This window comes from Microbulbifer sp. ALW1 (assembly GCF_009903625.1).
Lineage (GTDB): Bacteria > Pseudomonadota > Gammaproteobacteria > Pseudomonadales > Cellvibrionaceae > Microbulbifer.
Genome location: NZ_CP047569.1, coordinates 4,493,186 through 4,550,856, shown reverse-complemented (window position 1 = coordinate 4,550,856; position 57,671 = coordinate 4,493,186). Strand labels below are relative to the sequence as shown.

Below are 57,671 nucleotides of genomic sequence, written 5' to 3'. Positions count from 1 at the left end.
CACACCATCACATCGGTTTCCACGGAGCCGATGACCCGCTCGGCGGTATTGCCGCGCAGTAGTGAGCCGGTTTCCCCGTACTGGTTCAGGGTGCCCATCACCACCACATCGGCGTCGATCTCCTTGGCGATCTCGGCTACCACTTCGTTGGTGTAGCCCTGCTTTACGTGGATACGGTCGGTGGGTACGCCGGTTTTTTGCGCCAACTTGGCCAGGGCGCCGCGATCGGGATACAGCATGGAATCCAGGAAGGCATTCACCAGATGCAACTCGGCACCGTAGACTTCGGCGATATAGCCCGCACGCTCGGTAATCTGCCGGTTGAGCTGGCGCTGCTGGGTGGTCTGGGCTTGGTAGTTGACGGTGGCCAGTACCACTTTGCGGCGGTCCTTGGCACCGGGGCGAATCAGTACCACCGGGCACTTGGCGTGCTTCAGTACCTGCCACTTGGACTCGGCGAAGGTAAAGCGGCGGCTGCTGGTACGCGCGTGCACCGGCAGGTAGATCATTTCCGCGTTGTAGCGCTTGGATTCCTGAATGATCGCGCCCTGCCAGTCACTGGACCAGCAGACGTTGATTTCAAACTCCACGCCGGCCTCTTCGATGGGCTTGCGGATCTGGTCGCGGAACCAGAACTCGTCGCGGAACAGGTGATCGTTCACTGCGCGGGTGTCGACGGCTTCGCCATCCACGGCGACGAATACCGCGAGTTTGGGTTGTGGATTGCGCTCGCGGGCGGTGGCCAGGGCGCGCTCCAGCGCTACGTGGCGGTCATCGTTGGGGTCTACTACCACGAATACGATGGGTTTTTCCTGCATGTTCACTCCTTCAAATTTGGAAATCTGGTCCCTAAGTTCTCTCATTAAGAGTCTCTCATTGAGAGTTCTCTCCGCATGCCGCGCATCAGCGGACGTGAGCGGATACCACCCTTTGTTCTGAATGCCTGAAATCGGCTTGTGGGTGGCCCCATGACTGGGAGGTCAAGCCTATCACCGGCCGCTGCTTTTTTCATCTACGCCCCACCCCAGGAGGATGAAACCGTAGGGCTGGCGGGTACATTAGGCTGCAGTGATGACCGTTCGATAACGACCGAGAGAAGATAATGAGAAAAATGACCGGTTTGGCAGCCCTGATCTCCGCAGCGGCACTGACCATCAGCGCCTGTTCCGATAGCGAGTCTGTTTCTGCAGCTGGCGCCCGGGAGAATACTCAGGCGGCCGCATCATCGCCGGAAACGGCGGCCCCTGTATTGACTCATGTCAAGTCGAGCGCGGCGGACCAATTCTGGAACAACGCCACCATTTATTTCATGCTTCCGGATCGCTTCCACAACGGCAACCCGGATAATGACCTGGCTTACGGTCGCAAAAACGACGCGGCCTATATGCGCGGTTTCCTTGGCGGTGACCTGCGCGGTGTGATCCAGAAACTGGAAGAAGGCTACTTCACCGACTTGGGTGTGGATGCCATCTGGATGTCGCCGATCATCGAAAACGTGCACGGTTTCGATGAGGGAGACAAGCGCACCTATGCCTTCCACGGCTACTGGCCCAAGGACTGGACCAATGTGGACGAAAACTTCGGTACCGAAGATGAGCTGGCCGAGCTGATCCAGGTCGCCCGCAGCAAGGGTGTGCGTATCCTGCTGGATGTGATCATCAATCATACGGGGCCGGTAACCAGTGAAGACCCCCTGTGGCCGTCGGACTGGGTGCGCACCAACCCCCAATGTGACTGGAGCAGCTTTGCCCAGAACGTGCAGTGCGCCTTGACCGACAACCTGCCAGATATTCTGACTGAGAGCGAAAAACCCGTAGAGCTGCCGCCACAGCTCACTGAGAAGTGGCAGCGCGAAGGTCGCCTCACGCAGGAAGTAGCCGAGCTCGACGCTTTCTTCGAGCGCACCGGTTATCCGCGCGCGCCCAAATACTACATCGTCAAATGGCTTACCGACTGGGTGCGCGAATACGGTGTGGATGGCTTCCGCGTAGATACCGTAAAACACGTGGAGCCGGAAATCTGGGCTGTACTCAAGAAGGAAGCGAGTATCGCACTGGAAGAGTGGAAGGCGAACAACCCACAAGAGAAACTGGATGATCGCGGATTCTTTATGGTGGGTGAGGTTTTCCACTACGGTGTGAAGGATTTCGCCAGCAGTGACGGCCGTTTATACGATTTCGGCGACCGTAAGGTGGACTTCTTCGACTACGGTTTCGACAGTCTGATCAACATGGGCTTCGCTGCACACGCGTCTCAGGATATGGAAAGTATTTTTAGCGAATACTCCAGCATTTTGCACGGCGGCGAGCTGGAAGGCGTTTCCGTACTGAATTACCTGGGCTCCCACGACGACCACCACTCGTTTGACCGCGAGCGCAAACAGGTGAAAAGTGCCGCGCTGAAACTGATGCTGGCCCCGGGTGCTGCGCAGATTTATTACGGCGACGAAATTGCCCGCCCGATGATTGATGAGCAGGCTTACGGCGATGCTTCCATGCGTGTGCCGATGGACTGGAGCAGCATTGAGCAGGCAAAGACCAGTGAGATTCTGAGCCACTGGCAGAAACTCGGACAGTTCCGTCAGTCCCACGTAGCTGTAGGTGCCGGTGTACACAAGCAGCTGAGCGAAGCACCGTATATTTTCTCCCGCACGCTGGACGAAGATCGCGTGCTGGTCGCACTGGATATGTCAGTCGGCGAAAAGTCCGTGAATACTGGTGAGGTATTTGCCGAGGGCACCTTGGTGAAAGATTACTACTCCGGCGCCGAGGCCCGGGTGGAAAACGGCTCCCTCACGTTTGATACCGAGTTCGACACCCTGCTATTGGGTGCGATTGAATCTACAGAATTGAGCGCGCGCTAAAGTATCTAATTTGCGAATCATCTGGTCATTCCCGCGAATGCGGGAATCCAGGCATCCCGGGGTCAGGTAAGACCCCAATCTTCTCTTTCTCGTCGAAAGGCTTGTCGATACCAGGACTTCTGGTATCGGCTTTTTTTTGCCTGTCATTATGCTTATGCGAAGTCTGTGATATCTGTCAGGGATCATGGCCGGCCCAGCCATTGATCTACCTGTTGTTACTCCTGACAATTGTGACAACAGAATCCATGACGAAATTAGCTTGTATGTCTGCCGACCATAAAAGCCAGCAAGAACAGGCCCGGGCTCAAAGAGTGGCCAGTGTCTATAAGCACACCTGGACGCTGGCAATCAGCCACCCCGTTGCCGGTGCCCTGCTAATTGCGGGCTTTTGGGGGGTGGCATCAAGCGTTCAATTGGTGCTCTGGTTGTGCAGTCTTGTAGCTGTCTCTTTTGTGCGGATACCGCTGTACTTCGCTTATCTACGGAATGCGGATGATTTGTCAGACTGTGGGCGCTGGCAGCGCTACTTTGCAATGATGTCTGCGCTTCAGGGAAGCCTGTACGGTCTCGCATGGTTCGCCTTTGTGCCGGCAGGCGATCCCACTTACTCACCGGTTGTGAGCATGTGGGTGATGGGGCTGAGTGCCTGTGCAGTGGTCGGTTATGCAGCGGACCCCAAGACGCTGTTCGCTTTTTTCCTTCCTACCGTTGTCCCCGGCATCGGCTTCCTAATCAGTGCTGGCACATACCAGTCCTACGTGCTCGCCATGGCGCTTTCGGTATACGCGGTAGTGATTTTACTGGCGTTTCTGCCTGTGCACCGGTCAATTGCGCGCTCGATCGAGCTGAACATCAGATTGCGTGCGCTTTCTTTACAAGATGGACTTACCGGACTGTCGAACCGTCGCCATTTTGATGAATCATTGCAGGCTGAGCTGAATCGGGCCGCGCGCAACGGCCTGCCGCTTTCCCTGCTATTGCTGGATATTGACTACTTCAAGGCGTACAACGATCACCATGGCCATGTGGCAGGCGATCATTGCCTGCGGCTGGTCAGTGATGCAATAAGTCAGTGTGTGCATAGAAGTGGCGAGTTGCTGGCACGCTATGGCGGTGAAGAGTTTGCTCTGTTGCTACCAAACACGGATAGCAGACAGCTGACCGTAATGGCAAATAACCTGCACCAGGCCATCGCCCAGTGTGCCATCCCTCATCAGGGACGTCCGGATAACCTCCGACAGATAACTGCGAGTATTGGAGGTACAACTATGGAGGCGAAAGTTGCACCCAGTCCGGATCAAGTAATTCAGGATGCCGACACGGCTCTGTATGCGGCGAAGAATCACGGGCGCAATCAGAGCCACTTTTTTTGTCGTGAGCGGCGCGGGCTCCTACGAGTCGAGCCGGCCTAACCTGCATTACGAATCTTCTGGCGAGATGTCTTGCCGAGCGTTGATCAATTCACGTAATTTTCCTTATTCTGGACTGAATTTTCTTCGGACCGGTGCGTTTCATCTATTTGTACCGGCCGGGCTTTGTTCTGCTGATTTTCGGTCCGACCAATTCCCTTCGATGATGTGCGATCAGTCAAATTTCTGGCACTTGGAGCTACTACGCCCCGGGGAGGGAGGAGGCAATCCCCTCGTAACAGCGTAATTTGATCCTGTGCAAATGCGGCATCAGCACCAAAGCCGCTGGGAGCCCTTCAGCGAATAAATATAAGCGCTCTTCAGCGAATAATTAAAAGTCGCCCACAAAACGTAGGGCGGCCATCCGGATAAAAATAACTCCCGGAGCATAGCGATGATTTCTGCCCCCGTGAAAGCCGGAGTGTTACACTCCGTTGCTGCCGTTTGCCTGCGTGTCTGTGTCGCGTTGGTATGTCTGTTTGCCCTGCCTTTCGTTGCCAGTGCGCAATCCTGGTCCGAAGCCTGGTTCCGCGGTACCCCAAACGATTGGGGTTCTACGGCGATGACCTACGACGCCAGCACCGGCGTCTGGGTCACCGAACAGACCTTTGATAACGCCAATCCGCGCTTCAAAATCAGCCACTACCAGAACTGGGATGAAGCCTATCCGGCCAATGATTACCTGCTGGAAAATGGTCATTACCGAATCACTTTTGATGATGCGAGCAAGGCCATCACGGTCACGGAAATTGTCGAGCCACCGCCCGAAGGCACCTCAACCAGTATCTGCTTCGACAACCCCCCAAATTATGCGGCCCCGTATATTTACTTCTGGAACCCAACCCCTGCCGGCAGTGTGAACAACCTTCCCGGCTGGCCAGGTGTGGCGATGACAGAGTCCGCGGGAAACTACTGCTATGACTTCACCGCACATTTGAATAACGGTGTTATGCCGGATTCGCTCAATGTCATCTTCAATGACAATGGTGGCGCGCAGACGGCGGATCTTCTGTACAGCGGTAATCCCTGCTACATCGACAATCAGTGGCAGCCGGCGGCGGTGTGTGGGTTGGATGAAGAAACGGATGAAGATCTTCCTCCGAGCACACGGCCACTGTTGGCACAGTCGCTGAACTTCCCGATCAGCGGCAATGTATCCGGCGGAAACTACCGTTTCGAGGTGGCCTACCCGAACCTGCAGGGCCAGTTTATGTCCCCGGTGATGGTGATTCCGGATGGCATCAATGACCTGCTGTATGTGGTGGATAAAACCGGGAGCATTTTTGTTTTTCCCAATCGCGAGGATGTGGCGCCGGGGGAAATCCGCGAGCTGTTGAATATCAACGGCGAGGTACGCAATTACCACGAACAGGGGCTGTTGAGCATGGCCTTTGATCCGGGCTACGCCAGCAACGGCCACATTTATATCTATTACATTCACGGCACTGACGACAACGAGCGCGCGCCCGATGGCAGTTATGGCGACGGGGTTCTCGAGCGCTGGACCGTGGATAACCCGAACGATCCAGTTCAGGTATTGGTCTCTTCGCGCACGGAAATCCTGCGGGTACCCCAACGTGGGCCGGATCATAAGGGTGGCATGATGCAGTTCCACCCGGAAGACAACTACCTGTACCTCGGTATTGGCGACGGCGCTTACGGCCACAGCGCCACCATGAGTTATCCGGAAGACCCGCGCACCAACAATGGCGCACAGGAAACCGACAACCTGCTGGGCAGCTTTATCCGTATCAAACCAGTGGAGCAGGCGGTCAACGGTAAGTATTACGAAATCCCGGCGGACAACCCGTTTGTCGGCGTGCCCGGTTTCCGTGAAGAAATCTGGTCCTACGGCCACCGCAATCCCTGGCGCTGGAGTTTCGATACCGAAGCGCCTTACACCCTGTGGGAAACCGAAGTGGGCCAAGCCGGCTTTGAGGAAGTAAACCTGATCGAAAAGGGTAACAACTACGGCTGGCCGGTGTGCGAAGGCACTAACAACCGCGGTGACCTTGGCGGTGATCCCGGTAAAAATTGCAGTACCGATTTCGAACCGCCGCGGGATGGCTACGCGCACCCCACCGGTTTTTCCATCATCGGCGGCGTGGTGTATCGAGGCGATAACCTGCCGGGGCTGAGTGGCCACTTTGTTTTTGGGGACTATGTTACCAAGCGTATCTGGTCCATTGTGGATGGCGAAGCTAAGGAGTTGATCAGTGAAGCCTTCCCGGAAAATATCGCTTCGTTCGGCACTGACCTGAGCGGCGATACTCTGCTCGTCGCTACCTACGGTGTGGAGTACGGCGGTCAGTCCACCATTTACAAAGTGGTGGACGACGATGCGGAAGCGGCGGTGATCCCGGCCAAGCTCTCCGAGACCGGATTGTTCGCCGATCTGCAAACGCTTGAGCCGGTGAGTGGTGTTATCGAATATGCGCTCAACACCGAAGGCTGGTTCGACGGTTCGGCGCTGCGACATTTTATCGCGGTGCCCAACAACGAACAGATCGAATTTGATGAGACCAATAAATGGGATCTGCCAATCGGCACCGTGCTGGTAAAACACCAGAGCATCGCCACCGCAGGCAATCCGCAACAACCGTTTACCACGTCCGTACTGTTCCGCCAGGATACTGGCAAGTGGCAGGCGGCCAACTATTACTGGAACAGCGCCGGTACCGACGCTGACCTGGTGACCGAAACCCTCACAGTGGTGGACGGCGGCATTGAAAGCCGTCAGCGGGCTGTGCAGTCAGCCGCCGACTGCGGATCCTGCCACATAGGAAGTGGCAGTCGCGAGCCCCTGGCGGTGCACACCCGTCAACTGAACCGGCAATTCCAGTACGGCGAAAGCGATACCTCGATTGCCAATCAGCTGGACGTGTTCAATACCATCGCGCTGCTATCCGAGGACATCGGCAGTTCCGATAACCACGACAAATTTGTTGATGCAGCCGACACCAGCGAAGATCTCGACGAGCGCGCGCGGACCTACCTCGAAACCAACTGTTCCCACTGTCACGCAAGCAGCTTTATGGATCTGCGCTACGACACCCCACTCGGGGATATGCGTCTGATCAATGTGGAAACCACCGGTGGTGCCGCCCGTTTGCGTCCCTTCGATCACGCCAGCAGCCTGGTGTATATCTACCAGACCACTGACAACAACCGCATGCCGAAGGGCACCCGGTATACCAACCCGGTGGCGGAAGCGCTGTTCCGTGAGTGGATCGACGGCACCGGTTTACAGCAGGTAGGTATTCAGCTGGATGCCGGCAGTGACCGTCTGAACGGCGGCGATGCAATGACCGTGCAGGTCTACTCCCTGTACGACAACGGCTTTACCGCGCCAGTACCCAATGCCCCCAGCGTGAGCTCCAGCAACGGCAATGTGCTTGCGGTGGAGTCGGTAGGTAGTGATGACTTTGTGCTGCGCGCCGGCAATACCGGTACCGCTATTGTCACTGTGCAGCAGGGGGGCTTCAGTGCCCAGCTGACCATTTCGGTGACCTCCATCGATACCGCCATCACCGGACTGGAAATCGCTCCCAAGGGACAATTACTGGAAAGCAGTCGCCAGCTTGTTGCGGTGGGGCTTCGCGCCGATGGTACCCGGGAGAATATTTTCGGGCAGGTCAGCTGGTCCATCGCCAGCGGACCCGCCAGTGTTGATCAGACTGGCCTGGTCACCCGCACGGGCACCGGTGCCGTTACTGTGGAAGCAATTATCGGTGAATTCACCGCGTCGCTCACTCTGGAAGAAGGCTTTGATGGCATCCGTTTGCGTTATGACAACCCGGATAACTGGGAGCAGGTTTATGTACACCTGTGGGTAACCGTCGACGGCCAGGATCAGCCGTTGACCCAGTGGCCGGGGCTGTTGATGAGTGGGCCCGATGCCGACGGCTGGTGGACACACTCGGTGGAACAGGAAGATCTCCACAACGGCCAGATCAATTTGGTGTTCAATAATGACAATGGTGAGCAGACCGGAGACCAGCGGAATATCGACGAGTCTGCCAGTTTTGTCGGCGGCGCCTGGGAGCCGTGGACACCGGACGGCCCCGTTGGCGGCGACACTTCGCGGGTTTCCGTGATCGGCGGTACCACTGCCGACGGCGGGCGCGACTACTCCATCGGCAGTGTGATTACCGTCAATGCCGATGACGCGCCGCTGGGCACTGTGTTTGGTGGCTGGAGCGGCGATGCTTCGCCCTATATCGTGAGTGATCCATCGCTGCCGCAGGTGCAGTTGCTGATCCCGCAACACGACCTTTCCCTGGTGGCGCTCTTCCCCAGTGCAACCAATGAATACGAGGCCGGGCAGAACTTTTATGCGGCCCAGTGTGCGAGCTGCCATGGCGATCAGGGCCAGGGCGCGGTTGCCCTGGCACTGGCGGGCAAGGGCGCCAACTGGCAGCTCGGGGACCTTACCCAGTACATCGAAGACTTCATGCCCATGGACGCCGCCGCCAACTGTACCGGCGATGAGGCCGGTGCCTGCGCCTATGAAGTGGCGAGGCTGATCGTGGAAGAGGCCTGGAGCAGCGGCAACTGTAGTGGCAGTGACTGCGATGGTAGCAACCTGGATCAGCGCAACCTGCGCCTGCTCACCCGCGAGGAATACCTCAACAGTGTGCGCGATATTTTCGGAATCGATTTCGATAGCTCACTGATGAACCCGGTTCCTGCCGACGGGCGCTACCGCAACTTCGACACCGCGTCTTACCTTTCTGCGGGTAACGATCGGACCCTGGGTTATGAGATGGTGGCCGAGCAGGTGGCGGAACTCGCCATCGGGCAAACCGGTTTCATGAACCTGGTGAGTGGTTGTGGCGATGTGCAGTGTGTGGTGGATACCCTCGGCTTCCGCCTGTTCCGTCGTCCGCTGCAGAGTGCAGAGATTTCCCGCTACACCGGGCTCTACAGCAGCGACGACGACGGCCGTCTGGCTTTGCAGGCAATGCTGATGTCGCCGCACTTTATGTATCGCTCCGAACTGGGTGTGCTGGACAGCGAGAGCGGACTCTACCGGCTCGACAACTACGAAGTGGCGACACTACTGTCGTATACCTTCTGGGCCACTACACCGGACGACACTCTGCTGTTGGCCGCGACCGAGCAAAACTTCGATGTGGCTGCGCAGGTGGATCGCCTGTTGGCGGACTCCCGTGCGGAACTTGGTCTGCGCCGGTTTATCGGTGGCTGGCTGATCAACAATCAGTATCCCTTCCCGGCTATCACCGATACCAACCTGGTGGCGGCTTTCAAGGAAGAAACCGTGGGCTTTGTGCTGGAGAACATTCGCACCAATGCCGCCTTTGGTGAACTGCTTTCGGCCAATTACACCTGGGCCAACGGTGATCTCGCTGCGCATTACGGTCTGGATACCAGCGGCAGTGACTGGGCCATGCGTACTTTCCCGTCCGGTGATCCGCGCAGCGGCAGCGGCCTGCTGGGCCATGGCAGCTTCCTCGCCTCCCGTACCAGCACCGTGAACCCGGCGCCGATCAAACGCGGTGTCTATGTGCGTGAAGTGCTGATGTGCCAGGAGTTCCCACCGCCGGCGGCCGCGGACTTCAACGTGGTGTTTGAGGATACCGACAGCAACCGCGAAGCTACTGCACGTCACACCTCCGATCCCGCCTGTGCCGCCTGTCACCAGTTTATCGATGGTGTCGGTTTTGGCTTCGAGCGCTTTGGCAGTGATGCCCTGTATCGCACCATCGAAACCATCGGTACCGGTGAACAGCGGGAGATCGATGACAGCGGCAGTATCAAGAGCCTGTACACGCCGGCGACGGTAATGGATCCCACCAGCCCCAGTTACGATTTTTATTCGGTGCCGGAACTGGCCGGCCTGATCGCTGGCAGTGACCAGGGTGAGGCCTGTTTTGCGCGGCAGTTCTACCGCTACGTAGTCGGCCGCGAAGAGGGCGCCAGTGACGATGTGATCATTCACTCCACCAGTGAAGACCTGCGCAATGGCGGCGGTATGCGCGACATGCTGCGGACGCTCGTTTTGTCCGATGCTTTCACCCTGCGCCGTTAGGAGATAACAATAATGAAATTCTTCAATAAATTCGGTTTCACCTCGGTCAATGAATCCTCCCGCCAGTCGCGCAGAAAATTTCTGCGCAATCTGGCGCAAACGGGAATGCTGTTGCCGCTTGCAGGCAGCATGCTCGGCCAGCGCGTATTCGCCCAGACCGGTGGCGCGCAGCGGGTGCTGTTTCTTTACTACCCCAACGGTGTTGTGCCTTATAACTGGCTGCCCAACCAGGGGCCGGGCAGCATCAGTGGCAGCCAGGAATTGAGCTTTGGTTTAGGGCCGCTGTCGTCCTGGCACAATCGCTTGATTGTGCTGCAGAACCTGACCCTGGATATTGGTGATGGTGCTGGCGCTCACTACAACGATATGCGCGGGATTCTTACCGGTAACAATGGCATCAGTTATGGCAGTGCCAGTATCGATCATTTGATTGCCGAGCAGCTGGGCAATGAAGGTGTACTGAGCCTCGGTGTGCGCACCGGTAACCGCTCCGACATCATGATTTCCAAACCGCGCAACGTGGATTCCGCGGAGCGACCAATTCCAAACAATGATCCGGCAGATGCCGCACAAAAACTGGCGGTAGGCATTTCGGGTGGAGGGGCTGGCGGCAGTGCTGACCCGGATAAGCAGGCCTACTACGAGGCCATTCTGAATGATTTCGATAGCCTGGCAGACGTCACTCTGGAAAACGCGCAGCGGGATAAACTCACGCTGCACGAAAATGCGCTGAAACGGCTGCGGGATCTCGCTGGTAATCAGGTGGGTGAGTGCAGTTTCAATACCAACGTAATGACGGATCCCTATTACGCCTCCTCCAGTCCGCTATCGCCCACCGAGTGGCAAATGTTCCCGCATCTGGCGAGGGCGCAGGTGGACAATATTGTCGGTGCCTTTTCCTGCGGACTGCACCGCGTCGCCACCTTGCAGCTTTCCAAGGGCGATGAAAACGGCAATCTGGTGAACTACTCCTACGACGAATGCTGGCAGATGGCGCAGGATGCCATCAGCCAGGGTATTCAGCACAACAGTACAAGTGGCACGGTCGGTTCCATTACCCGCTGGTACAACGAATTCGCCAGTCACAGCGCCTCCCACCGCCCCGGCGACGTACCCCATACCGCGCAGGTGCGCTGGTATCACTCACTACTCGCGTACACCCTGCAGCAGTTGGAAAACAAAGGCCTGCTGGACGACACCCTGGTAGTGATGTTTTCCGAAGTGGGCGACGGTTCCAAACACGGTGGTGCTGCCGGTGCCGTTACCCTGGCGGGTGGCGCCGGCGGTGCGCTGCAAATGGGCCGCATCATCAATTGCGGTGACGGCATCAACAACAGTCAGCGTATTTATGGCACTCACCAACTGTTCGGGGATGTGGCTCGCTATCTGGGGGTAAACAGTTTGCCGGAAAATCACTGGTCGGGCGGAGCTGTCTAAGCGGAGTAGGGCAACAATGGTAGTAAAGCAGTATTCGTTCGTGGCACTTGTACCGCTGTGGGCACTGGTTCCGCTGTTGGCGCTGGCAGTATTCGTTGCAGGCTGTGGCGGCGGTGGTGGCGCTGCTGGTGGAAACACCGGTGCACCACCGTCGTCCCAGCCCGAACCTCAACCCGAACCCCAGCCCGAGCCGCTACCGGAGATTGCCGTCGATCCATACTGGCGCAATGCGAGTATCTATTTCCTGTTGCCGGATCGTTTCAACAACGGGGACACCGCCAATGATCTGGCCTACACACGCCAGGCCGACGGCGCACCACTGCGCGGATACCTCGGCGGTGATCTGCGCGGCGTGATCAACAAACTGAACGAGGGCTATTTTTCCGCGCTCGGCATCGACGCCATCTGGATGTCACCATTGGTGGAAAATATCCACGGGTACCTGGAGGCTTCCGGGCGCACCTATGCCTATCATGGCTACTGGCCGAAAGACTGGACCGCGCTGGATGCCAATTTCGGCAGCGAGGCGGACCTGAAGGAGTTGATCGACACCGCCCACGGCCAGGGCATTCGCGTGTTGCTGGATGTTATTGCCAATCACACCGGACCTGAGACCGCCCAGGACCCGCTGTGGCCGACGGAGTGGGTGCGCACCGCGCCGGTGTGCGACTGGTCGGGATTTGCCGGTAATGTCACCTGTACCCTGACCGACCATCTGCCAGACATTCGCACGGAGAGTGATGATGCCGTCGAGTTGCCGCCGTTCCTGCAGGAAAAGTGGCGGCAGGAAGGAAGACTGGATCAGGAAATTGCCCAGCTGGATACTTTTTTTGCGCGCACCGCTCACCCGCGTGCGCCTCGCTACTATCTCCTGAAATGGCTTACCGATTGGGTGCGGGAATATGGCGTGGATGGATTTCGTGTAGACACCGCCAAGCATGTGGAGCCGGAATTCTGGGCAGAGTTGAAACTGGAGGCGGGCGAAGCGCTGTCGCAGTGGAAACAACAGAACCCGGACAAAAAAATCGACGATAAGCCATTTTTTATGCTCGGCGAAGTGTACGGGTTCGGAGTGGACAACTTCTGGAACAGCGACGGACGTCAGTTCGACTTCGGTGATCGCAAGGTGGACTTTTACCAGTACGGTTTCGACAGTCTGATCAATATGGGGTTTGTGCACCAGGCGGAGCAGACCCCTGCGGATTTATTTCAGCAGTACGCAGACGATCTTGTGGCGGGAAATCTCAAGGGCGCAGGGGTACTGAATTACATCAGTTCTCACGATGATCTGGAAAGCTTCGACCGAGACCGCAGTCGTACCTTCGAGTCCGCCACCAAGCTGGTGTTGGCCCCCGGTGCTGTGCAGATCTATTTCGGGGACGAGACCGGCCGTCTACTGACCGACGCAGCGGCGATCTACGATGCACAATTGCGCTCACCCATGAACTGGCAGGATTTCGCCAATCCGGAAACTCAGCAGCTGCTGGTCCACTGGCAGAAGCTACTACAGTTCCGCCGCGCCCACCCTTCACTGGGTGCCGGCGCACATCGGGTCCAGCAGCAGACGCCGCTGGTGTTTTCCCGCACACTGGCAGATGACGTGGTACTGGTCGCGCTGGAGCAATTGCCGGGAGAGAAAACAATTCCCGCGGCCGGTGTATTTAACGAGGGGATTACCGTGCGCGATGCTTATTCCGGAACTCTGGCCACCGTGGTGAATGGCGCGGTAACACTGGATACCGGTTACGATCTGGTACTGCTGGAGGCGGTGAAATAAACCGTACCGCGAGATGGATTGATGACGAGTTGGCGCGAATACCGGTGCCAGATTGGAAACCTTAAGTTTGCCTTAATTTAGCCCCCGTAGACTGCTCATATCCGATTTCTACTATGGAGAAAAGGAAATGGCAGTGGATGTTCGCTCGCAGTATGCCGGTCAGCCCCGGTCGTTGTCCGCAGAGCAGGCGGGTTTTATAGGCTCTCTTGGCGCCGGGTCCGCGGCTTGCGAGGGGGATGAGTATGATGCGACCAGTGCTCCGACCAATACGCCGATCAGTGCCCCGACCAGTGTCCCGACCAGTGCACCGAGTCAGGGGCACGAGGCCAGCGCGCCACTCAGCTTCCGGTTCAGCGGCGATGCCGACCCCGGGCGCGGTGCGGTAGAAGCATACATCGCCGGGCAGTTTCATCGGGTGTACGGCGCCCGTCTGCGGCACTTTATGCCCTGGCTTCTCTCTTTTGGCCGGGGTAACCGGATGGATGGGGGGCTGGGCCTGCGCCCGGCTTCCAGCGAGCCGCTGTTTCTCGAACAGTATCTCGATGCACCGGTGGAAGTTCTTCTCGGCGAGCGGGCCGGCGTACCGGTAAATCGCCGGGATGTCGCTGAAATAGGCAATCTGGTGGCCACTGCCCGCGGCGGTAGTCGCCTGCTGTTCCTGATACTAGCGGAGCTGTTCGCTGCGGCAGATCTCACCTGGGCCATCTTTACGGCCACTCCTGAAGTTCAGCACCTGCTACAGAAGCTGACCGATCACCAGCTGGTCCTGTGCCGCGCCGATGGCTCCCGCCTCGGGCCAGAGCTGGCAAACTGGGGCTCTTACTACCATACCCGTCCTGCCGTGGTTGCGGTCAACGTCAGGGCCGAGCGCGAGCGGCAGCTGGAGCGCCCCCTGATCAGCGAGCTGCTGCAGGCGTGCCGGCCACAGGCCACCGCCTTCGCCCAACGGTTGGTGGAGGCAAGCGCATGACTCCTGTTACCAAGGGCGTTTCCCCACTATTAGAGAGCCTGCGTACCACCGCAGAAACCTATCCAGGCCGCGCCGCGCTGCTCGGTGACACCGAAGGATTTACCTACGGCGAACTGATGCGGGAAGTGGCAGAAATCGCTGCTGCGCTGAATGCCCGCGGCCTGGAAGTGGTCGGTCTGTTTGCCAATAACGGCCCTCGCTGGCTATTGATGGATCTCGCCTGCCAGCTGGCCGGGGTAACCCTGGTTCCGCTGCCCGCTTTTTTTTCTCCACAGCAACTTTTACACACCGTAAGCCGCAGTGGCTTGCAGGCACTGCTGACCGACATGCCCGCACATTTTTCCGGGACCCCGCTGTTTGCGCCCGCTGAAAATTTTGCCGGGCTGTCTCTGCTGCCATGCACACAGGGTCAGCCGGCGCGGCTGCCGGAGGATACCGCGAAAGTTACTTTTACTTCCGGCTCTACCGGTACCCCTCGGGGTGTATGCCTTTCCAATGCCACCCAGTTTGCTACCGCAGAAGCGCTGGCCGAAAGCCTCGCTCCCCTGAACTGTGCCACACATATGTGCCTGCTACCGCTGGCGACCCTGCTGGAAAATGTGGCTGGTGCCTATACCTGCTGGCTGCTCGGCGGCACCTTGCTGGTGCCGGGGCTTGAGCGCCTTGGTTTTTCCGGCAGTTCGCAACTGGATATGCCGCGCGTGCGTGCCTGTATCGATGAGCACCAGCCAGACAGCCTGATCCTGTTGCCACAGATACTGAAAGCGCTACTCGAGCAGGTGGATGACTTCAATTGGCAACCACCTTCCACCCTGAGGTTTGTCGCTGTGGGTGGCGGCAAGGTATCTGCCGAATTGTTGTGCCAGGCGACCAGCCGGGGACTGCCGGTGTACGAGGGCTATGGCCTTTCTGAATGCGGCTCGGTCGTTGCCCTGAACCTCCCCGGCGCGGTGCGCGAAGGTACGGTCGGTAAGCCTTTGCCGCATTGTGAAATTGCGCTGCGGGATGGCGAGGTGGTGGTGCGCGGGCCGCGTTATCTGGGATACCTCGATTCCGAATCAAACGGAATAGAAAACGCCGGAGAGGGTGACAACGGCTGGCTCGCCACCGGAGACCTGGGTTCTCGCGATAGCGACGGCTTTCTACACATTACCGGGCGTAAGAAAAACATTCTGATCAGTTCCTACGGGCGCAACATTTCCCCCGAGTGGATAGAGAGCGAACTGCTGCGTGCGCAGGAAATATTGCAATGTGTGGTGGTTGGCGATGCGCGTCCCTATTGCTGTGCATTGCTATTGCCGCGCCCCGGTACCGACGTGAGCCAGATCGAACAGAGGTTAGCGGCGGTGAATCGCGAACTGCCGGACTACGCGCGAATTCGGCGCTGGTCGCTACTGCCTGCCCCCCTCACATTTGCCGATGGCCTGCTGACCGCAAACGGCCGCCCGCGCCGCGACGGCATCGCGGAACGCTATGCCTCGGTAATTGCCGAACTTTACCGTGAACCATCGAACAGCCATTCCACATCGCTTGCGGAATGTATTTCCGGTGAACATAACCCTGGGGTTGCCTGATGAATTTTTTTGACCAGTTACAGCGTGAGACCGAGTCCGAGCGACAGCAATTGCTCAGTGTTCCCGTCATTCAGCGCGGTGCGCGCGGGGAGATCACACTCGAGGAATATGTTGGCTTTCTTTCCCAGGCCTATCACCACGTCAAGCATACGGTACCGCTGATGATGGCCTGCGGCAGTCGCTTGAGCGACCGCCAGGAGTGGCTGCGGGTAGCGTTGGCGGAGTACATCGAAGAGGAAACCGGTCACCAGGAGTGGATTCTGAATGACATCGCGGCTTGTGGTGGGGACGCCGAAGCAGTGCGCCACAGCAAACCGAATTTCAGTACCGAACTGATGGTAGCTTATGCCTACGACACCATCGCTCGCGGTAACCCTCTCGGCTTTTTCGGCATGGTGCATGTGCTGGAGGGTACCAGTATCCAGCTGGCGGATATGGCGGCCGGCGCCATCAAAAAATCACTGGATTTGCCAAGCAAGGCATTCAGCTACCTGAGTTCCCACGGTGCCCTGGATGTTGGACACGTGGAATTTTTTCAGGGACTGATGAACAAGATTGAAACCCCTGAGGACCAGCGTGCGATCGTGCACAGCGCACGGGCCATTTATCGCTTGTATGCCGATATTTTCCAGGAAGTCGCGACGACCTGTGCACTGGCAGAGGTGGCCTGAAATGAGCGCGAACATCGCAGGTGGCGATTCAACCGAAAACACCACCGGCAAGGACCTGACCATCCTGCTCACCGGTGCCAGTGGCGGTATTGGCCAGGCGCTGGCACACAATCTCGCCGCACGCGGCCACCGTTTGCTGCTGCAGGGGCGCAACCAGGTGGCCCTGAAGCAACTGTGTGATGCCTTGCCCGGCGCCCATCGGCATCTGGTAATGCCCGCTGACCTGTTGGATCCGCAGCAGCGAGCGGAGCTGCTGCGCAGCTGCCGTTCCCTTTCCGGCGGCGTGGACGTACTGATCAACAACGCTGGCGTCGCGCGCTTTGCACTGCTCGCGGATACCGACGACAGCGCCATGCGCTCGATTCTGGAAACCAACCTGCTGGTTCCCATGGCCCTTACCCGCGACCTGCTGCCACTGCTACAGCAGAGCACCAAGGGTGCGGTCATCAATATCGGTTCGGCGTTCGGGCATATCGGCCACCCGGGATTCAGTATCTATGGCGCGAGTAAATCCGGTCTACACGGGTTTACCGAAGCCTTGCGCCGAGAACTTGGTGACAGCCAGGTAAAGGTGCACTACCTGGCGCCCCGCGCCGTTGACACTTCGCTGAATACGGACGCGGTTGTCGGTCTCAACCGCGCACTCGGTAACCGTTCAGATTCGCCGCAACGGGTAGCGCAGCAATGTCTGGCACTGCTTGAGGGTGGGCGCAGTGCGCGTCGTTTTATGGGCTGGCCCGAACGGTTGTTTATCAAGGTAAATGCACTGCTGCCGTCACTGGTGGACGGTGCACTGGTAAAGAAAATGCCGGTGATTCGCCGTTTCGCCGAGCAGAACCATCTACAGGGAGAAACCTTATGATTAATGCATCAATCTCGAACAGAGGAAAGTTCGCCACTCTCCTGCGCAGTCTGCTGGTGTTACTTGTCGGTACCCTGGCAATGCCATCCTTTGCACAGACCGCCGAGCAGGAAGTGCATGCGCTGCAACGCCAGTGGGCGCAAATCCAGTATCGCACGCCGGAAAAGCAGCGTGCGGACATGCTTGCGGCCTTGTCGGATAAGGCCGCAGCGTTGACCGGCCGCTATCCGTATAACGCGGTGGCATGGACCTGGAGCGGAATCATTCGCGCCTCCCACGCGGGCGCCAAGGGTGGGCTGGGCGCATTGCCGATAGTAAAAGCGGCAAAGGCCGACCTGGAACGGGCCATTGCTCTCGACGGTAGTGTGCTGGACGGCGCGGCCTATACTAGTCTCGGTTCGCTGTATTATCAGGTGCCGGGCTGGCCCATCGGATTTGGTGATGATAAAAAGGCACAAACCCTGCTGCTGAAGGGGTTGGAATACGGCGCCGATGATATGGATGCCAATTATTTTTACGCCGACTATCTTTTTCAGCAGAAGCACTACGCTCAGGCGCTGAATTACGCGGATCGTGCTGAGCATGGACCTGCGGATCTCGAGCGCCCGGTGGCCAGCGAAGGGCGCCTGGGACAGATCAAGCAATTGCAGACAAAAATTCGGCAGAAGCTCCACTGAGCTTGTGGTGTAAACCGGCGGGGAAGCATGCGGATACTGTTGATTGAAGACGACCAGTCCCTGGCGGAAGGGATTACCACCGCACTGCGCCACGTCGGTTACGCCGTCGACCATACCCCGTCCGGTAGCAAGGGCGTCGCATTGGCGGTCGCTGCCCAGCCGGATCTATTGGTACTCGATCTGGGTCTGCCGGATATGGACGGGCTGGCGGTGCTCAAGGCCCTGCGCACAAAGCAGATAACAACGCCGGTATTGATCCTCACGGCCCGCGACGACCTGCCATCAAAAGTGCAGGGGCTGGACGCCGGCGCCGATGACTACCTCACCAAACCGTTTGCCGTCGACGAATTACTGGCGCGGTTGCGCGCGCTGGAACGCCGCGGCGCCAGTGGCGGCTCTGCTGAAGTGATTATCGGTGATGTCGTTATCAATCTCGCTACGCACTCGGTCGAGCACGGTGGTAATCCGGTGCGTCTCTCCCGCCGTGAATTCAGCCTGCTGCGCGCCCTGGCTGAACGTCCCGGTAATATCCTGAGCCGCGAACAGCTGGAAGACAAACTGTACAGCTGGGGTGAATCGGTCGCGAGTAACACCGTGGATGTGCACATTCACAACCTGCGCAAAAAAATCAGTAGCGATTTTATCCAGACGATTCGTGGTGTCGGCTACAAGCTGGGGCCGACACGTTGAAGTCGATCCGTATATTCCTGCTGATTGCGCTGCTGTCGACCATCACCCTGGTGAACTTTATCGCAGCACTGCACGGCTACCGCGCGAGTATGGCGGAGGCCGAGCGGCTGTTCGACCGCCAGACCACGGGAACCGCCATGTTGCTGGCGGCTATGCCGGTCAATCAGGCTGCACCACTGGTTGTTGCCGAAAATGATCTGCAGGCGTTTCAGGTATGGTCCCGGGATGGCCGGTTACTGATGCGCTCCGACAACGCGCCGGCGACGCCTATCGGTGATGCGGAAGAAGGTTTCAGTGAACAGAATTTTTCCGGTTTCCGCTGGCGTGTCTACAGCCGCCCCACCTCTGATGGCCGCTCGATACGGGTGGCGGAACGGGTCGATCTGCGCTTTCGCCTGGCGGACGAGGTGGTGCTGCAGTCGGTAATGCCGATTTTGATCGGGCTGCCGGTGGCGGGGCTATTGATTTGGCTGGTTATCGGTCGCGGCCTTGCCAGTCTGCGAAACCTTGCCGAAGAACTGCGTCAAAAACGTGCGGAAGACCTGACGCCGCTGACCTTGACTGCGCCACCGGAAGAGTTGTTGCCCCTGGTGCGTTCGACCAATGCGCTGCTCGAACGGTTGCAGGCTTCTTTTGATCGCGAGCGACGCTTTTCCGCCGACGCCGCCCACGAGCTGCGCACGCCCATCGCCGCGATTCAGGTACACGCGGACAACCTGGCCAACCAGTTGCAAGGCAACGTACAGAAACCGCAGGAATCCCTGGTTAAATTACAGGGCAGTATTGCGCGTATGTCACATCTGGTTGAACAGATGCTCAATCTTTTCCGGATGACCCCGGAGCATTATCCGGCGCGTTTCGAGGCCATCGATCTGCATCGACTGGTTCGGGATGTGATCGCCGAACTCTATCCGGCGTTTTCCCGCCGCGAACAGGAAGTCGAACTGCAGGGGGAGTCGGCATTTATCCGGGGCGATCAATTCGCACTGGTGTTATTACTGCAGAACCTGCTGAACAATGCCTGCAAATATACCCCGCAGGGAGGCCACATCGCCGTGCAGGTGAGCAAGCTTGCCGATGCGGTAGTACTGCAGGTTGAGGATTCTGGTCCGGGCATTTCTTCAGCAGAGCGCGAGCGTGTTTTCGAGCGCTTTTACCGGGTGGGCGGCGATCGACATGAAAGCCGGGTACCCGGTTGCGGCCTGGGGCTTTCCATCGTGCACCATATTGCAGAGCTGCATCGCGCTCAGCTGGTGCTCGGGAATTCTTCTCTCGGCAGCGAAAAGTCGCCGGGACTTTCGGTGTCGGTGCGCTTCCCTGTGCAGGTGAGTACAGGACGTGACCCCAAACAGGAAAAAGCGATCGATGAAAACCCGCTTGCGTAATCTTGCTATCGCGGTCCTCGCTACCCTGATTCCGGTATTGTCGGCAAGTGCGGCCTATCCGGAATTGCAGCTTGAGATACGCGACCACCTGTTTTATCCGTCGGTGTTGAAAGTGCCGGCGAACACCAAAATAAAATTGATCGTGTTCAACCGCGATGCCACGCCGGAAGAATTTGAAAGCTATGAGCTCAACCGGGAGAAAGTCATTATGGGTGGGCAGAAAGCCATTATTTTTATCGGTCCCCTGGCGCCGGGAGAGTACCCGTTTTTTGGCGAGTTCAATCCGAAAACGGCGCAGGGCAAGGTGATCGCCGAATGATGCGACGGGGGAATATGTCATGTTGTTGACCAGTGTCATCCTGGTGCTGCGGGAAGTGCTGGAAGCGGCACTTCTGCTCAGTATCCTGCTCGCCATGAGCCACTATCTCGGCCTGCGCACGCGCTGGATTTTAATGGCCCTTGCAGGGGGGATTCTCGGCTCCATCGCCTACGGTGCGGGTATCGGCATTGTGTCGCAAACCTTTGATGGAATGGGGCAGGAGCTGCTGAACGCAGCGATGCAATTTGCGATCTACGGGCTATTGCTGCTGGTGGGTATTTTACTCATCTGGAACAGTGCGGGCCGGCAGCAGTATCTGTTGCTCCTGCAATGGAGCATGGTGCTCGCAGTGGCGCTGGCAACACTGCGCGAGGGATCGGAAGTTTATGTATACCTGATTGCCTTTCGTCACCAGACCGACCTGCTGCAAAGTGTACTCCTGGGAGCGCTGATTGGTGCGGGTATCGGTTTCAGTATCGGAGCACTGTTCTATTACCTGCTGTTGGGACTGCCGCGCAGGCGTCGCCTGATCTTTGCACTGGTGTTGCTCAGCCTTATTGGTGCGGGTCTGTGTTTGCAGGCGGTCCAGTTGCTTGAGCAGGCCGACTGGCTGCCGGCGCAAGCGCCGCTTTGGGACAGCTCGACACTGCTGTCGGAAAATTCACTACTGGGCCAGCTGTTGTACGCTTTGCTTGGCTATGAAGCCACGCCGACATTGATGGCGGTGATCGCCTATATTTTGGGACTCTCGTTGATGACCGCACTTTTAGGTTGGGCCTGGATCAAGTCGCGTGCGGTGCCCTATGAGTATGCGCAGGGGTTAAGTGAATGAAGCTGCGAAGGCTATGTTTTGTGGCGTTAATGTCGCCGAGCCTGCCGGTACTGGCCGACGGCAAGTTGGTTGACCGGGTTTACGACCCCTATGTAGAGCCTCTGGAAACGGAACTGGAATGGCGCGCTGTGCGCACCCGGGATACCGATGAGCTGGAGCTTAACGGATTGTGGCAGCATCATTTCAGTGTCGGTTACGGCTTTTCCGAGCACTGGTTTGGTGAAGTCTATGCCATCGGCGAAAAGAAGCCGGAATCGGATTTTGAGATCGAGGCGGCGGAGCTCGAGGCCAAGTGGCAGCTTACAGAGCAGGGCGAATACGCGGCAGACTGGGGCATGCTGTTTGAGTTGGAGCGCAAGTTTGCGGAAAACCAGTGGGAAGCAGCGGCGACGGTGATTGCGGCGAAAGAGTGGGGGCGCTGGACCGGTACCGCCAACTTCGCGGTTGAATACGAGTGGGGGCGTGAGGACGAGGAGTTCGAAACCGAGTTGCGCGCCCAGGCGCGCTATCGCTACACCTCTCGGTTTGAACCGGCACTGGAGCTCTATGCGGCAGAGGATTTACTGGGTATTGGCCCCGTCGCGGTGGGTAGCTGGGCGTTGGAGGAGGGGCGTAAAGTGCGCTGGGAAGTGGGCCTGATCATGGGGCTTACCGATGAGAGTCCAGACCAGTCCCTGCGATTGCTATTGGAATATGAATTTTTCTGAACTCTGAAGAAGGCACCGGTGGCAAAGAACCACCGGTGCTCACGAATTGATGTTGCTGGTTCGATATCAGTTTGTTGGCAGATTCTGCAGGCTGGCTTTGAGCTCACGCAGTTTTTCCTTTACCCGCGCTGCATTGTCCGGCCCGATACGAATCATCAATTTGTGCAGGCCCGGCATTTTCTCCAGTTTTTCATCTTCAAATTTGTAGTACACCGTCGGGCGCACCAGTTTGATCGGGCCCTCGATTTCCGGTGCTGCCAGCGCCTGGTCGATGGCGGCAAGTACCGCGGCGTGGAAGTTCTTGTTTTTAAGCCCCAGTTCGCCGTAGGCCTGTTTCAGGCGCGGGTACCAGAATTGGTAGAGGTTGACCGCGGTGTCGGTATCGACCATGGCGAACAGTCGTACCGGCTGGTCGTAGCGCTGGTAGTTTTCCTGGGAGAGTACATACACCTTCTGGCCGTCGCTGCGGGTTTCCAGGTCTTTGACGGCGATACCGCCCTTTAAATTTTCAAAGGGGCGGTTCTTGTGCATCAGGTCGCCTTTGGTGGCGGTGTTGACCGCCGCAACCCATTTACGCACCACTTCATCGGGCACTATCCACTGCGCCAGAGCACCGTCTGAAGATAAAGAGATGATGTCTTTACGGGCTTCGCTGTCGCTGTCGTTGAGGGCGGGCAGTGCGCGCGGGGGTTCTACCGGCGACGCGGGTTCGGGAGCCGGCGCAATTTCCGGCTCGGAAGGTTGCTCCAGGTCGACGCCACTATCGGTTTCTGGCGCCGGCTCGACCACGGGCGCGGGGATCTCGGGCTTGGGGGCTTCCCGCACGGCGAACCAGTAGATGCCAAATATTACCGCGGCTGCGACGAGCAGCGCGATCAACCAATCCTTAACTCCGCCCATTTGCCTTCTCCTCCCGTTGATCCGACGGTCTAAAAATCCGTCTGTCTGAAAATCAGTGTAATCCACTGACTGTGAAGTCTACGACAGTATCAGTTGGCGAAGGTTTCGGATACAGCGCTTTCGCCGCGGGGTGAAAGCGCTGGGTCGGGCAGGATGACTTAATCGGTGAGTTTCAGCACCTGCCCGGAGAGCGCGGCCAGTTCCAGCCGGACGCTGGCATTCAGGTCGTCACCAACCACCAGCTCGGCGGTGCCCGCCTGCAACTGGTTTGTAAGGACGTACTTACCGGGGCTCAGCTGCCACTGTGCAATCAAGTCAGCGGGAAGCCTGAGCGTAACGGGGTTGTTACTGGTTCCAAAGTTGGCGGTCACCAACAGGCGCTCCGGGCCATTCCAGCGGGCGAAGCTGAAAAGTTTGTCGCTGTAGTGATCGCCCTGAGTGCGGTTGTAGTGGTGCAGGTCGCGATACTCGCCGGTAAGCGCACTGCTGTGGCGGGTGAAGGTCAGCAGTTTGCCGTAAAAGTCCCGCAGGGATTGTTCGGACTCACTGAGCTTTTCGCTATTGAACTGGCCATCGTTATTCCAGCGGCGAATGCTGGGCACTGACCAGTAGTCGAAGATGGTCGTGCGGCTGGCTTTGCCGAAGCCCGCATCGCCGGCGCCGGGTTCACCGAGTTCCTGGCCGAAGTAAACCAGGGTCGGCGCACCGCTGATGGTAGCGGAAACAACCATGGCAGGAATGCCGGCGCGTGGGTTACCGGCAAACTCGGGGCTGCTGATACGCTGCTCGTCGTGGTTTTCCATAAAGCGCAGCATATTGTCTTCAATACCGCGCAGGCTTTCCTGGATCTCCACCAGTGGATCGGTGCCGGCCTTGCCCTCCATTGCCGCGCGAATGGCGTCGTAGGTGCCTACCTTGTCGTAGAGATAGTCCATCTTGCCGAGATGGATGTAATCCCGGTAGAGATCTGGCTGGTAGATTTCCGCCAGCAGCAGGGCGTCGGGTTTCTGCATTTTGATGGAGGAGTTGAGGTAACTCCAGAACGCCACCGGCACCATGCCAGACATGTCGTAGCGGAAGCCGTCCACACCGAAGGTCAGCCAGTAATCGGTGATTTCGCGGAATTTTTCCCAGCTGCTGGGGACGTCTTTGTCCGCCCAGAAAGCCGCGTGTGCGCGGTAGTCTTTCTGCGCATAGTCCGCAGGTAGTTCGGCGAAGTCATGGCTGCCGTCCGGGCGCACGCCGAAGTTGATTTTAACCGTCTCGTACCAGTCGCCCTGAGCGGGTTGGGGGGCGCGGCTGCCATTGCCGGTCCACTTGGCCGGGACTTCGGAAAATTTACCGTCGACCAATTCGTGGGATTCGCCGTTCAACGGCTGGTAACCATCGTCCGCCACTGGAACCTGGAAGGGTTCGCCGGGAACGTAATAGAAGTTGTTGTCGCGGGCGTAAGCCACACTGGTGTCGTCGTCCGCGCCGAAATCGCGTACGCCTTCGGGTTTGTCGAGGGAGTGGTAATTGCGCGCGACGTGGTTGGGTACTATGTCGATGATGACCTTGAGACCTGCGTCGTGGGAGCGCTGGATCAGCGCCTTGAATTCGTCCAGGCGCTGCGCCGGGTTGTCGGCGAGATCCGGGTTCACCGAGTAGTAGTCCTTGATCGCGTAGGGGGAGCCTGCGCGGCCCTTGACCACGTCCGGATCGTCATTGGCAATGCCGAAGGCGGTGTAGTCGCGTACCACCGCATGGTGCAGTGAACCGGTATACCAGATGTAGTCTGCACCGAGCGCGCGAATCTCCGACAGGGCCTTGGGGGTGAAGTCGCTGAACTTGCCCACGCCATTTTCTTCGATGGTGCCCCAGGGCTTGTTGGTGGCATTGGTGTTGCCGAACAGGCGTGGAAGCACCTGATAGATGACCGGCTTGCCATTACTGGCGCTGGCATTCGCCTGCGCCTCACTGGCTTCCGCGGTTTCCGCATGCTGGTCGCAAGCGGTCAGTGTGCTCGCGGCAATGGTCGATGCCAGAAGTAGCTGAATAAACTTGTTCATAATCTTTCTATTTATAAATCGTCGTTAAAGGTTGACCGAAAGCGCCTGGCTCTGTTCAGACCAGTTGAATTTCACATGCAGGGTTTTCGCGCGCTTGTCGTACCAGGCAGTGTTGTCGGCGAGCTGCTTCTCACGGTCCACCAGGCGAATCTGTTGATCGCCGGCGTGGATGCCTGAAGGCGCTTGCTGCCAGTTGTGTACGACCAGCTCCACGCTGCGGTTCTGCGGTGCGCCGGTGTAACCCTCGCCCTCTTGATTGAAACGGAATGCGATCCCGGACTCGGTACGTTCGCCGGCAAACAGCAGTTTCTGGTACTCGCCTTTGGCGAAGGCATTGGCGGTGACGCCATCGTCCTCGTAGACGTAACCGGAGGACTGCTTGGCGGACTCATGGGCGTAGTAGTCCAGGCGCAGGCTCGCGCTGGAGTATTCGCGGGTGCTTTTCATGTCCGCAACGGTGGGGATAAAGGCACCGGCGCGCACCAGTACCGGAATGGTTTCCAGATCCACGTCCACCCTGGCCAGGTCGCCGCCATACTGGTTGTCGTTCCAGTAATCAAACCAGACACCGCCGGGCAGCTGCACCGCAACTTCGTCGATATCTTCCTCGGTAACCGGTGCCACCAGGAAATCGTTGCCCCACAGGTAGGCATTCTTGTTGTCCATCAGCGCCAGGTCGTTTTCATTTTCAAAAAACAGCGGGCGCATCAGCGGCAGGCCGGTCTGGCTGTTTTCAAACGCCAGCGTGTAGTTGTAGGGCAGCAGGCGGTAGCGGAGTTTGATGAACTCGCGGGTGATGTTGCGGGTCTTGCGGTCGTGGAATACCGGCTCGGGCGCGATATGTTCCTGCGCGTGGGGGCGGTAAACCGGCTGGAAAACGCCGTACTGCAGCCAGCGGATATAGAGTTCGCGATCGAATTTCTCACCGCCGGCAAAACCACCGAGATCCGAGTGGGTGTAACCGAAGCCCAGCAGGCCCATTTGCAGGGAGAGCTCCACCTGCGGTTGCAGGCCACCCCATTCCCGCGATACGTCACCGGTCCAGGGAATCATGCCGAAACGTTGGGAGCCGGGAAATCCGGAGCGCATCATGATGAAAGGCCGCTCGTCCGGGTTTGCCGCTTTTTCGTTGTCGAACAGCATCTGCGCCCAGCGGTGACCATAGGCGTTGTGGATTTCATCCGCCATGCCGACCGCGTGCACGGTATCTGAGGGGTGCACTTCCGGTTCGCCAAGATCGCCCCACCAGCCGGCAACGCCCTGTTCTTTCAGGTCTTTGTAGATATTCCAGAACCAGTCGCGGCCGTCTTCGGAGAAAACGTCGATCAGGCCTGTGTTGCCAAAGTAGAAATCAAATTGCTTGGATTTTCCGGTCAGGTCTTTGGCCAGCGCATTGCTGGCGACCGCATCGCTCCAGCGCTCAGAGGTGGAGAGTACAAACGGCTCAGTGACCAGGATGGTGTTGATACCGTCTTCGCGAAGATCCGACATCATCTCCACCGGCGACGGGAAGGCATTTTTGTCCCAGGCCAGGTTGCCCATGTGGCCCTGGATATCCGGGCCGAACCAGTAAAGATCCAGTACCAGCGCATCCAGCGGGAAATCTTCCTCGCGGAATTTTTTTACCACATCGCGCACTTCCTGTTCGCTGCGGTAGCCGAAGCGCGAGGCAAAATTACCCAGGGCCCAGCGCGGTGGCATCGGCTGGCGACCGGTGACATCCACATAGTGCTCGATCAGTTGTGGATAAGTCTCGCCGGCAACCACGATATAGCCGGTGCGCCCGGCCACGGCTTCGAATTGCATGACGCTGTCTTCGCTGGCACCGAGGTCCATGGTGCCGGTGGCACTGTTGTCGAACAGCAGAATGTATTTGTTGCTGCTCATGACCGCCGGCAGGCTGAAATACATCTGCTCGGATTCGGTGGTGTAGCCGTAGTGGGCTTTGTTATACAGCGGCAGGCGATGGCCGCGGCGATCCATCCCCAGCACTCGCTGGCCGCCGCCAATCAGCTTCTCCTCTTCGCTGAGCTTGAAGCGGAAGCCGCGCATGGTCTGGTTGGCGAAGAAGCCGTGTTCTTCACTGAGGAGCGGTTTGTCATTGCGCAGATATTCGATGTGAAAGGGCGACTTGTGGATAACCGCGGTCAGTTCACCCAGTGAATAGCGCAGCGCCTGCTCGGAAACACTCAGCTGTGCCTGTACGTCGGCTTTCAGTTGATTTGAGCGGGCAAAAGAGGGCAGCTGTTTGAGCCCGTCACGCTGGTAGTGAACTTCCAGCGCAGCGCTGTTCAGTGGCGAGAGGGTCACCTGGCTATCGCTGGTTTCGATCACCAGCTTATTATCGAGCAGCTGGTGGCTTTGATAGCTACGCGGTGATTCCGCGATCGCTGACTGCACGGCGCCGGCGATCAGGGCGGGTACCAGTGTTGCCAGCCCGAGTTTGCGGAACAGCCTTGTAGGCTTATTACTTTTTAGTACTTTCATCGTCGCTTTCTTTCTTTTAAGTCGTTTGCTTTTAACTGGAATAATTAAAGAACTTCGGCAACCAGCACATCGCTGGGCGCAATGACCAGTTCGGTCAGCGGTTTGGCTTTATCTGTGGTGATATCGATCGCGGTGGATTTGTCGCCGAGCATTTCCGCCAGATGTGCCAGCGGTAACTCCCGGGGTTTATCGCTCTTGTTGATCGCCACCATCACCGTGTCTTTTTCGTCGTAGCGGAAGTACACATAGAGGCCGTCGATGGGCGCAAAATGCTTGAGATTGCCGCTGTGGATAACGTCTTTGTCTTTGCGCCAGTTGAACAGGGTGCGCACAAATCGCTGTGCTTCTTTTTGCGCCTGGCTCAGGTTTTTTCCGGTAAAGGCATTGATTCGGTCACCTGCCCAGCCGCCGGGGAAATCACTGCGCACCACGCCGTCATCCCGCTGCTTGGGACTTTTTGCCAGGATTTCATCGCCGTAATAAAACTGGGGTATTCCGCGCATGGTGGCGAGGTAGGCGACGGCCATGCGGAACTTGCCCGGGTCTTCATCCAGCTGGCTGTACAGGCGGCTGGTGTCGTGGTTGCCGCCGAAGATGACCAGATTGTTCGGGTCGGGATAGAGCACATCGTTGGCCAGGGATTCGTACAGGGAAACCAGGCCGGTGCTCCAGCTTTCCGGCTTTTCCAGTCCTTCGCGCAGGCCGTAATGCAAGGGGAAGTCCATCATGCTTGGCACGTGGGAGACGTAGCCGTTGCGGTTTTTGTTACCCGCCTGCCAGTAAGCCACCAGTGCCGGTTGTCGGGTCCACTCCTCGCCGACGATGTTGAAGTTGGGGTATTCGCGCATCATCCGCGCGGACCACTGGGTAAGAAAATCCGCATCGGAATAGGCATAGGTGTCCACGCGAATACCCGAGAGGTCGGCGTATTCCACCCACCAGACCGCGTTCTGGATCAGGTAGTTGGCCATGCGCGGATTGCGCTGATTGGGGTCCGGCATGGAATCCACAAACCAGCCGTCGGTAAACAGCTGGTGGTCCTTGTGGCTGGCATAGGGATCCATATGCACGGTACGCGCGTGGTTGGTGTATTCGTATTCGCCTTTTTCGAGCCCCTGGCCGTTTAGCCAGTCATCGCCCGGCAGGTCCTTGAGCCACCAGTGCCCGTCGCCGATATGGTTCGGCACCATGTCCTGGATTACGCCGATGCCTTTTTCCTTCGCCGCTGCCACAAATGCGCGGAAGCTTTCATTGCTGCCGTAACGGGGGTCGATGCGGTAGTAATCGGTGGCGGAGTAGCCGTGGTAGGAGTATTCCGGCTGGTTGTTTTCGATCAGTGGGTTGGGCCAGATCTGGGTGAAGCCCATTTCCGCGATGTAATCGAGGTGGGCCTGGATGCCGGCGATATCGCCGCCGTGGCGACCGCCGGGATTCTTGCGGTCCGGGCCTTCCAGCATATCCGCGGTGCGGTCATTGGCTGTGTCGCCGTTGGCGAAGCGGTCCGGGGTGATCAGGTAAATGGTGTCGCTGCTGTCGAAGCCCTGGCGCTCGGCAGAGCCGGCACGGCGCTGCTTGAGTGTGTACTCCACGGTCACCCGGGTATCGCCGCTGCGCAGTTCGATGGGCAGGGTGCCGGGCCTGGCGCCATCGCTGATGGCGAGGTTGATAAACAGGTAGTTGGGATTCTGCTCCTGCTCGGTGCCGGTCACGGTCACTCCCGGGTAGTCCAGGCTGACCACAGCACTCGCAATATCCTCCCCATGCAGCATCAGCTGCAGATTGGGCTCCGCCATCTGTGTCCACCAGAAGGGCGGCTCCACACGGTCGACCGCGGGTTGCTCTGTGGCGCTGCAGCCCATAGTGAGTGCCATCAGCGCTGGCAACAGCAGACCTGGTAGCAGGACTGGGGGGTGGCGGGGTGTATCCATCATCATCGCGGTCACCTGTTATTTGGGGCTGGGCAAAGTATCCCGGCGAACCTTTCGCACTTTTTTTCACCATTGTGCCCACACTTCGGCCCCCTGTTATCCCCCTCCCTCCGGGGGGAGCTGTACCTCCCCTCAAATCCACTGGCCTGGCGCGCGGTTCCTCCACGCCCCGTGCGGGGAGGAGGTATCGGCCAGCCAGATGGCCACTATGTACAGGAGCCCGAATCGGCACGGATCTGCAGTAGAAAGTTCGCCGGGCACACCTCAGAGAAAAATAATCAACCGAGATGATGAACATGAATAAGAGCTACCTGGCCCTGGCGGCACTGCTGCTGGGTGCGAGTTCTATGGCGCAGGCGGAATGGTTCCTGCGCGGTACCCACAACAACTGGCAAGCGGACCAGATGACCGATGTCGGCAGCAACACCATGGTTGCTGAAGATGTGGTGTTCACCGCGGCGGGCCAGTTCAAGATCGACCGCTGGGGCGACTGGAGCGAGAACTACGGTACCAACCAGCAGCAGAACGGCCCGGACATCGCCGTCGCCGCCGGCACCTGGGATATCGAGTTCTACACCGACACCAAGGACTACAGCATCCAGCCCGCGGGTGCACCTGATGCGGATAACGACGGCGTACCCGACAGTCAGGATCAGTGTGCGGATACCCCCGCCGGCGCTCAGGTCGATGCCAACGGTTGTGAAGTTGTGGTCACCCTGCAGTTGCACCTCCGCGGTACCCACAATGGCTGGGTAGCCGGTGATCTGCTGAGCGATATTGGCGGCGGCCTGTACAGCGCTTGCCGCAATTTCGTCGGTGGCGACGGTGGCGGTGGCCCGCGCTTTAAAATTGACCCCAACGGCGGCTGGGGTGGCGACGAGTTCCCGGTAGCCGATGTAGTGGCAAGCGGCTGGACGGAAGTCGTGGTTAACGGCAACAGCCTGAGCGTGGCCAGCGTGACCACGGACATGGCCGTTAACTGCGGTACCGGCGGAGCCGACTCGGACGGCGATGGTGTACTGGATGGTGCAGATCAATGCCCCAACACACCCGCCGGTGCGCAAGTGGACGCAAACGGCTGTGAAGTCATTGCCGACACTGATGACGACGGGGTGCCAGACTCCACCGATCAGTGTCCAAATACGCCTGCCGGTGCGACTGTTGACGCGAACGGTTGTGAAATCCTGCCGGGCTTATCCCTGCACCTGCGCGGCACCCACAACGGCTGGGTAGCGGGCGACCTGCTGACCCGTGTTGCCGGGACCGATAATTACGAAGCCTGCCGCAACTTCACTGCCGGTGACGGCAACGGCGGCCCGCGCTTCAAGATCGACCCCGATGGTGGTTGGGGCGGCGACGAATTCCCGGTGGAAGATGTCTCGGCCAGTGGTTGGACCAAAGTCGTTGTCGACGGTGACAACAGCGCCGTGATGAGCGTGACCACCAACCTTGGCGAAAACTGCGGTGCCGCTCCCCAGGACAGTGATGGCGACGGCGTACCCGACGGTACTGACCAGTGCCCGAATACCCCGGCGGGCGCTACCGTGGATGCCAATGGCTGTGAAGTTGTACAGCCGGTGCTGAGTGATTTCCGCAACCGCAGCATGTATTTCGTGTTCGTGGACCGCTTTGCCAACGGCGATACCAGCAACGACAACGGCAACAACGCAGCCGCTACCTCCAGCACAAAATCTGCCGGCGGTCTGTCCGAGTGGAAGAAATACTGGGGCGGCGACATCCAGGGGCTGATCGACAAGCTCGACTACCTGGAGGCCCTCGGCGTAACCGCCATCTGGGTCACCCCGCTGAACGATAACATCGACAATTCAGGTTCGGATGGTGCTTACCATGGCTACTGGGGTCGCGACTTTTATGAGGTTGACGAGCACCTGGGTGACTGGGCGCTGGTGGATCAGCTGGACGCTGAGATGGAAGCCCGCGGCATGAAGCTGGTGCTGGATATCGCTCTCAACCACTCCAACCAGGACGACCAGTTCGAGTTCGGCGCACTCTACAAAGAGGGCACCTTCATTACCGATGTGAATCAGGACAACGGTACCTGGTACCACCACAACGGAGCCATCTCCGATTGTGGTGACAGCGACCCTTCCACCACCTGTGGGAACGAGTGGGATGACCCCTGGGCATTCCGCAACAAAACCCTGTTCAACCTCACCGATTTCAACCACGGGGTAAACAGCAACAGCGCTGCCGACCAGTACCTGATCGATGCCGCGATCAAATGGATGAGCCACGGGGTGGATGCGTTCCGTATCGATGCCATCAAGCACATAGAGCCAAACTTTATTAACCGCTTCAGCCAGGCGGTGCGCGCGGTCGATCCGGATGTATATATCTTCGGTGAATGGTACGGCGCCGGTGCCGGTGAGAGTCTGTCGATGACCTTCCTCAATGAAGACCGCGGCTCCGAGCTGTTGGACTTCCAGCTGCGCAATAACATCGAAGCGGCCATTGCCGGTGATATCACCATGACCCAGCTGAACACGCACATCGTGTCCCGCGCGGGTGCGATGGGCAATCGCGAAAGCTGGCAGCCCATCTTCCTCGACAACCACGATGCGACCCGTACCAGCGTGTTCCTGCAAACTACCGGTCCCGTGGACAACGGCCGTAGCGGTAAAGGCTTCACCAAGTCTCTTGCCGATGCGCGTCAGAACCTGGGTATGGCACTGGTCATGACCCTGCCGGGTATTCCTACTATTTACTACGGCAGTGAGCAGAACAGCACCTGGTTCACCGCCAACGGCGACGGTCAGGTCGGCCACGACCCGTTCAACCGCGAAGGTATGCCATCCTTCAGCGAAACCACGCAGGCCTTCCAGCTGATCAGCGCGCTGGCCAACCTGCGCGCCGTAAGCCCGGCTTTGGCTTCTGGTAGTTACAGTGAGCGCTGGGTCAATCAGGACGTTCTGGTGTTCGAACGTGTCCAGGGCAGCGACGTGGTAATGGTTGCAGTCAACCGCGGCGGCAACACCTCGATCAACGTGAGCAGCCTGGCGCTGGCGGATGGGCAATACAGCAGTCTGGTGGGCAGCGACACAGTGAGTGTCAGCGGAGGCTCCGCGGTATTGAACCTGGATGCCAACGAGGTCATCGTGCTGCACTAGGTGAGCACAGAGAGAGATTAAATAGCGTTGTAATAAAACCCCGGGCCAGCCCCGGGGTTTTATTTTCTGGAGAAACTAATCGGGAGCTTTCTATGGCGCTTCTGCTGATATTGCCCGCACCATGATGTCGACCATCTGTCCCTTGTAAGCCTGACGCCTCACCAGCGTCCAGCCTAGCGTCTCGTAGTAGCTGCGGCTTTCCGGCGTAAACAGGTAGAGCTGCTTTACCGCGTTTGCTCGGCAGAACTGGGTCAGGTGTTTTATCAGCTGTTTGCCGACACCGCGCTGGCGGTAGTCGGGATGAACAAACAGGTTCGCCAGCCAGGGCGTCCAGGGCTCGTCGATCTCCATATCGCGTTCGAGCAGGCTGATGGATCCGATGAGCACGTCATTTTCCCTGGCCACGAAGGTCGAGGGCACCGGTATCGCAGCGGTCGACGCGCGGAGATCGGCGATGAAATCTGCGAGGGATTCTTCCGGGTACAGCTGCTGCCACTCGTCGTAGTGCCAGCGCGCCAGTGTCTCGATTGCTTGTGGGACCTGTGCAAGATCGACGATATCCATGGATTGGTTACTGCTTGTGATAAGCACTTTAAGTGCATGGGGTTTTCGAAAGTAAGTATTTGGCAGGCAAAAAAAAGCCTCCCGAAGGGGAGGCTTTGTAGTATGCCGTGTTGATTAGAATTCCGCACTTGCGCGCAGGTACCAGAAGCCACCATTGAAACCAAACGGCGACGTCAGCGATTGACGAACACCCAGGAACTGCAGGGTGGGATCGGCTTCATCATCCGGCTGAACATCAAAAATATTCTCACCGCCGAGGGAGATCTTGTAGTTCTCCTTGAGGGTGATCGTGGTTTCGATGTCTACCAGAATTTCACCACCGTAAGACGAGGCATCGGAAGCGTCACCCGGGCCAAACAGGCCAAACGTGCTCTCCCATCCGCTGTAGCGGTTGAAGCGCAGGTAGCCGTTGAACAGGTCACCGCTGTCGTAATCGAACGTCAGGGTGGTGCGGTCACTGGGAACCTGGTTTTCCAGGTCGAACACGCGGGACTGGTTGATGGTGTTGGGGGCAACCTTGCTGACTTCCTGCTGGTTGTGGTTGTGGCGCAGGTCCACCACCAGCAAGCCGCCGGCGACGTCAAAATCGCTGGTTACCGCCAGGTCGATACCCGATACATCGGAGTCGAAGGCGTTGACAAAATAGTTGGCATTACTGCCTTCCAGCAGTGCGGCATTGGTAACACCGGCGCCGTCCAACAGGGCCACTTCAGCCGCACCGATGGTGTTGTTGCGCAGTGCCAGGCGGTCTTCGATTTCGATGTTGTAATAATCGATGGTGACGCTGGTGTTGTCCAGCGGGCTCCACACAGCACCCAGGGTAAAGCTGGTGGATTCCTCCGGGGTCAGTTCCTTGGCGCCGAGCGCCATGGCCACCGGGTGATTGACCGGGTAGGTGCCGTTCGGGATCAGGTTACCTGCGGAGTCCGAGGTAGTGGTCACGTTCAGGGTGTTCACCTGGCCCGGGGTCGGAGCGCGGAAGCCGGTATTGGCGGTACCGCGCAGGGCAAAGTTTTCGGTGAAGTCGTAACGGGCGGACAGCTTCCAGTTTAAGGTGGAGCCAAACTCCTCGAAGTTCTCGAACCGCAGGGCGGAACCCAGCAGCAGCTTGTCGGTCACATCCGCTTCCAGATCCACATAGGCGGCGGTGCTCACACTGCTGTATTCACCTGCGGCTTCTACCGGGAAGCCCTGGAAACCGTCGGAGCCCACGCCGAAGACGGCAGCGGTGGGGCCTACGGCAATGGAGGCTTCATCGCCGGCACCGATCTTGTAGGTCTCGTCCCGCCACTCCATACCGAACGCCAGGTTCATGGGGGTGGCGAAGGCGGCCACATCGATGGGCTTGACGAAGTCCGCATTCACACTGGTTTCGGACTGGGTCAGGGTACCCGGGTTAAAGGTGGTGGGAGAGTTGATACCCAGGCTCGGGTTGATGGAGTTTTCCAGTACATAGGAGACTTCATTCTCGGCGCTGCGTGCGCGCAGGTCCCAGCTGATACCGTTGGCCCACTCGCCGCGTGCTCCAGCCACCACCGAGAGATCGGTGATATCGGCACCGAACGCCGGGTTGTAACCACCGGGGAACTGGCTGTAGATGGGGTTGCGCAGTACAAAACCGCTGTCACTGGTGCTGTCGGCCACCAGGTAGTCGGACGGGTTCAGGCCCTGGGCAATGATGTCGTCCACCAGCGACTGGGGCGCTGCGTCGGGCATGAAATCCCCGTCCGCGTCTTTTTGTAGCGTCTCGCGGGCCGCGAACTCGGCGGACGGATCCAGCACCGGGCCACGGTAGAAGAAGTCGGATATGGTCTCGTTTTTCGAGTAACCCAGATTGCCGTACAGCTCGGTGGTGTCATTCAGGGAGTAGCCGGTATTGAGGAAAAACTTGGTGGCGGTCACTTCCGGGTCGCCCCAGCGCTGGCCGAGGCCATCCAGGGGTACATTTTCCTCGCCCACGATAGTGCCCACAAACTCGGCGTCCGGACGCGCGGCACCGCGCCAGGTTTTATCGGCGGTGGAGTGTTCAATGGTGGCGTTCACAAAGCCCTGCTCGCCCAGCGCAAAACCGCCGTTGGCGGCGAGTGTGGTGCGCTGTCCGTCGCCCTCAAAGTACTCGCCGGTCTGCGCAGACAGGCCGAAACCTTCGGCGTCGTCTTTCAGGATCACGTTTACCACGCCGGCAATGGCGTCGGAACCATACTGGGCGGAAGCACCATCACGCAGTACTTCCACCCGCTCAATGGCCATGGATGGCAGTGCGGCAAAGTCCACGGCCTGAGCGCCCTGGTTGGTGGTGCCGAGCGGTGCCAGCTGCAGGTTCACCAGCGCGGAGCGGTGGCGGCGGGTGCCGTTCACCAGCACCAGGGTCTGGTCGGGAGAGAGATTGCGCAGGGTCACCGGACGGATAAACGCGGTGCCATCGGCAATGGGGAAGCGCTGGGTGTTGAAAGAAGGGGCCACTTTGGCCAGGGATTCGGTCAGGTCGAAACTGCCCTGATCGGAAAACTTGTTACCACCCAGTACGTCGACCGGGGAGAGGGTTTCGGTGGGCAGAACCCCTTCCTTGCGGGTACCGGTGGTGATGACTTCTTCCATCACGCCGTGATCAGTCGCCGCCTTCTCTTCGGCGGCCTGTTGGGAAAATGCCAGCGATGCAGGCAGTGCGGCTGCAGCAGCGACCGCCAGGGTCAGTGCCTTGATTCGGAACTCTCGCATAATCATCGGTCCTATTATTTTTATGATATCGGGATCGATAGCTCGCTTTTTTCGTTACGACGAAAAGCTATCGTGACCCGATCACCGTTATTGTTTTTTAACTAAAGCCGCACCAGAGTAGGGCAATTGCAAGGCTGCATCAATAAAGGATGCACAAAATGAAAAATACGCCAAAAAATGCATAGGCCTTTGCGGAAAGCGTTAGATATATTTCGCACATTAAGTGCAGGCAAGATAAATATCCGCGAGGGAAGGCGGTTTGGCTGTTGCCCAGTTCCGACAGATGAAAAAAATTTCGCGCCGCTTTCAGGGAGTCGTTAAAACTCAGCGTCGATGTCGGGTCGAAAATTGAAGTAGGAGACCTCTACCAGCGATTTGTAGACCCCGGCAATATTTAGCGGCAGCCACTCATCGTACATTGGCAGGTCGGCATATTCGGGAAGTTTTATTTCTGACTGGAGTGCCTTTAAGGACTTACCTGCCAGCATGCCATCGCGGACGGCAGCGTAGAGTGCTTCGAGGTAAGCCAGGTAGCGCGCGACATCCTTGCGGCTCCCGGTTTCTGCGTGACCGCCAATAAACAGGTCAAATGGTTCAGCAGACAGGACCTCGCGTGTCGAGTGGATCATGCCGTGGATGTCATACCCCAGCAGATCTCTATAAGGCATTCGTCCAATAACAATCCAGTCGACCACATACAGCACATTGGCCGGCATAAACCGCATGCTGACCGAGCCGCGCCCGTTATTTGGTCCGTGATAGCGCAGTTCCACCCGACTGTCGCCCAGTGCAATATCCAGTGTGTCGCGAAAAGTAATGTTGGGTAAGGCAGTGGGAGCCCTGGTCCATTTCAGGTCTTCCGCGGCATATTCATGTGCCACTATGTCTGCGCCATCCTGTGCCAGGATCTGCCCACCGAGCGTATGGTCCACATGGTTGTGGCTGTAGGCGATATAGCGGATTGGTAGATCGAAGCGTTTGGCCAATTGCTTCTGCAGATACGTCGCCGCCGCATCACTGATGGGGTCAGTAACAATGATCCCTTCCCCGGTTACCATGAATACCGAGTGGTAATGCCCCGCGCTGAAACGGTAGACATTGTCCTTCATGTGTTCGATTTTGTACGCGCTCTTTTCCTCGGCACCCGCACTCGGGAAGTGCAGTAGCAGAATGGAAAAGACTAGGGCAAAAAGCGCTTTGATTGACTTGGCCATGATTCTCGCATTCAGGGGCGTTTGGGCTTCCCCGTATTCATAGCATATCTATCCCTATTGCGGAGTGGAGCTTCCTCTATTCGTGTTCTTTAATTCAATGGCCTGTAAAAAAGCACGCGGTTTTTCGAGCGTGCACAAGGTTTTCTCGTCGGGAAGGCAGCTCGCATCGGCGTGCTGCAATAACTCCGGAACCGGATCGCAGAAAAGAATATCCAGAGAAAGGCGATCCTTTCCGTAAATACCGCGGTGAATCATGTTGGCGCTGAACGCCAGGAGGTCACCGGCATTCAATGGAATGGTTACTCCGCTAGCTAGAGGCTCGTAGTTCCGATGACCGTTGCGCTCCAGCCGCACATCCAGTTCTTCCTGGCTATCCCAGCGCTTGTGGGTTCCGGGCACCAGTTCCAGCCCCGGTTCATCCACAAGTGGAATGCGGAAGTGCATGGCATTGGGACCGTGCAGTGCCTGTTGCTGATCTGTAATCGATAAATCATATTGCGAGTCCCGGTGCCAGTAGTTTTTCTGCGCGGCATTTACCGGATTAAAGAACAGCTGCGTGTTCATAAAGCTCGCCCCGTCGCCCATGATCCCGGTCACGATTTCCATCAATTTGGCAGAGCCAATAAACTGGAACAGCGTAGTTCGGTCGATCTCATCGAGGTGTTTACGACCGGTGAGATAGGCTGAGTTGATTGCCCTTGTCGTGTAGAACTCGGCGTTTTCCTGCTTCCAGGATTGGTGGAATTTCTCGATCACGTTTCGAAGTGGTGTAAGTTCAGTGCCATTGAGGAAGTTTCTACAATAAACGTACCCGTTATTGGCGTAGGGATTTTTCATCGAGAATCCTTAGGGGATAAGCTGTAGAAAAGCGCAGTCATTCCTTATTAAAGCTTCAGTATCGCCAACGGCATCGGAAAAGTATCCTATCGTCGGATATTCTGGCGAGCTCTTAGGCTGCGTTGAGGTTATCCCGGGATACTGGGGACTTGTATACGCGGCTACCTGTGCTGATCAATCAGGATCGGATTGCCATCAGGATCTTCAATAACAATACTGCCCGGACCTGAATCGCCCGTTGCGTCATCGTTGACAATCTTGATACCACGCTGCACCAGCGCCTCGCGCAGTTCGCGTACGTCCGTGAAGGTGTCGGTATTCTGTGCGGACTGATCCCAGCCGGGGTTGAAGGTGAGCATGTTCTTGTCAAACATCCCCTGAAATAGACCAATGATATGGTCACCGTTCTTCAGGATCGTCCAACCCTGACCACAGTCGCCCCCCAGAGATTCAAATCCCAGGCTCTCGTAAAATTTCTTGGAGGCTTCGATATCCTTAACCGTGAGGCTGATTGAAAAAGCGCCTAAGTCCATAATCCGCTCCTGGGTCTAACTATTTTTCTTGTTAAATAATCTTGATGATCTTTAACTACTGATTGACATTGGTGGTTCACCAGATTTCGCGATGCTTAATCGCCACCGCAGCCGCCTCCACAGCCTCCATCGGAGCCGGATGATCCGCCTGCACACCCGCCACTGCAGCCCGACCCGCACCCGATATGGCCCGCGCAATAATCGTTGCAGCCTCGGCGGGTACAGTCCAATGCGTAATTGAATCCATCCGGTATCTCCAGGTGGGCGTCGATCGCGAATAGCAGTGGCAGCTTGTGTGCAGCTTTGGGTTTGATGTTTTCCCGGTAGCAGGAAATTCGCCAGGCTCGCTTGATACCGGATTGCGCAAGGGTAGGCGATTTCATGGCTTCTGCGGGAGTATGGTGCAGGAAGCGTCCCAGCGCTTTGTTGCAGAAGTGTTCATATTTTCTGGTAAAGAGAATGAACTCATGCCAGGCAACATCCACAACCTGTGATGGCATGGCTACCATCCGGTTGCCGGCGATATTGCAAACGTGAAAATACTCCCTGAGACCTTTCAGTACACGCCGGGCGTCTGATTCACTCAAGTGCGGATATTTGTCGATAATTTTTGTGGTAATGGTGTTGGGAAACTGGAAGGCGTCGATCAGTTTGGCACGCTTGGCGGCAAGAGAGTTCTGATAACCCCGATACAGTGTGTAAGTCAGGATGGTGATGAAAATGGCGGGTAAAATGATCTGCATAGTTTTTGATTCTTGATATGTTCTTCGTATTTTTTAGAGATCTATATCAAAATCCGGGCCGCTCTTATTGGAGGCTAAGCGGCCTAACCCCCGCAACAGGGATGCAATCAGTCGGAAAGGCAGTTCGACGATGAGCTCTGCGATATCCAGCCAGACAGAATCACTCTCTTTCTCCTTTTTCGGCCAAGTATAGTAAGCCAATAAGTAGAAGACGATTGTGCCTGCCAGAACAGTCAGACTAAATCCCTGAGCGAAAAGATCAAATACCAGGTAGATGCTGGTACTCAGGAAAAAGACGGATAGCAGTTGTCGAATTTCAAGCATTGTTCTTCATCCTTGATGGCTTGAGTCAGGCGAGGTCTGGCGGTAAGTCAGCCAGTATTGGCTTGTTCTATTTGTGTTCTGCTTCCGATTCCACTACCGGCAGATCGCTCGTTTGCTGCTCCAGTTTCGCACGTTCGGCCTTGGATATGTAGCGCGGTTTGCCTTTGGGGTTGAGCTTGTCGTTTGCCTTCTTGGCCTTCTTTTTCAGAATCTGGTTGACTTTCTTTCTGCGGTTCATGATCAGCTCAACAAAATAAGTGGTGTGTGTCAGCGGTATCCGGTCATTTTAACGTCACCGGCACAGTGAACCAACGTGTGCTACATTGCGCGCGTTATCCACACCTGCTGTCCCTACAATCCGCCCGGTAACCCGTAAGCCCTACAGCCCATAAGTGAGCCCCGCATGAAGCCCTGGATCGAACTCGGTAGTGCCCAGATTCCCAATAATGGCGGCACCCTCACGCTACGCCAGCGTGATCAGGAGTTCTCCATCTCCCTGTCCGGCCCTCGCGGTGAGCTGATGAACAGTCGTCGGTTTCACAGCGAGCAACAGCTGTCGATTCTGGGCTGTGCGCACTTAAAGAATCGTGAAAAAGCCCGGGTGCTTGTCGGTGGTATGGGGATGGGCTACACACTGGCCGCGGCGCTCGAAGCTGTGCCCGCCAGTGCGGACGTTATCGTCGCCGACCTGATCCCGGAGGTGGTGGAGTGGAACCGCGGGCCCCTGGGCGATTGTGCTGGCCGGCCACTGGACGACGGTCGTGTGACGGTGTATATCGGCGATGTGGGTGAATTGCTGGTAAACCCCAAAGAACAATACGACGCGGTACTGCTGGATGTAGACAACGGCCCCGAGGGGCTGACCCACAGCGACAACAACTGGCTCTACTCGGTGGAGGGCACCAGCTGTATCTACAAGAGTCTTAAACCGGGTGGTGTACTGGCCGTGTGGTCGGCATCACCGGATGCGGTGTACGCGAGCAGGCTGAAGAAGGTGGGCTTTCGGGTGGAGGTGAAAACCGTGCGCGAGAGGCCCGGTAAGGGTGCCCGGCATGCGATCTTTCTGGCAAAGAAACCTGCCGGTAAGCGTGGCGGTTAGCGGCCTTGACCGCCAACCGCAAGTCTCTCCGGTCACTCAATGCGCTGCCAAACCTCGTACTCTACGCGCTCACCATCTTTCCAGCGTTCGTTATACCAGAGCGATTCCTCGATTCTGGTAGTGAACGCAAAGGTTGTCCCGGCTGGCTCCCCGAAGGAGTTGTAGCGTAACGTTTCGATATATTGGCCTTCGCTCAGTTCGTAGCTGCCAGTACCGGACGCCCAAAATACGTCGCCCTTCATTGAAGTAAAGCTGAAGTGCGAATCCGAAATCACTTTTAATGCTTTTAAGTCCAGGTCTTTGTAATTGACCAGCTTGCCGCTGCCGTCGACATAATTGCCGGAAACCAGCTCCCAGACACCGGTAAGGTCCTTGGAAAACGACAGTGAACTAAACAGCGAAAAAATAACAGATAGAATAAATCGTTTCATGGTGCTCCCTGCGGGTAAACGCTAACCTGCGAAAAATACTGTTCGCAAATTTAAAGACTCAGGGTTTCGCTTTGGCCCTAGAGTGATTGGCCACCACCGCGGCGCCGGTCGAACCTACTACAGCGCCGGCGAATATCTTCACCAGATCGATATAGCCAGATACATCCGGCACCGGCTCTCCCTCTTCGGTCGCGATGGAGATACCGAAAGCGATGCAGCCAAAGACAATTGCAAGCAGGGCAGAAATCAGGGTGACTGCGGATAATTGGGAGAGAATGTTCTCCCGCCAGGAATGCTGCTTCGGGTCCGGAAAGCGCATGCCCGGGGCATACTCCTTCGCCGCCTCTGACAGTGCTGCGGCCTTGGTGAGCTCGTTATTGGTATCAAGCAGTAGTTCTTTTGCCCGTGCGACAATCTTTTCGCGAATCTCAAAGAGGTGGTCGTCCAGCCAGAGGTCATCCTCCAGCTTCGCATCCATTTGTTTCGCCAAACTTAGTGTTTCAGTCATTTTTCTGATATTCCTTCTGGTTTATTGTTTGTATTTTCTTCCATGACGATCTCATTTTGATCAATCATTTCTTGGTGTCTTCGCATCTGGGTCAAAGACGTTTGTTGAGCATTATTTATGCTCGGGGAAAATAATTGAGTCTTTGATTCGATCTGCTGAATTTCGCTGGATATTGCTCGTTTTTCTCTGTTTTTTATCTTGTTTCACGATTTCTCAGTAGGCTCAGATTCGACGTTGTACTCGCGCCCAGTATTGTTACACCTTTTTCTAAGATCTCGTCACTTTTTTGAATTTTGATAAAACTTCTATGCATGCTTTTAGCAAAAGCTTGTTCATGTCTGATGAATCAAACAATGGTTTAAATCCTAAGAATGACCGCCATGAAAATAGCCGTGAAAAGTACTCTCGCCATGGCATTTTTGATTTTGCCCTCGTTGTAGTGACTGTTTTTCCCGTTTTCAGGTTATACAATCTGGAGGCGATTTCTATTTTGGGGCGCCAAAATATCGGAAATGCGACCTCGCCAATCGAGACGTCCCAAAGGTCTCCGGATTGAAATTTTGGTACCATCACATCCAGTACCAGGTCAGTATCTTCGGGGTTGCTGACCCCATTTGCGCAGGGAATATCAAAAATTTGCGCCAAATACTCCCTCAGTGAAAGATCCATATCCTCATCGCTAAGGGATCCCCAAGGGTCGAGCTTACTCTTTATATCTGACCTTGGGACTACGGCTATGGTGCCCAGATAGATATTCGATTTTTCTCTCCTAAAAAACCGTTTTAACATTTAACGTCCTTTGTTGTTCGTGCTATTTCAGGCGGCGCGACGCTTTATTTCAGGTTAGGGTGCGATCTGCGCGAAATGTATTGCCCCGGCAATAGTCATTGTGAGAGAACTGATCCGTTGCTGTTCTTTTTTATATCCATCGCTTAATCCTTCCATGGGGTGAAAGATTCCATTGGTTAATAGTTCTCAGATGTTCAGTCTTAGGTTGGCTCTTATCTCTTCAATTAGTGATTCGGGCACTTCATTTTCGAGGGCCAGAGCGCTCCATTGCGATACCTGCTCAACCACGTTATCCACAATACTATCGATCTTTCTGCGGCTAAACAGCGGGCTGACTTTTTCCAGGCTGTAGATATCTTCGCGGGTAAAGTTTTCCCGCTTGCCGTTCAGGCTCATCCAGTGACTGTTTACCCAGCGGCTGCCCGGCTTGTAGCTGTAGGCCAGGTCATACGCGGGAGCCAGTTGCCAGGTTTTTCCATTGAGCTGGAAGGCGAAGTTTTTTGCGTGGTCATCGTGGTTGCGAGCGACGATATTGAACACCATGCGTATCAGCAGTTGCTCGGCTTCTTTTGCGCTGAGTTTCAGTTGCCGGGCGATGCCAAAAAGCTCCGCGTAGGAAAAGGACCCCGGGACTTTGTAATCCACGTGGGCGATGCCGTTCAGGGTCTGGATGTGGACCTTGTTGTTGTCGCGGCGGTCGAAGCGTTCGGTGACGAAGTGCCGGCGATTGCCTTCATTTAGCAGGTGGCAGGGCATCATCTCGATACCGCAGTTGCTGGCCATCTGGTGGTAGACGTATTCCATGGCACCGAAGCCCATCGGGTCGCCGAAGGTTTCCCGGTCTTTGTTGTGTTCGCTGACCCCATCGAACTTCATCAGGTAGTGGGTGAAGCCTTCGGGTACGTCGGTCTGTCCGGAGCGCACATGGGTGAAGTCTTTGTTGAAGGCGAGGACTGCCTTGGGGCGGGCGCCGCCGGCGCTCATGCCGACGGACATCAGAGCCATCATCGCTTCGCGGTTGTCTTCGCCGGTTTTGTCCAGGTGCACGTTGAAACTGCTGTGGTGGTCGAGCACCTCCTGGGCGATGGCCACCAGTTCGTCGATGGCGATGTCCTGGGAGGCATTGAGTTTTTTGATGCGGGTGGCGGGGGTGTATTCCAGTGCACCCATGCCGCGCCTGCCGGTGTACTGCAGCCGCTGCAGGGGCGAGATGTCTTGCGGGTGTTTGCCCTGGGCGGCCATCCAGGCATTGAGTACCGCATTGCCGAAGTCGTCGGGGAGGGAGTCGGCAATCAGGCCGGGCAGGCCGCGGAAGGTATCAAAGCGCAGTTCCGGGAAGCTGTAGATGCGCCGCGCCAGGGGCATCTTGAGGGGGGAGAGTTCGATACCGGTGTCGATGAATGCCGGGTCGTATTCGAAGGCACCGACGCCGGTGTCGGTGTCGAAGCTGACCGCGCCGGCGGTCTGCTCCTGCCCGTCTTGCCCTAAATAATCCACGCCGATGACTTCCATTACCATTCCGGTTCCTCCTGGGTGTCGTCGTCACCCCCTTCGTTTTTGCCGCGCTGGCCCGAGGCCCGCTGGCGCTTCTTGCCCTGCAACTTGGCCAGCTGGATCGGCGAGGGCGGCTGCGGGGGCAGGAAGTTGTCCAGCTGGGCAGTGAGGTCGAGCGCCTGGAGTATGGCGACCAGGACTTCCAGCTGGACCTTGCCCTTTTCCGCATTGAGCACGGCCTTGCGGCTGACACCGGCGTGCTCGGCCACTTCCAGCTGGGTGAGGTCACGGTTCAGGCGTGCCTGCTTCAGGCGCTGGCCGAGGCTTTCGGCAATGGCGGCGGGAGATTTCAATTCAGGATCCATAAGGTGCTTTATATGGGATTTAAGAATCAGGTTTAGGAATTATGTCCCTTTTTTGGGATTTAATGAATAAGTCAATCAAAGTTCTTATATTGGGACTTTATGGTTTTTTCATTCAATAAAGATCCCATAATTGCACTTTAAGGCCAATTAAAAATCTATTTTTGACTGCCTAGACACCTACGGTAAAGCGCCGCTGGCGTCATACTCATCAAGAGTGTCGATTCTGGTGTGGGTGTAGACGTGGGCTAAATAGAGGAGTCTAGAAACGCCGGCCACCTCCGCCCCCGCCGGGGAGGATGGCCACGCTTGCCGCTGCTGAGACAATTGCCGCATAACCATAAGTCAGTCAGCGGTGATCCCAATGTCTCAAAATCCATCTACAGCGGCGGTTGCCGGCGCCAAGCCCCAGTTGAGCTTCTGGCAGATCTGGAACATGTGTTTCGGCTTTCTCGGTATCCAGTTCGGCTTTGCGCTGCAAAATGCCAATGTCAGTCGTATCTTCCAGACTCTTGGGGCCGAGATCGACGATATCCCGGTGTTGTGGGTGGCCGCGCCACTGACCGGCTTGCTGGTACAGCCGCTGATCGGCTACTTCAGTGACCGCACCTGGACCGGCTTTGGCCGTCGCCGTCCCTTCCTGCTGGCCGGTGCCATTCTGTCCTCCATCGCCATTCTGTTTATGCCGCACTCGCCCACCCTGTGGATTGCCGCGGGCATGCTGTGGGTAATGGATGCGTCCATCAACGTCTCCATGGAGCCCTTCCGCGCGCTGGTGGGCGACATGTTGCCGCAGAAGCAGCGCTCTTTTGGTTATGCGTTGCAGAGCTTCTTTATTGGTGTGAGCTCGGTGGTCGCCTCGGCCATGCCGTGGATGCTGGCAAACTGGTTTGATGTTTCCAATACCGCACCGGAAGGTGTGGTGCCGGATTCCGTGCGCATCTCTTTCTATGTGGGCGGGATCGGTTTCCTGCTGGCGGTGCTGTGGAGTGTGTTCAAGACCCGTGAGTACAGCCCGGAGCAACAGGCCGCGTTTGAATCTGCCGAGTCGCCAGAGCTGGCGGGGCAGGCGGACGAGCCGGTGCAGGATCACAGCGCAAGTTACCGCACCATCGGTGGCGCCATGCTGTTGGTGGGTGCCGCTTTCGCGGGTTTTGTGTGGCAGCAGGGACTGGATCAGCAGTTGTACATCCTTGCCGGCCTGATCGCCGGGCTGGGTGCCCTGCAACTGCTGGCGCTGGTGTTGCGCGGGCGCGCGACTGGTAAAGAAGGGATGCTGGAGGAAATTGTCTCCAATCTCTACTCCATGCCCGACGCCATGAAGCGCCTGGCGTGGGTGCAGTTCTTTTCCTGGTTTGCGCTGTTTGCCATGTGGATCTACACCACCGCGGCGGTGACCAGCTTCCACTTCGGCACCAGTGAAGTCACTTCCCAGGCCTACAATGACGGTGCCGACTGGGTCGGTATCCTGTTTGCCACCTATAACGGCTTTGCGGCCCTGGCCGCGCTGCTGATTCCGGTGCTGGCGCGGCGCCTGGGTATGCATTTGTCACACAGCGTGAACCTGGCGCTGGGTGGCCTCGGGCTGCTGTCCTTCCTGTTTATCCGCGATCCCCAGTGGCTGCTGCTGCCGATGCTGGGTGTGGGCTTTGCCTGGGCATCGATCCTGTCTCTGCCCTACGCCATGCTGTCTACCCACGTACCCCAGCGCAAAATGGGCGTGATGATGGGGATCTTCAACGGCTTTATCGTCATTCCGCAGCTGCTGGCGGCCAGTGTGCTGGGGTTTGTACTGCGTACCTTCTTCGACAACGAGGCCATCTACGCGTTGGTGCTCGGTGGTATCAGCTGGCTGCTGGCAGCCGTGTGCGCCCTGTGGGTCAGCGAGCCGAAAGCGGCAGAAGCTGAGACCGACCTGGCACAGGCGGGCAACTGATCGAGTGGCTGTTTTCTCCCCGTTTCATCTTTGATATCGCCAATTGATGTCATCTTGCATTGCCCCGCTGGTCGGGGCATTTTTTTGCCTGTTTTTCCGGCTGAAGTGCGGTGAAAGCTTGCGATCCCGTGCTATTCCCGAATATTCCAGTTTATTCCTTCCCGATTCCGGCAACCCGAAGGTAATTTCTGCGCACCATCAAACACATTGAGGAGCATCCTATGCGCTCTATTGCCGCCCTGATTTTATCTATCCTGCCCATTATCGTTTTTGCAACCGACGACTTGGTTGAGTTGACCGCGGAGGGTGAGCCGTTACTGTCGGTGTGGCAAAGCGTGGTGGAGCAGTGTCCTGAATCTGAATACATGCACCAGATTATCCATGCTGAGGAGCTGGTGACCCTGAAGGTTGAGGGGGTTGCCTGCCGTGACGTAATGAAAATGTTGGTAGACTTTGATCTGGGCGCTGGCCCGTCAACGTCAAACCACGCCGCGATGGAATAGTTTCCCTGTTCTGTTGCAGCCACAAAATAGCTGTTGTCGGTATATGGAGAGTCTGGGAAAACGTCTGAAACTGATTCGTGCGCGGCTGCGCTGGAGCCAGACGGAATCGGCACGGAAAATGGCGATCGAGCAGTCATACCTTTCAAAGCTGGAAAATGACCAGGCGCTGCCCTCTGCAGATACTCTCGAGAATATCTGCCGGGTGTATGGCGTGGATGTACAGCAGCTGCTGGTGGGCTTAGAGGAGCAACTCAGGCGAAAACCGGAATTGCAGGTTTTGCAGCAGTCCACTGGAAGTGTGCCTGATGGAAAACGGTGGTCGTCAATGCCCGTGAGGCTCGCGCTGTCCCTGGTGATTGTGTTCGTCTTTATCGGTCTGGGAATCGCCATTGCTCTTGGACCTGTTGCCGGCAGGGAGGTCCCAGGCCCCGAACACGAGATGCTGTCCATGAAGCTGGAGCAGGTCAACGGTCGCGAGGTGATCGAAATGTTTGCGGAATTTGGCGGCCTGCAAGTCAGAGGTATGGATCTGGTGCAGGGGGATATTGACCGTCTGCAGATAGATCAGGTGCCCTGGGATGTTGCCCTGGCGCAGGTCGCGGAGAAGCTGGGCCTGAGAGCGAAAATATCCGGGGGCTATGTGACCCTGATTCCGCTGCAGCCCGCTGGGGTGGGGCCAGAGACCGAGCGAGTCTCCCTCTAGATGATACGCCCGGTTTGAGATCTGTGCGGGATTGCGAGAGCATTACCGGTTTAGCAATCGAGCCACTCCGCATTTCATGAACTTTCTCCAAACAATCGAATCCGCCCTCGATACCTTCGTTGCCTACGCCTGGGGCACGCCGCTTCTGGTGCTGCTGGTAGGCGGTGGTCTTTTCCTACTGATCAGTTCGCGCGCGCGGCCTTATCGTCACCTTGGCCACAGTATCGACCTGCTGCGGGGCAAGTATGATGACCCCAATGATCCCGGCCAGGTGCCCCACCGGCAGGCGCTGTCCACTGCGCTGTCTGGCACCCTGGGGTTGGGCAATATTGCCGGGGTGGCCATTGCCATCAGCACCGGTGGGCCCGGAGCCATTTTCTGGATGTGGGTGACGGCGCTGGTCGGGGTGGCCACCAAGTTCTATACCGCCACCCTGGCGGTGATGTACCGCGGCCGCGATAGCAACGGTGAAATCCAGGGTGGTCCTATGTATGTCATCCGCGAAGGGCTCGGCAAGCGCTGGCAGCCGCTGGCTTACCTGTTTGCCATTGCCGGCCTGTGTGGCCTGCTGCCTTCGTTCCAGTCGAACCAGATGGTGCAGTTGCTGCGGGTTTCCTTTGCTGAACCGCTCGGCTGGGTGAGCCCGGATAATGCACTGCAATTTGATTTTGGTATGGGAGTGCTGTTGGCTCTGGCGGCGCTGGTGGTCATTGCGGGGCGCATTCAGCGCATCGGGCGTTTTGCCGTGCGTATCGTGCCAGCCATGGTGCTGTTTTACCTGGTGCTGACGCTAGGGGTTATCGGTTACTTCTGGCAGGAGATCCCCGCGGCCTTTGGCCTGATTTTTCGCGATGCGTTTTCCGGTCAGGCGGTGGTCGGCGGCGCGCTGGGTACGGTGATTGCCATCGGTATCAGTCGCGGTGCCTTCTCCAATGAAGCGGGTATCGGTACCGAGTCCCTGGCCCACGGTGCGGCCAAAACCACAGAGCCGGTGCGCGAGGGCGTGGTGGCCATGCTGGGCCCGATCGTGGATACCCTGATTATCTGTACCTGCACCGCCTTGGTCATCCTGCTCACCGGAGTCTGGCAGGACGCAGAGGGGATTGCAGGCGTCTCGCTGACTGCCAATGCCTTCAGTAGTGTATTTGGTGGCTGGGGTCCCGTATTGCTGCTCATCATGGTGGTACCGCTGGCGTTCAGTACCATTGTTACCTTCTGGTATTACGGCATGAAGTGCTTCGTGTTCCTGTTTGGTACCCGTTTCCAGGTTGTGTATACCGTGATTTATATGCTGCTGATTGTGTCGGGGGCGGTGTTGTCGCTGAGTATCGTCAACAGTTTCATTACCGGCATGTACGCTGTGATGGCGATACCCACAATGGTTTCGACCTTGCGATTGTCCGGACGGGTTAACCGGGCTGCGCACGATTATTTCGTAAAAACGCCGGAAGCCTGACGCCGGCACTAATATTGGGCGACGCAATGGGTTGCGCGCTTTTTATGCGAAAGTCGGGATTTATCGGTTGGCGCGTAAAAAATTATTGTGAAAGTTCTCACAAAGTGAGCGTGCCAACGGATTTTTGTCACGCTCGCTATGGGAACTGTCAGAGAAAAAAGCTACAAACGTCGTTTCACTAAAAACAAAAGCACTCTACGGTTACATTAGGTGGAACAATGGCGAACCCGCTCGACCCAAAACCAGATGCGAATCTGGATTCCAACTCTTTTCTTTCCGGAATGAACGATAGTGGTGCAACCGAGCGTCCGTTCGCGGATAAGCTTGGCGCATCCATGGCGAAGGATCGCTCTGTAATCGGTAAAAACATCAAGTTCCGTGGCGAGCTGATTGGTACCGAAGACCTGCATATTGAAGGCACCATCGAAGGCACCGTTATCATGGAAGGCCACGACCTTTCCATTGGTCGCGAGGGTGAAATCAATGCAAATATCCACGCGCAGAATATTGTCATCAACGGCACCCTGACCGGCGACGCGCTGGCGGATGAGCTGATTGAAATCCGCAACACCGCAGTGGTTAAGGGCAACCTGATTGCCCCGCGCATCCAGCTGGATGACGGTGGTAAATTCCGCGGCTCCATGGATATGGTCGATACCGATGACGAGATGAAAGCCCGTCATTCCGAGTTCAAAGAGAAGCTGGTTCACCCGAACCTGCCGCCGAAAGATGAAGCGCCGAGCAGACCTGCCGCCGCGAAAAAATCTTTTGCATCGAAAGAAACTGCCAAGGAACAGGCCAAGGAAGCGGAGCTGGCTGACAGCTGATAGCCCGTTGTAACGCCGCATCATCCCCCCGAGCGGCGTTGCATATTCCTGTTTAAAAACCCTGGCTCACGCCCCGAATTCTTGCGATAAACAATGCAACACCGCTCTTTTGGCCTCGCTGCGTTAACGACCGAGATGGTCAAAAGCGGGGACCGAATTCTCGATCTCGGGCCTCTCTCGTCCGGCACCACCCAGGCCTTTCTCAGTCTGAATTGCCAGTGTCATATTGAAGACCTGGTGGAATACCTCGCTGACAATCAACACGGCGGTGATCCGCTACAGGCATTGGAAGATCATCTGATCCCCAAACCCGCGAACCTCAAGTTCGACGTGATCCTGTGCTGGGACCTGCTCAATTTTCTTGAGCTTGATGTTATCCAGCATCTGATTCGCCTGCTGCAGCCGCACCTGAAGCAGGGCACGATTCTGCATACCATGCGCTATACCGGGCGCAATCAGCCGCACAAGCCGCGACGTTTCCGCCTGCTGGAAAATTTCTGTTTCGAATATGTGGACGATCCCAGTTATCCGGAGGTGCCCTCCAAGGGACACTCCACGGTAACCTTGTTGAAATGTATGGATCGCTTCAGCCTGTTCAATTCCCTGATGAAGCGGGAAGGCATGGATCAGAATGTTACCGAGCATTTTCTCGAATACGACAGCATTGCATCACGCAACCAGGTGCGCAGCGGTGGCGCCTCCGATGTGAGTGCCTACTTCCGCCAGGTGCGCGATGACGAGCGTATGGAGTTTGCCGGTATTCGCAAAGCACTGGAGGCATTGCCGGCCGACGCCACGGTGCTGGATTGTGGTCGCAAAAATGGGCGCAATATCGATGCCCTGAAAAAGAAAGTGGGTGCGCTGTATGTAGAAGACCTGCACGCCTCCCTGGCCTGGCGCAAGAAAATGCACGGTGAACGCAGCGGCTTCAGTGAGTCCATGTTCAGTTTTGATCCCGGAACTAGGCTAGACGGTGTATTCCTGTGGGATCTGCTGAATTTCTGCAGTCCCGAGCAGATTGAAGCGCTGGGAGAATTGCTGGCGGGGCGGATGGTGCCTGGCGGCCAGTTGCATTTCCTGGTGTACAAATCCAGCCAGCAGCCGCAGCGGCCGGCCATGTTTGAAGTGCTGGAGGATGAACGGGTAGCGGTGACCGGTAACTCCGAAAGTCGCAGTGACCGCACCCTCGGCAGCACCGCCGACCTGATGCGGCTGTTACCCGGCTACCGCCTGTTCAGCCACCACCTCGGGCGATTGCCGTCCGGGGATTCGGTGCAGGAATTTGTGCTGCAGCTGAAGGCGTAACCGGAAACCAAGGTTGCATAAAACAAGCCTGTATAAAACGGCTTCTATAAAAAACAATTCGAGAAGATTCCAAACGAGATTACTTCCATGTCTGAATTTTTGCGCTCTGTCTTTGTTGCCCTGAGCCCGGATGCGGTCACCGAAGGGTTCCTCTCCCTGATGCTGGTGTTGTTTGCATTGGCGCTGGTGTGCCGTTTTGCGCGTCGCGCCGCGGAATTCGTTGAGCAGGCGCCAGGACTGCTCACTTCCCTGGGTATTCTCGGTACCTTTACCGGCGTGATTATCGGGCTATTTGAATTCAGCCTTGCGGATATCGACCGGAGTATCGCCAATCTGCTGGATGGACTGAAAACCGCCTTTATCACCAGTGTGTGCGGTATTGGCCTCTCGATACTGCTGCGAGCGCTGACCCGTTTTATCCCGATGCCCGGAGAAGCCGCTACCGTAACGGAACTGGCCGATATCCACAGTGCGCTGCAGCAGTTGCAAAGTGCACTGGTGGAAGGGCAGGAGCGTCAACTCGCGCAGAGTGAAACTCAGCTGGCAAATCTTTCCGAGCAGGTCTCCCAGGCACTGGTCCAGGAGATGGAGCAGGTGGTGGTGCGTTTCAATGAGCGCGTGGAAACCCAGTTCGGCGACAACATGACACGCTTTGGGGAAAACTTCGGCCGCTTTGATGGCATGGTGGAAACCCTGACGCGCGAGTACAAAGCCCACGAGGAGCGGGTGGAATACTGGTCCGAACACTGTGACACCGCGGTGATGGGGCTGGTACAGGTTGCGCGGGACCTGCAGCAGATTCACCAGCAATTGGCAGAAGTACCGCAGTTCTTCGAGGGTATGCAGGGGGTCAACACCCAGGCCCGTGAGCAGATGCAGGCGCTCAACGAGCAACTGGAGCGTTACCGCGGCGTGAGTGTGCAAATGCAGGACGTACTACCGCATCTGGGCGAGCGCATCGACCAGTTCGTGCAGGGTATCGATGTGGTGCAGCAGGTTATGACCAGCGATATGAAACAGTCGCTGGTGAGTATCGCCAAGCAGAGCGAACTGCTGGGTGCCCAGATCGAGGCGGTCTCCGGTGCCTTCGAGAAGATGTCGAGCCTGGATGCGGACTTTATCCAGGGGCTGGTGCAGGAGTCCGTTACCACCCACCGCAATGGTATGCAGGAACTGGCCCTGCAACAGGCGCGCACCCACAAGGAAATGATGGATGCCCTCAGCCACGTGATCCGCAAGAGCATGGGCGACGCAGAGAATTCCATCGGCAAGCAATACCAATTGGTGGAGCGCAAGATGGAAGAGGAAGTGGAGGGCGTTATCGCGGCCATGGGTGAGGCGCTGGCAACGATTAGTGGTCAATTTACGCGGGATTACCGCCAGTTGGTGGCGCAGATGCAGCGCCTGACGCAAGCCGCCGCATCCGCAGAGCGCGCGCGCGAGGAAATCGCCTGATGTCCACCAGGCCGGGGTTTTCCCGTTCCGGGGTGCGCGGCGGCAGTGAGGGCGAAGCCTCCTGGATCAGTGTATCCGACCTGATGGCGGGGCTGATGATGGTATTCCTGTGTATTGCGGTGGCAATGATGCGTTCGGTAATGATCGAGCGGGAAAAGATTCGCACCATTGCCATGTCCTACCGAGAAAACCAGCTGGCAATTTACGAGTCCCTGCAGAATGAATTTGCACCGGACCTGGCGCGCTGGGGCGCGACTATCGATCGGGATACTCTGACCGTCGCTTTCAATAACTCCGATGCCATGTTCGACACCGGTGAGGCCGCTCTCAGCGCCAGTTATCAGGTGGTATTCGAGGAATTTTTCCCTCGCTATATGAACGTACTGGCGCCCTTCAAGGCGTCGGTGGAGGCGGTGCGTATCGAGGGGCATACCAGCTCCGGCTGGGGCCAGAGCAGCGATCGCAACGATACCTACTTCAATAACCTGCGCCTGTCCCAGGATCGCGCGCGTTCGGTATTACGCTACGTTTACACCCTGGATGAAGTAACCGCTCACCACGCCTGGATGATGCAGAATGTGGCGGCGGTCGGATATTCTTCCTCGCGGCCGATTTACAATGCCGACGGCAGTGAAAATATCGAACAATCCAAGCGAGTGGCCTTCCGCGTGATCACCAATTCTGAAACCAAGATCCACAGTATCCTCGAGGAGTCGCTCTGATGGGGCGCTGGAGCCGGCATCTGGAAGCACTCACTCAGGCCATCTCCGGTATGGGGACACCGCCCGATGCCCGGCATTCCGATGACGATACCCTGCTGACGGAAGATGCTGTTGAGTTGGAAAACGGCCCTGAATCGGTAAGCAGCCCTGAGCCAATTAACAGCCCAGCGGAACCCGAGGCCGATGAACTACCAGACACGGAAGACCTCACTGATCCCTCTGAAGTATTAGACGTGCGGGGCGACGCCATCGCGGAGGCTCTGGTCAAGGGAATGGAAGTCACGCTCGGTGATCTGGATCAAACCGAGCACGGTTGGATTTATCGGGGTCACCCGGTCATGGTGTATGCGGTGGATGTGGCTGCGGTGGAAGATCAGCAGATCCGTGGGGAATTCTTTCACCGGGTGCATCTGGCCAGTTGCTGTGGTGCGCTGGAGGACCCGCAACAAGTGGTGTGGGTCGGCACTGCTCGCGAGGCGCTCGCCGCACCAGAGCTCACGGCGACGCCGCACCCCTGTGAGTACTGCCTGGCCAAGGTAAACCACCGCGGCTTTCGCAGCCTCGGTCCGCGCGATCGCAACCGGGTTGCTGCGGCCTTCAGTTTTCACTGGCATGTCAGCCAGTATGCGCAGGAATTTTTCCCCGGAGATGAGGCCAACTTCTGGGCGCCCGGCAAGGTGGTACAGGCGCTGCAGCAGATAGCACCAGAGTCCGCTGAGAGCGGTACCTGCGGCTTCTGTGAATGGCAGGTGCCCGCCGGGCAGCACTGGTTTGTACCCGTTGAGCGTGGAATGGCTCTGGGGCTGTCCATTGATGCCTGTGTGCTCTGTGCACAACAGCAGGCGATGGGGGTACTTACGCTACCGGGTAACAGTGCGCTGGAAGCCAGTCACGCGCGGCGCAGCGCTCAAATCGAAAGTTCGCACTCACCGGTGCAGGAGTCCGACACGGAGAGTAACCGGGAATGGTCCTGGGTGCGCAGGCAGCTTCCCTTGTCGTGGCATCCGCTGTGTGAACAACTGGAGCGAAAACTTTCCGCGCCGGTGTTGTTCCATCGTTTTGCCGGATACGAAGGTGTTGCGGTGCTGGCATGGCCGGAACATCGCCGGGGTATTGTCGCCAGTGAAGAGGACCGCGCACAGCTTCCGGAGGGCTGGGACTTCTGGACCATGCGCAGTGTGCTGGGAAGCCTGGGCTGATATCAAAAAATAGCAAACAAAAAGGGCAGCGAAAGCTGCCCTTTTTGTTTTTGCGCACTTGAATACAAGGCCGCGTGTTTCGATGGTGAAGGTTTACGGCGAAGGTTAATGTCGAATGGTCACCTTGGTGCCCATAGGCGCATTTTCATAAAAAATCTTTGCCATATGCCAGGGCAGCCGGATACAGCCGTGGGATTCCGGACGCCCGGTAACCTTACCTGCGTGCATACCAACGGCGCCATTGACCCGCATGAAAAAGTCCATGGAAGCACCGCGGAACATGGTGCCCGAAGGACGCGAATCCCGGCGCACATCGACACTGGATTTGCGCACATAGCCGGCGCGATCCACATAGTGGCCGAATAAATTAGAGCGGTGATCGATATCTTTTTCGCTCACGCGGAAGCTCCCCGTAGGTGTCCGGTATCCGGCGATTCCCGTGGCCACGGGAGAAACGCCCGCGAGCTGGCTGCCCTTGTAGAAATACGCCCGCTGTTCACTGAGATCGATAATGATATGTGGCGCTCCACCGATCACATCCCGGCGCCACCAGGCGCTGCCATCGGTCATGGATCTGTGCTGCTGGTAGGGGTAGGGGTAATCACCGGCCTGGGCGATGGGGGCGAAAACCGCGGATGCGGCGAGAATCAGGCTGCTGCCTACAAGAATTTTTTTCAGCAGGGAAGAACAACGTTGTGCAGGTAAATGCATAGATACCTCATCTGCTCTTGCGAGCGAATTTCAGGTCTCTGTGTACGCGCTTCCGGTATTGCCAGCTGAGCCCGCTGAGAGTGACGCTCGCTCTGGCAAATTTCAGGGTATAGAAACCCCTGCACCCTGGGCGCACAAAAAACCTGTGAATTTCCCCAAAGCGGCGCGTCGGTGTTTCCCGATTTGGCCGCGGGATGAGCCCTGCCGGTTGGTTTTGCAGACCTCTGGGCAAGTGAGAGGCATGGTAGGATCGGGGTTTGGCGCCTTTTACATTTAAATGGAATGACGGGCGATGGTGATAGATGAATTTCGTTCAGGGCGAGACAGGTCAAAAGTAGCGGGCAAAAAAAAGCCGGCTAAGGAGCCGGCTTGAAACAATCCAGAAAGTCTGGAAAGCGTGCTTTGACGAGAGAGCAACAAAGTGAACGTTCTTATTGAGAGGTAACCCTTTGAGTGCGATACCCGGGGCCGGTTCGCTGCACTTGCACAAGTGCGCGCCAATTTCTCAATAAGTCCGAAATTTTTCCTGTTTCGTGGCGCCGTTTATCTGCGGCGGTCTATTTCCGGCAATTTACTTACCGTAATTTATTTGCGATAGAAAACCCGCGCGGCCGCGACCGGCAGTTCCACCTTTTCACCGTTAACGGTGCCAGCGAAGCCGCTGGGTGTGATGTCTTCACTGCCGGTAAATTCTTCCGGCAGGTTGAAGCTTGCCGCCTCATGGCCCAGGTTCAGTACCACGAAATAGCCTTCGCCTTCCTCATTGCCGCGCTCGAACACCAACAGGTCATTGGCGGTATCCAGGATGCGCTGGCTGGCAGTGGCCAGTGCCGCTGGCAGATCCGCGTGCCACTTCAGCAGGTCGCGGAAGCGGTTCAGCATCGAGTGCTGGTCATCTTCCTGTACCGAGGCGGCCAGATGGTAGTGTTCTTCCGCCACCGGCAACCAGGGTTTTACCTTGGAGAAGCCGGCATTGATTTCGCCACCGTTGTACCAGGGCATGGGGGTACGGCAGCCGTCGCGGCCCTTGAATTCCGGCCATAAATTGATGCCGTAGGGATCCTGCAGGTCTTCAAACGCCACCTCTGCTTCCGGCAGGCCCAGTTCCTCGCCCTGGTACATGCACACACTGCCGCGCAGCATCAATTGCATCAGGAAGAACAGCGGCGCACGGGCGCGGGCGGTTTCCGGGTCGAAGCCCTTGTTCCAGCGGCTGAAAGAGCGCGGTACGTCGTGGTTGGAAATGGACCAGCAGGGCCAGCCTTCCTCGATCACCTGGCGGTTCTTTTCCAGGGTGTCGCGCAGGAACTGCGCGCTGCAGTCTTCCGCCAGCAGGTCAAAGGAATAGGCCATGTGCAGGCGGTTTTCCGTAGTGTACTCGGCCATGATCTTGTGGGTGTTGTCGTCGCCCACTTCGCCCACGGTCATGGTGCCCGGGTACTCGTCCAGCAAGGCGCGCACGCGCTGCAGGAACACCAGGTTTTCCGGCTGGGATTTGTCGTGAATGTGCCACTGGTACTCGTAGCTGTTTACCGGCGGCAGGCCATTTTTATCCAGCTTCACCGGGCGCGGCGGGTTGTTTTCCAGCGAGCGGTTGTGGAAGGCGTGGTTGATGGCGTCCAGGCGGAAACCGTCGACCCCACGGTCTAGCCAGAATTTCAGGTCCGCCAGCAGCTGCTCCTGGACTTCCGGATGGTGCAGGTTCAGGTCCGGCTGTTCCTTGAGAAAGTTGGTCAGGTAGTACTGACGGCGGCGGGTGCACCAGCGCCAGGCGCTGCCACCGAAGTTGGACATCCAGTTGTTCGGTGCGCTGCCATCTTCCTTGGCATCGGCCCATACGTACCAGTCGGCCTTGGCATTGTCGCGGCTGGCGCGACTCTCTTCGAACCAGGGGTGCAGGTCAGAGGTGTGGCTCAGGATCTGGTCGATGATCACCTTAAGGCCCAGTTCGTGGGCTTTTTCGATCACTTTGTCGAAGTCGTCCAGATTGCCGAAGATCGGGTCTACATCGCGATAATCGGACACGTCGTAGCCGAAGTCCACCATGGGTGACTTGAAGAAGGGGGAGATCCAGATGGCGTCCACACCGAGGGATTTCACATAGCCGAGCTTCTGGGTGATACCCGGCAGGTCGCCGATACCATCGCCATTGGCGTCGCAGAAACTGCGCGGGTAAATCTGGTAAATGACGCCGTTGCGCCACCATTCCCCGGTTGATTTATCTGTGTGAATACCGCTCATACCGTGAGTCCGTTATTGAAAGCTTTTTATGGATAGCTATTAGCTTAGGGTCAGTATGGCGACGCCGGTGGCGCCTTACCTCCTCCCCGAACGGGGGGAGGGTGCTTTACAGGGCGGTCGGGAGGCGGGGTGATCAGGGCTTATCCTGCACCGATCGCAGCAGTTGCTCCGCCAGGGCAATGGCCTCCTGGCGGTCCTTCACGTCCAGTTTCTGGTAGAGGCTGCGGATATGGGTCTTGATGGTGCTTGGGGCCACCTTGAAGTGGCGGGCGATGCGC

General features: G+C 57.3%; 47 protein-coding genes (2 of these 47 running past the window's edge). 26 read left to right on the top strand and 21 right to left on the bottom strand.

What is annotated here, in order from left to right:
• A protein-coding gene (locus GRX76_RS18720; RefSeq protein ID WP_160154674.1) for a universal stress protein crosses the window boundary here: on the bottom strand, positions 1 to 818 show its 5' portion. 28 nt of this gene lie to the left of the window's left edge; 818 of the gene's 846 nt are visible here — the first part of the coding sequence; the start codon lies at positions 816 to 818; its stop codon lies off the left edge, out of view.
• Positions 819 to 1,102: 284 nt separating this feature from the next.
• Between GRX76_RS18720 and GRX76_RS18715 the strand changes: the two genes are divergently transcribed.
• The 15 genes from GRX76_RS18715 to GRX76_RS18645 all read left to right on the top strand — a co-directional run bounded on the left by GRX76_RS18715 (position 1,103) and on the right by GRX76_RS18645 (position 22,225).
• Complete coding sequence (locus tag GRX76_RS18715; RefSeq protein WP_236250468.1) at positions 1,103 to 2,863, top strand: alpha-amylase family glycosyl hydrolase; 1,761 nt, start codon at positions 1,103 to 1,105, stop codon at positions 2,861 to 2,863.
• 200 nt (positions 2,864 to 3,063) lie between these two features.
• The gene (locus GRX76_RS18710) at positions 3,064 to 4,275 is read left to right on the top strand and encodes a diguanylate cyclase (protein ID WP_160154673.1); all 1,212 of its coding nucleotides are present in this window, start codon (positions 3,064 to 3,066) and stop codon (positions 4,273 to 4,275) included.
• Between the two features lie 391 nt (positions 4,276 to 4,666).
• Complete coding sequence (locus GRX76_RS18705) at positions 4,667 to 10,324, top strand: PQQ-dependent sugar dehydrogenase (protein ID WP_160154672.1); 5,658 nt, start codon at positions 4,667 to 4,669, stop codon at positions 10,322 to 10,324.
• 12 nt (positions 10,325 to 10,336) lie between these two features.
• The gene (locus GRX76_RS18700; protein WP_160154671.1) at positions 10,337 to 11,761 is read left to right on the top strand and encodes a DUF1552 domain-containing protein; all 1,425 of its coding nucleotides are present in this window, start codon (positions 10,337 to 10,339) and stop codon (positions 11,759 to 11,761) included.
• Between the two features lie 16 nt (positions 11,762 to 11,777).
• Positions 11,778 to 13,538: an alpha-amylase family glycosyl hydrolase gene (locus GRX76_RS18695; protein WP_160154670.1), complete on the top strand. Its 1,761-nt coding sequence runs from the start codon at positions 11,778 to 11,780 to the stop codon at positions 13,536 to 13,538.
• Positions 13,539 to 13,665: 127 nt separating this feature from the next.
• Positions 13,666 to 14,508 carry a thermostable hemolysin gene (locus GRX76_RS18690; protein ID WP_160154669.1) on the top strand — a complete coding sequence of 281 codons (843 nt, stop codon included), beginning with the start codon at positions 13,666 to 13,668 and terminating at the stop codon, positions 14,506 to 14,508.
• Positions 14,505 to 16,082, top strand: coding sequence for an AMP-binding protein (locus GRX76_RS18685; protein WP_160154668.1), 1,578 nt, complete (start codon positions 14,505 to 14,507; stop codon positions 16,080 to 16,082). The genes GRX76_RS18690 and GRX76_RS18685 overlap by 4 nt, the downstream gene beginning before the upstream one ends.
• Complete coding sequence (locus GRX76_RS18680) at positions 16,082 to 16,753, top strand: TenA family transcriptional regulator (RefSeq protein ID WP_160154667.1); 672 nt, start codon at positions 16,082 to 16,084, stop codon at positions 16,751 to 16,753. Before GRX76_RS18685 ends, GRX76_RS18680 begins: the two co-directional genes overlap by 1 nt.
• Before the next feature lies 1 nt (position 16,754).
• A complete protein-coding gene (locus GRX76_RS18675) occupies positions 16,755 to 17,615 on the top strand; it encodes an SDR family oxidoreductase (protein WP_160154666.1) in 861 nt (286 codons plus the stop codon).
• Positions 17,612 to 18,292, top strand: coding sequence for a hypothetical protein (locus tag GRX76_RS18670; protein WP_201276861.1), 681 nt, complete (start codon positions 17,612 to 17,614; stop codon positions 18,290 to 18,292). Before GRX76_RS18675 ends, GRX76_RS18670 begins: the two co-directional genes overlap by 4 nt.
• Positions 18,293 to 18,319: 27 nt before the next feature.
• Positions 18,320 to 18,982 carry a response regulator transcription factor gene (locus GRX76_RS18665; protein WP_160154665.1) on the top strand — a complete coding sequence of 221 codons (663 nt, stop codon included), beginning with the start codon at positions 18,320 to 18,322 and terminating at the stop codon, positions 18,980 to 18,982.
• Positions 18,979 to 20,367, top strand: a complete 1,389-nt coding sequence (locus GRX76_RS18660; RefSeq protein ID WP_160154664.1) for an ATP-binding protein — start codon at positions 18,979 to 18,981, stop codon at positions 20,365 to 20,367. The genes GRX76_RS18665 and GRX76_RS18660 overlap by 4 nt, the downstream gene beginning before the upstream one ends.
• Complete coding sequence (locus GRX76_RS18655; RefSeq protein WP_160154663.1) at positions 20,348 to 20,686, top strand: cupredoxin domain-containing protein; 339 nt, start codon at positions 20,348 to 20,350, stop codon at positions 20,684 to 20,686. Before GRX76_RS18660 ends, GRX76_RS18655 begins: the two co-directional genes overlap by 20 nt.
• Before the next feature lie 19 nt (positions 20,687 to 20,705).
• Positions 20,706 to 21,518, top strand: coding sequence for an FTR1 family protein (locus GRX76_RS18650; RefSeq protein ID WP_160154662.1), 813 nt, complete (start codon positions 20,706 to 20,708; stop codon positions 21,516 to 21,518).
• Positions 21,515 to 22,225, top strand: a complete 711-nt coding sequence (locus GRX76_RS18645; RefSeq protein ID WP_160154661.1) for a hypothetical protein — start codon at positions 21,515 to 21,517, stop codon at positions 22,223 to 22,225. Before GRX76_RS18650 ends, GRX76_RS18645 begins: the two co-directional genes overlap by 4 nt.
• A 66-nt stretch (positions 22,226 to 22,291) precedes the next feature.
• Here GRX76_RS18645 and GRX76_RS18640 read toward each other — a convergent pair whose 3' ends face one another.
• The 4 genes from GRX76_RS18640 to GRX76_RS18625 form a co-directional block, all read right to left on the bottom strand.
• Complete coding sequence (locus tag GRX76_RS18640; protein WP_160154660.1) at positions 22,292 to 23,125, bottom strand: DUF3014 domain-containing protein; 834 nt, start codon at positions 23,123 to 23,125, stop codon at positions 22,292 to 22,294.
• 158 nt (positions 23,126 to 23,283) lie between these two features.
• Positions 23,284 to 25,176, bottom strand: coding sequence for an alpha-amylase family glycosyl hydrolase (locus GRX76_RS18635; protein WP_160154659.1), 1,893 nt, complete (start codon positions 25,174 to 25,176; stop codon positions 23,284 to 23,286).
• A gap of 24 nt (positions 25,177 to 25,200) precedes the next feature.
• Positions 25,201 to 27,663, bottom strand: coding sequence for a TIM-barrel domain-containing protein (locus GRX76_RS18630; RefSeq protein WP_160154658.1), 2,463 nt, complete (start codon positions 27,661 to 27,663; stop codon positions 25,201 to 25,203).
• Positions 27,664 to 27,707: 44 nt separating this feature from the next.
• On the bottom strand, positions 27,708 to 29,597 hold the full coding sequence (locus GRX76_RS18625) for a glycoside hydrolase family 13 protein (RefSeq protein ID WP_160154657.1): 1,890 nt from the start codon (positions 29,595 to 29,597) through the stop codon (positions 27,708 to 27,710).
• A 284-nt stretch (positions 29,598 to 29,881) separates the two neighbouring features.
• Between GRX76_RS18625 and GRX76_RS19445 the strand changes: the two genes are divergently transcribed.
• Positions 29,882 to 32,719, top strand: a complete 2,838-nt coding sequence (locus tag GRX76_RS19445; RefSeq protein WP_160155063.1) for an alpha-amylase family glycosyl hydrolase — start codon at positions 29,882 to 29,884, stop codon at positions 32,717 to 32,719.
• A gap of 90 nt (positions 32,720 to 32,809) precedes the next feature.
• Here the strand turns inward: GRX76_RS19445 and GRX76_RS18615 are convergent, their stop codons facing one another.
• The 8 genes from GRX76_RS18615 to GRX76_RS18580 form a co-directional block, all read right to left on the bottom strand.
• Entirely contained in the window at positions 32,810 to 33,310 is a 501-nt protein-coding gene (locus GRX76_RS18615) for a GNAT family N-acetyltransferase (protein WP_160154656.1), read from the bottom strand.
• A gap of 87 nt (positions 33,311 to 33,397) precedes the next feature.
• Entirely contained in the window at positions 33,398 to 36,001 is a 2,604-nt protein-coding gene (locus GRX76_RS18610; protein ID WP_160154655.1) for a TonB-dependent siderophore receptor, read from the bottom strand.
• Positions 36,002 to 36,318: 317 nt separating this feature from the next.
• A complete protein-coding gene (locus GRX76_RS18605) occupies positions 36,319 to 37,215 on the bottom strand; it encodes an MBL fold metallo-hydrolase (protein ID WP_160154654.1) in 897 nt (298 codons plus the stop codon).
• Between the two features lie 54 nt (positions 37,216 to 37,269).
• Complete coding sequence (locus GRX76_RS18600; RefSeq protein WP_160154653.1) at positions 37,270 to 38,052, bottom strand: phytanoyl-CoA dioxygenase family protein; 783 nt, start codon at positions 38,050 to 38,052, stop codon at positions 37,270 to 37,272.
• 161 nt (positions 38,053 to 38,213) lie between these two features.
• Positions 38,214 to 38,585, bottom strand: coding sequence for a VOC family protein (locus GRX76_RS18595; protein WP_160154652.1), 372 nt, complete (start codon positions 38,583 to 38,585; stop codon positions 38,214 to 38,216).
• A 95-nt stretch (positions 38,586 to 38,680) separates the two neighbouring features.
• Positions 38,681 to 39,328: a hypothetical protein gene (locus GRX76_RS18590; RefSeq protein ID WP_160154651.1), complete on the bottom strand. Its 648-nt coding sequence runs from the start codon at positions 39,326 to 39,328 to the stop codon at positions 38,681 to 38,683.
• A gap of 33 nt (positions 39,329 to 39,361) precedes the next feature.
• Positions 39,362 to 39,652: a hypothetical protein gene (locus GRX76_RS18585; RefSeq protein WP_160154650.1), complete on the bottom strand. Its 291-nt coding sequence runs from the start codon at positions 39,650 to 39,652 to the stop codon at positions 39,362 to 39,364.
• A 67-nt stretch (positions 39,653 to 39,719) separates the two neighbouring features.
• Complete coding sequence (locus tag GRX76_RS18580) at positions 39,720 to 39,890, bottom strand: DUF2986 domain-containing protein (protein ID WP_160154649.1); 171 nt, start codon at positions 39,888 to 39,890, stop codon at positions 39,720 to 39,722.
• A gap of 165 nt (positions 39,891 to 40,055) precedes the next feature.
• Here GRX76_RS18580 and GRX76_RS18575 point away from each other — a divergent pair, with 165 nt between their 5' ends.
• Complete coding sequence (locus tag GRX76_RS18575; protein WP_160154648.1) at positions 40,056 to 40,751, top strand: MnmC family methyltransferase; 696 nt, start codon at positions 40,056 to 40,058, stop codon at positions 40,749 to 40,751.
• A 32-nt stretch (positions 40,752 to 40,783) separates the two neighbouring features.
• Here GRX76_RS18575 and GRX76_RS18570 read toward each other — a convergent pair whose 3' ends face one another.
• From GRX76_RS18570 to GRX76_RS18550, 5 genes are all read right to left on the bottom strand, one after another.
• Positions 40,784 to 41,182, bottom strand: a complete 399-nt coding sequence (locus tag GRX76_RS18570; RefSeq protein ID WP_160154647.1) for a hypothetical protein — start codon at positions 41,180 to 41,182, stop codon at positions 40,784 to 40,786.
• A gap of 58 nt (positions 41,183 to 41,240) precedes the next feature.
• On the bottom strand, positions 41,241 to 41,690 hold the full coding sequence (locus tag GRX76_RS18565) for a hypothetical protein (protein WP_160154646.1): 450 nt from the start codon (positions 41,688 to 41,690) through the stop codon (positions 41,241 to 41,243).
• 267 nt (positions 41,691 to 41,957) lie between these two features.
• A complete protein-coding gene (locus tag GRX76_RS18560) occupies positions 41,958 to 42,479 on the bottom strand; it encodes a hypothetical protein (protein WP_160154645.1) in 522 nt (173 codons plus the stop codon).
• A gap of 186 nt (positions 42,480 to 42,665) precedes the next feature.
• Positions 42,666 to 43,991, bottom strand: a complete 1,326-nt coding sequence (locus GRX76_RS18555) for a type II toxin-antitoxin system HipA family toxin (RefSeq protein WP_236250467.1) — start codon at positions 43,989 to 43,991, stop codon at positions 42,666 to 42,668.
• Positions 43,991 to 44,338: a helix-turn-helix transcriptional regulator gene (locus GRX76_RS18550; protein ID WP_160154643.1), complete on the bottom strand. Its 348-nt coding sequence runs from the start codon at positions 44,336 to 44,338 to the stop codon at positions 43,991 to 43,993. Before GRX76_RS18550 ends, GRX76_RS18555 begins: the two co-directional genes overlap by 1 nt.
• Before the next feature lie 361 nt (positions 44,339 to 44,699).
• Between GRX76_RS18550 and GRX76_RS18545 the strand changes: the two genes are divergently transcribed.
• The 9 genes from GRX76_RS18545 to GRX76_RS18505 all read left to right on the top strand — a co-directional run bounded on the left by GRX76_RS18545 (position 44,700) and on the right by GRX76_RS18505 (position 54,441).
• Positions 44,700 to 46,271, top strand: a complete 1,572-nt coding sequence (locus tag GRX76_RS18545; RefSeq protein WP_160154642.1) for an MFS transporter — start codon at positions 44,700 to 44,702, stop codon at positions 46,269 to 46,271.
• A 221-nt stretch (positions 46,272 to 46,492) separates the two neighbouring features.
• Positions 46,493 to 46,774 carry a hypothetical protein gene (locus GRX76_RS18540; protein WP_160154641.1) on the top strand — a complete coding sequence of 94 codons (282 nt, stop codon included), beginning with the start codon at positions 46,493 to 46,495 and terminating at the stop codon, positions 46,772 to 46,774.
• 43 nt (positions 46,775 to 46,817) lie between these two features.
• Positions 46,818 to 47,477 carry a helix-turn-helix domain-containing protein gene (locus tag GRX76_RS18535; protein WP_160154640.1) on the top strand — a complete coding sequence of 220 codons (660 nt, stop codon included), beginning with the start codon at positions 46,818 to 46,820 and terminating at the stop codon, positions 47,475 to 47,477.
• A gap of 76 nt (positions 47,478 to 47,553) precedes the next feature.
• On the top strand, positions 47,554 to 48,933 hold the full coding sequence (locus GRX76_RS18530; RefSeq protein WP_160154639.1) for a sodium:alanine symporter family protein: 1,380 nt from the start codon (positions 47,554 to 47,556) through the stop codon (positions 48,931 to 48,933).
• 218 nt (positions 48,934 to 49,151) lie between these two features.
• On the top strand, positions 49,152 to 49,760 hold the full coding sequence (locus tag GRX76_RS18525) for a polymer-forming cytoskeletal protein (protein ID WP_160154638.1): 609 nt from the start codon (positions 49,152 to 49,154) through the stop codon (positions 49,758 to 49,760).
• A gap of 93 nt (positions 49,761 to 49,853) precedes the next feature.
• Positions 49,854 to 51,065 (top strand): hypothetical protein, encoded by a 1,212-nt coding sequence (locus GRX76_RS18520; protein WP_160154637.1) that lies wholly within the window; start codon positions 49,854 to 49,856, stop codon positions 51,063 to 51,065.
• Between the two features lie 87 nt (positions 51,066 to 51,152).
• On the top strand, positions 51,153 to 52,520 hold the full coding sequence (locus tag GRX76_RS18515) for a hypothetical protein (protein ID WP_160154636.1): 1,368 nt from the start codon (positions 51,153 to 51,155) through the stop codon (positions 52,518 to 52,520).
• Complete coding sequence (locus GRX76_RS18510) at positions 52,520 to 53,242, top strand: OmpA family protein (RefSeq protein WP_160154635.1); 723 nt, start codon at positions 52,520 to 52,522, stop codon at positions 53,240 to 53,242. The genes GRX76_RS18515 and GRX76_RS18510 overlap by 1 nt, the downstream gene beginning before the upstream one ends.
• Complete coding sequence (locus tag GRX76_RS18505; protein ID WP_160154634.1) at positions 53,242 to 54,441, top strand: hypothetical protein; 1,200 nt, start codon at positions 53,242 to 53,244, stop codon at positions 54,439 to 54,441. The genes GRX76_RS18510 and GRX76_RS18505 overlap by 1 nt, the downstream gene beginning before the upstream one ends.
• Before the next feature lie 105 nt (positions 54,442 to 54,546).
• Here the strand turns inward: GRX76_RS18505 and GRX76_RS18500 are convergent, their stop codons facing one another.
• The 3 genes from GRX76_RS18500 to malT all read right to left on the bottom strand — a co-directional run.
• Positions 54,547 to 55,152 carry a L,D-transpeptidase family protein gene (locus GRX76_RS18500; RefSeq protein WP_236250466.1) on the bottom strand — a complete coding sequence of 202 codons (606 nt, stop codon included), beginning with the start codon at positions 55,150 to 55,152 and terminating at the stop codon, positions 54,547 to 54,549.
• A gap of 585 nt (positions 55,153 to 55,737) precedes the next feature.
• Positions 55,738 to 57,393 carry an alpha-amylase family glycosyl hydrolase gene (locus tag GRX76_RS18495; protein WP_160154633.1) on the bottom strand — a complete coding sequence of 552 codons (1,656 nt, stop codon included), beginning with the start codon at positions 57,391 to 57,393 and terminating at the stop codon, positions 55,738 to 55,740.
• Positions 57,394 to 57,526: 133 nt separating this feature from the next.
• Positions 57,527 to 57,671: the 3' portion of an HTH-type transcriptional regulator MalT gene (gene malT / locus GRX76_RS18490; RefSeq protein ID WP_160154632.1), read on the bottom strand. The gene runs 2,582 nt beyond the window's last position; 145 of the gene's 2,727 nt are visible here — the last part of the coding sequence; its start codon lies off the right edge, out of view — the gene reads right to left on this strand; its stop codon occupies positions 57,527 to 57,529.

Coding starts and splice junctions, on each gene's coding strand:
- GRX76_RS18650 (WP_160154662.1), top strand. CDS start 20,706: ATGTTGTTGACCAGTGTCATCCTGGTGCTGCGGGAAGTGCTGGAAGCG.
- GRX76_RS18685 (WP_160154668.1), top strand. CDS start 14,505: ATGACTCCTGTTACCAAGGGCGTTTCCCCACTATTAGAGAGCCTGCGT.
- GRX76_RS18580 (WP_160154649.1), bottom strand. CDS start 39,890: ATGAACCGCAGAAAGAAAGTCAACCAGATTCTGAAAAAGAAGGCCAAG.
- GRX76_RS18500 (WP_236250466.1), bottom strand. CDS start 55,152: ATGCATTTACCTGCACAACGTTGTTCTTCCCTGCTGAAAAAAATTCTT.
- GRX76_RS18530 (WP_160154639.1), top strand. CDS start 47,554: ATGAACTTTCTCCAAACAATCGAATCCGCCCTCGATACCTTCGTTGCC.
- GRX76_RS18680 (WP_160154667.1), top strand. CDS start 16,082: ATGAATTTTTTTGACCAGTTACAGCGTGAGACCGAGTCCGAGCGACAG.
- GRX76_RS18640 (WP_160154660.1), bottom strand. CDS start 23,125: ATGGGCGGAGTTAAGGATTGGTTGATCGCGCTGCTCGTCGCAGCCGCG.
- GRX76_RS18655 (WP_160154663.1), top strand. CDS start 20,348: ATGAAAACCCGCTTGCGTAATCTTGCTATCGCGGTCCTCGCTACCCTG.
- GRX76_RS18550 (WP_160154643.1), bottom strand. CDS start 44,338: ATGGATCCTGAATTGAAATCTCCCGCCGCCATTGCCGAAAGCCTCGGC.
- GRX76_RS18585 (WP_160154650.1), bottom strand. CDS start 39,652: ATGCTTGAAATTCGACAACTGCTATCCGTCTTTTTCCTGAGTACCAGC.
- GRX76_RS18695 (WP_160154670.1), top strand. CDS start 11,778: ATGGTAGTAAAGCAGTATTCGTTCGTGGCACTTGTACCGCTGTGGGCA.
- GRX76_RS18605 (WP_160154654.1), bottom strand. CDS start 37,215: ATGGCCAAGTCAATCAAAGCGCTTTTTGCCCTAGTCTTTTCCATTCTG.
- GRX76_RS18645 (WP_160154661.1), top strand. CDS start 21,515: ATGAAGCTGCGAAGGCTATGTTTTGTGGCGTTAATGTCGCCGAGCCTG.
- GRX76_RS18575 (WP_160154648.1), top strand. CDS start 40,056: ATGAAGCCCTGGATCGAACTCGGTAGTGCCCAGATTCCCAATAATGGC.
- GRX76_RS18625 (WP_160154657.1), bottom strand. CDS start 29,597: ATGATGATGGATACACCCCGCCACCCCCCAGTCCTGCTACCAGGTCTG.
- GRX76_RS18495 (WP_160154633.1), bottom strand. CDS start 57,393: ATGAGCGGTATTCACACAGATAAATCAACCGGGGAATGGTGGCGCAAC.
- GRX76_RS18540 (WP_160154641.1), top strand. CDS start 46,493: ATGCGCTCTATTGCCGCCCTGATTTTATCTATCCTGCCCATTATCGTT.
- GRX76_RS18545 (WP_160154642.1), top strand. CDS start 44,700: ATGTCTCAAAATCCATCTACAGCGGCGGTTGCCGGCGCCAAGCCCCAG.
- GRX76_RS18570 (WP_160154647.1), bottom strand. CDS start 41,182: ATGAAACGATTTATTCTATCTGTTATTTTTTCGCTGTTTAGTTCACTG.
- GRX76_RS18560 (WP_160154645.1), bottom strand. CDS start 42,479: ATGTTAAAACGGTTTTTTAGGAGAGAAAAATCGAATATCTATCTGGGC.
- GRX76_RS18675 (WP_160154666.1), top strand. CDS start 16,755: ATGAGCGCGAACATCGCAGGTGGCGATTCAACCGAAAACACCACCGGC.
- GRX76_RS18665 (WP_160154665.1), top strand. CDS start 18,320: ATGCGGATACTGTTGATTGAAGACGACCAGTCCCTGGCGGAAGGGATT.
- GRX76_RS19445 (WP_160155063.1), top strand. CDS start 29,882: ATGAACATGAATAAGAGCTACCTGGCCCTGGCGGCACTGCTGCTGGGT.
- GRX76_RS18505 (WP_160154634.1), top strand. CDS start 53,242: ATGGGGCGCTGGAGCCGGCATCTGGAAGCACTCACTCAGGCCATCTCC.
- GRX76_RS18520 (WP_160154637.1), top strand. CDS start 49,854: ATGCAACACCGCTCTTTTGGCCTCGCTGCGTTAACGACCGAGATGGTC.
- GRX76_RS18515 (WP_160154636.1), top strand. CDS start 51,153: ATGTCTGAATTTTTGCGCTCTGTCTTTGTTGCCCTGAGCCCGGATGCG.
- GRX76_RS18555 (WP_236250467.1), bottom strand. CDS start 43,991: ATGGAAGTCATCGGCGTGGATTATTTAGGGCAAGACGGGCAGGAGCAG.
- GRX76_RS18705 (WP_160154672.1), top strand. CDS start 4,667: ATGATTTCTGCCCCCGTGAAAGCCGGAGTGTTACACTCCGTTGCTGCC.
- GRX76_RS18510 (WP_160154635.1), top strand. CDS start 52,520: ATGTCCACCAGGCCGGGGTTTTCCCGTTCCGGGGTGCGCGGCGGCAGT.
- GRX76_RS18690 (WP_160154669.1), top strand. CDS start 13,666: ATGGCAGTGGATGTTCGCTCGCAGTATGCCGGTCAGCCCCGGTCGTTG.
- GRX76_RS18700 (WP_160154671.1), top strand. CDS start 10,337: ATGAAATTCTTCAATAAATTCGGTTTCACCTCGGTCAATGAATCCTCC.
- GRX76_RS18610 (WP_160154655.1), bottom strand. CDS start 36,001: ATGCGAGAGTTCCGAATCAAGGCACTGACCCTGGCGGTCGCTGCTGCA.
- GRX76_RS18670 (WP_201276861.1), top strand. CDS start 17,612: ATGATTAATGCATCAATCTCGAACAGAGGAAAGTTCGCCACTCTCCTG.
- GRX76_RS18525 (WP_160154638.1), top strand. CDS start 49,152: ATGGCGAACCCGCTCGACCCAAAACCAGATGCGAATCTGGATTCCAAC.
- GRX76_RS18565 (WP_160154646.1), bottom strand. CDS start 41,690: ATGACTGAAACACTAAGTTTGGCGAAACAAATGGATGCGAAGCTGGAG.
- GRX76_RS18635 (WP_160154659.1), bottom strand. CDS start 25,176: ATGAACAAGTTTATTCAGCTACTTCTGGCATCGACCATTGCCGCGAGC.
- GRX76_RS18590 (WP_160154651.1), bottom strand. CDS start 39,328: ATGCAGATCATTTTACCCGCCATTTTCATCACCATCCTGACTTACACA.
- GRX76_RS18715 (WP_236250468.1), top strand. CDS start 1,103: ATGAGAAAAATGACCGGTTTGGCAGCCCTGATCTCCGCAGCGGCACTG.
- GRX76_RS18600 (WP_160154653.1), bottom strand. CDS start 38,052: ATGAAAAATCCCTACGCCAATAACGGGTACGTTTATTGTAGAAACTTC.
- GRX76_RS18535 (WP_160154640.1), top strand. CDS start 46,818: ATGGAGAGTCTGGGAAAACGTCTGAAACTGATTCGTGCGCGGCTGCGC.
- GRX76_RS18595 (WP_160154652.1), bottom strand. CDS start 38,585: ATGGACTTAGGCGCTTTTTCAATCAGCCTCACGGTTAAGGATATCGAA.
- GRX76_RS18630 (WP_160154658.1), bottom strand. CDS start 27,663: ATGAAAGTACTAAAAAGTAATAAGCCTACAAGGCTGTTCCGCAAACTC.